Raw genomic sequence first — 57,671 nt, 5'->3', positions numbered from 1 at the left:
GCCTACGGGTTCGGGAACGCCTTCGTCTTCCCGCTGTTCTCCGGGTCCTCCGCCGTGCTCGTGGACCGGCGTCCGACGCCGGGCGCCGTCGACGAGCTGGTGGCCCGGCACCGGGTGACGCTGCTGTACTCCGTGCCGTCCGCGTACGCGGCGCTGGTCGCGGACCGGGGCAGCGGGCACGAGGCCTGCTTCGCCTCCGTGCGGGCCGCGGTGTCGGCCGGGGAGGGCATGCCGGACGGGCTCGGACGGCAGGTCACCGAGCTGCTCGGTGCGCCGGTGCTGGAGCAGATCGGCTCCACCGAGGCCGGGCACGCCTTCTGCGCCAACAGCTTCGACCACAACCACCCCGGTTCGGTCGGCCGTCCCGTGCCCGGCTTCGAGGTGGAGCTGCGTGACCGGGCGGGCCGGCCCGTGGAGGACGGGGCCGAGGGCGAGCTCTGGGTCCGCGGGCCCACGGTGACCCCCGGCTATCTCAACCGCCCCGAGGAGACCGGGCGCACCCTGATCGGCGGCTGGCTCGCCACCCACGACCGGGCGCGCCGCGAACCCGACGGCGCCTACCGGCACTTGGGCCGCACCGACGACATGGAGATGGTCGGCGGCATCACCGTCTCGCCGCTGGAGGTGGAGGCCGTGCTGCGGCTGCATCCCGCGGTGAAGGAAGTCGCGGTGGTGGCCGTCACCGACGGCAGCGGGGCGAGCCGCCTGCGCGCCTTCGTCGTACCCGCGGCACCGGTCCCGGACGGTGAGCTCCAGGACCACCTGCTCAAGCTGGCCCGCGAGCACCTCGCCGCCTTCAAAGTGCCCCGCAGCGTGAGCCTCGTCCCGTCCCTCCCCCGTACCCCCACCGGCAAGCTCCGCCGCCATCTGGTCCGTCAGGGCGCCTGGTGAACTCCCGAGAAGAGAAAGGAACGGCCCGATGAGAGAGCAGCAACCCCCGTTCAGCGACCGGGGGTTCTACCTCGGCCCCCTGTTCCGCCGCGCCGCCGACCGGCACGGAGCCGTCTTCGTCACCCTGGACCGCCCCCTGGACACCCACCCCGAACTGGGCGTCGACCTCACGTACTCGGCGCTCGCGGACGCCGTGGAGGAGCTGTCGGGCAGGCTCTGGGAGGCGGGCGTGCGGCCCTCGGAGCAGGTGGTCGTGCACAAGTCGGACAACGTCGACATCGTGCTGCTGACCTGCGCGGTCGCGCGGATCGGGGCCGTTCCGGTGCTGCTCTCCCCCGGGCTGGCCGGCGAGGTGGTCGGACAGCTGGTGGAGCGGCTGCGGCAGCCGTGGCTGATCACCGACCGGGCCAAGCTGGAAGGGCCGCTCAAGGGGGAAGGGCTGCGGGTGCGGCACGTCCTGTCGGTGGACGAGGCACCCGGCGCCGACGCGCTGGAGCAGTACGCGGGTGCCGAACGCCCCGCCTCAGTCCGCCTCCACCCGCGCGAACCCGCCCTGATCACCCACAGCTCGGGCACGACCGGCATCCCCAAGCTCGCCGTGCACTGCGCCAACACCATGTGGAACCGGCTCGTCCCGCAGAAGGCGATGGGCTGGCCCACGCGCGGCGAGACGGCGGCGCTGCACATGTCGTTCGTGCACTCGCGCTTCTACCATCTGCTCGGCGTCCTGCTGCACTTCGGCAGCCCGCTGGTGCTGATCACCGACCCGGAGCCGGCCCGGGTCGGCCCGCTGCTGGCCCGGCACCGGCCCGGCATCGTCGAGACGCACCCCAACACCTTCGTGCTGTGGGAGGAGTTGGCGGACGCGCCCGGGGCGCCGCTGTCGCGGGTGCGGTCGTACGGCTCGACGTTCGACGCGATCCATCCGCGGACGGTACGACGGCTGCTGGACGCCTCGAAGCGCCGTACACCCTGGCTCATCCAGCTCTACGGGCAGAGCGAGACCGGACCGGTCGCGTTCCAGTGGTTCACCCGGCGCAGTGCGGCGCGGGCGGACGGGCGGCGGGTCGGGATCGGGATACCGGGCTTCACGCGCGTGCGCGTCGCCGGTCCGGACGGACGGCCGGTGGCCCACGGCACGCCGGGCCGGATCGAGGCCCGCACCCGGGGCCGCATCCTGACCTACCTCGGCATGCAGGACCGCTACGACCGTCAACTCAACGACGGCTGGTGGGAGATGGGAGACATGGGCTACCTCAGCCGGCTCGGCGCCCTGCACCTGATCGACCGGGAGATCGACCAGATCGACTCGGTGCACAGCAATCTGGAGGTCGAGGACGCGCTGATGGACCGCCTGGAGGAGCTGCGTGAGGTGGTCATCGTGCCGGGCGCGGACCGGGAGCCGGTACCGGTGGTGTGCGTACGCGGGGAGCGGCCGCTGGACCCCGAGCGCTGGCGGGAGGCGACCGCCGATCTGCCGGCGCTGGCCGAGCCGCGGCAGTGGCGGTTCGAGGAGCTGCCGATGACCGCGACCTGGAAGGTGAAACGGGTCGAGATCAGCCGGATGCTCGCGGAGGGCGTGCGCGCGTGAACCCTGTCGTGGTGGTCGGCGCCGGGCCGGTCGGCCTGTCGGCGGCGCTCGCGCTGCGGGCGCACGGCCTGCCGGTCGTCCTGCTGGAGGCGGAGGCCAAGGACCGGGTACGGCCGGGCAGCCGGGCCCTGTTCGTGCACCGCGAGACCCTCGCCCTGCTCGACGGCATGCAGCCGGGGCTGGCCGAGGAGATCACGTCGTACGGGCGGACCTGGCAGACGAAGCGGACGCTGTACCGGGGCCGTGAGGTGTACGCGCGCACCTTCCCGCCGCGGTCCGGGCCGCCGCCCTTCACCAGCCTGCGCCAGGTGGACACCGAACGCTTCCTGCGGGGGGCGTGCGAGCGGGCCGGGGTGGAGTTCGTGTGGGAGGCGCGGGTGACGGCCGCGCGCACGACGGCCGACGGTGTCTCGCTGAGCTGCGCGGACGGGCGGGAGTGGAGCAGCGCGTACGTGATCGCGGCCGACGGTGCGCGGTCCGCGGTGCGGCGCGGACTCGGCATCCCCATGGAGGGCGAGCGCGGCGAGGGCTTCCACGTGGTCGTCGACGTGGCCGATGTGCCGGGCGGGGAGCTGCCGTTGGAGCGGGTCTTCCACTACGAGCATCCGGGCGTCGGCGGGCGCAGTGTGATGCGGGTGCCGTTCACCGGGGGCTTCCAGGTCGACCTGCAGTGCCGGGACGAGGACGCGCAGGAGGACTTCGGGACCCGGGAGGCGGTACGGCGGTGGCTGCCGGGGGTTGTCGGGGACGCGTACGCCCACCGGATCCTGTGGGTGTCGACGTACCGCTTCCTGCGCATGGTGGCGGCCTCGTTCACCGACCCGCACCGGCGGGTGCTGCTGGTCGGGGAGGCCGCGCATCTCTTCCCGCCGTTCGGGGCGCGCGGCATGAACAGCGGGATCGCGGACGCGGCGGCGGCAGCGGGCGCGGTCGCGGCGGGCACCCCGGAGGCGGTGGCCGACTTCGCCGAGGTACGGCGCACGGCGGGCCTGTTCAACAGCGCGGCGGCCGGTACGGCCCTCGACCATCTGCGCCCGCGGCGCCGGATCGTCCGCGCCAGACAGCGCGCGGCGGCGGTCCTCGCCCCGATGCTCCCGTGCTGCGGCGAGTGGCTGGAGCACGCCCCGTACGGGCCGCGGAACGGGGCGCCGGCGGTGGCCGGCGGGAAGTACTAGAAGTACCGGAAGAGGTACCAGGAGGAGGTACGGCTGTGACCCAACCCGTCGTTGCGGAGGGCCTGTTGGCGTGGACCCCGTCCGGTGGGCTGGCCCCTGCCGGAGAGGCCGGCGGGCGGTTGCTCGTGGCCGACTCCTGGCTGGTGCGGGACGGCAGGGTGCGGGGCTTCGCGCGGCACCGGGAGCGGTTTCTGCGGTCCTGCGGGGAGGTCGGCGGGCCGCCGCTGCGCCGGCTGCTGGAGTTCTGGCGGGACATGACGGAGGCGCTGCCGCGCACCGGCGAGTGGTTCCCTCGGGTCGAACTAGCCGCCGATTCACAGGAGTTGAGGCTGCTGCTGCGGCATGCTCCGCCGCTGGGTTCGGAGATACGGGTCTGGTGCGCGGGTCAGTCCGATCCGCGGACCTTGCCCCGCCGCAAGGGGCCGGACCTGGAGACCCTGGCCCGCGTCCGCAGGCGGGCGTCCGGCGAGGGCGCCGAGGAGGCCGTCCTGGTCGCGCCCTCCGGTGTCGTCCTGGAGGCGGCCACCGCCAGCGTGCTGTGGTGGGAGGACGACACCCTGTGCCTGCCTCCGCCCCTGCTGCCGGTCCTGCCCGGCGTCACCGTCGCCCTCATCCAGGACCGCGCCCGCCGCACCGGCGTCCGCGTCGCCCACCGCGAACGCACGATCGCCGAACTGGACGGCCGCGAGGTCTGGCTGGTCAACGCCCTGCACGGCATCCGCCCGGTCACGGAATGGACGGGTGGGGAACTGCGGGCGGCACCCGCGGTACGCGCTCCGGAATGGCGGAAATGGCTCGACGAGAGCATGGAGGCGCTACCGGACAAATAAGGCGGGGCACGAAATGAATTACGGGCATCGGAATCGCCGATGCCCGTATTCCGCATTAATTTTTCGCGGGCTGATAAGCCCCGGGAGTCATCCTCGTCGCAATGGCGATCCGGTTGTACGCGTTGATGACGGTGGCCGCCCAGATCAGCGCGGCGATCTGCGGCTCCTCGAAGACCTCGGCCGCCTCGGCGTAGACGGCGTCCGGTACATGCCCGTCGCTCACCAGGGTCACCGCCTCGGTCAACGCCAGTGCGGCGCGCTCGCGTTCGGTGAAGAAGGGCGTCTCGCACCAGGCGCTGAGGGCGTAGACGCGCTGCTCGGTCTCGCCTGCCGCGCGCGCGTCCTTGGTGTGCATGTCGAGGCAGAACGCACAGCCGTTGATCTGCGAGGCGCGGATCCTGATCAGTTCCAGGAGTTCCGGCTCGACCTTGGCCTCCTGGGCCGCGGAAACGGCGGCGGCGTGCAGGGATCCCATCGCCGAGGAAACGTCGGGGGTGATTTTCTTCAGGGCCACACGGGATATCGCGTCGCTATTACTCATGCGGCGACTCTACCCACGCGGAGGTAATTCAGGAAGTCGTATTCAAGAATGCAGTGAAGCGCACAGTGCGTCGAGTGCGCCCGACCACGCGTGGTCGGGCGGGGTGCCGTACCCGACGACCAGTGCGTCACGGCGCTCGACGGTCGCGTCCGGGTGCTGGTAGCGGTGCAGTCCGTGGAGGGCGAGCCCGTGCCAGGCCGCCGCGCGCAGCGCCGTCCGCTCGGTTCCGGGCGGCAGCCGCAGCACCAGGTGGAGGCCGGCCGCGATGCCGGTGGCCTGCACCTGCGGGGCGCGGCGGGCGAGTTCCGCGACCAGGGCGTCACGGCGGCGCCGGTAGCGCAGCCGGGCGGCGCGGACGTGGCGGTCGTAGGCGCCGGAGACGATGAACTCGGCAAGGGTCAGCTGGTCCAGGGCGCCGCAGGAGTCGGCGCCGCCCTTGGCCCGTACCGCCTCCTCCATCAGGCTCGGCGGCAGCACCAGCCAGGCCAGGCGCAGGCCGGGGGCGAGGGACTTGCTGGCGGTACCGGCGTAGACGACACGGTCGGGGTCGAGGCCCTGGAGAGCGCCGACCGGCTGGCGGTCGTAGCGGAACTCGCCGTCGTAGTCGTCCTCGATCACCACTCCCCCGGTGCGCCGCGCCCAGTCGACGACGACCGCGCGCCGGTCGCGGTGCAGGGTGCCGCCGATGGGGAACTGGTGGGCGGGCGTGAGCAGTACGGCGGCCTCGTCGCCCAACTCCCTTGGGTCCGTGCCGAGTTGATCGACTGGAAGCGGGACGGTGCGCAGACCGGCGTCGGCGAGCAGCTTCCAGTGCACGTCGAGGCCGTACGACTCCACGGCGACGGTGTGCCCGCCGCGCCCCCGCAGCACCGCCCCCAGGATGCGCAGCCCGTGCGAGAACCCCGCGCACACCAGGATGCGTTCGAGGTCCGCGCGCACGCCCCGGGCCCGGGCCAGGTAGCCGGCGAGGGCGGTGCGGAGTTCGGGGCGGCCGCGGGGGTCGCCGTAGTCGAGGGCCTGGTACGGGGCCGAAGTCAGGGCTCGGCGGGCGGCCTTGAGCCACTCGGTGCGGGGGAAGGTGGTGAGGTCGGGGGTGCCGGGGATCAGGTTGTAGGCGGGGCGGCTGCGCTCGCGTTTGCGCGGCGCCGGGCTCGTCGGCGGCACCACCGCACGCTCGGCGACCCGCGTGCCCGAGCCCTGCCGTGCCGTCAGCCAGCCCTCCGCCACCAGGTCGGCGTACGCGTCCGCGACCGTGTTGCGGGCGATGCCCAGGTCCGCCGCGAGCGTGCGGGAGGAGGGCAGCCGGGTGCCCGGGGCGAGGCGGCCGGTGCGGACCGCCTCCCGCAGGGCGTCGGTGAGGCCCCGGCGTACGCCCGCCCCCGTCGGCTCCAGATGCAGGTCGACACCGAAAGTGGCCCATGATTCCACCATGGAAATGGACCATACCCTTGGGCAGCCTCGCTCCTAGGGTCGAGACATGACCACAGAGGAGATCACCGAATACACGGCCGAACGGCCGGCCCGCATGCGCTGGGCGCAGCACGCCCCCGAGGTCTACAAGGCGATGGCCCGCCTCGACGCGGCGGCCAAGCAGGGCCTCGACCCGAGCCTGGTGGAGCTGGTGCGGCTGCGCGCCTCCGCCCTCAACCACTGCGCGTTCTGCCTCGACATGCACACCAAGGACGCGCTCGCGGCGGGCGAGAGCGTCCAGCGGATCGTGCAGCTGAACGCGTGGGAGGAGTCGAAGCACTTCTACACGGAGAAGGAGCTCGCCGCGATCGAGCTCACGGAGGCGGTGACCGTCCTGACCGACGGCTTCGTGCCGGACGAGGTGTACGAGAAGGCCGCCAAGCACTTCGAGGAGGCCGAGCTGGCCCAGCTGATCGCCACCATCGCGGTGATCAACGCCTGGAACCGGTTCGGCGTGACCACGCGCATGGTGCCGGGTCACTACCAGCCGGGCGACTTCGCGTGACCGCCCGTACGCGGCTGCTCGACCGCGCGGTGGCGCAGGCGATGTCCGCGGTCAGCGCCGCCGCCAAGCGGGGCCTCGGCGATCCCGCGCTCGCCGAACTGGTCGTCATCCGCGCGTCGCAGCTCAACCACTGCGCCTTCTGCCTCGACATGCACCTCGCGATCGCCCGCAAGCACGGGGTGCGTGAGCAGCAGCTCGACCTGCTGGCCGCCTGGGAGGAGGCCGGGGACGACCTCTTCGACGAGCGGGAGCGGGCCGCGCTCGCGCTGACCGAGGCGGTGACGGTTCTCACCGACGGATTCGTGCCGGACGACGTGTACGAGCGGGCGGCCAAGCACTTCGACGAGCCCCAACTCGCCCATCTCATCGGGTTGATCGTCGCCATCAACAACTGGAACCGTGTGATGGTCAGCCGCCGTGTCCCGCCGGGAGGTTACACACCATGAGCAAGGTCGAGACCTTCCGCGCGCTCCACAAGGGCCGCCTCCCCGGCGACCCCCTCGTCCTCCCCGGCCCCTGGGACGCGGTGAGCGCGCGGGTGCTGGCGGAGGCCGGGTGGCCTGCGCTCGCGACGCCCAGCGCGGGGATCGCTGCCTCGCTCGGGTACGAGGACGGGTCCACGCCGGCCGAGGAGATGTTCGCCGCGGTGGCGCGCATCTGCCGGGCCGTCGACGTACCCGTGTCGGCGGACGTCGAGGACGGGTACGGGCTCGCGCCGAGGGAGCTGGTGGAGCGGCTGCTGGAAGCGGGGGCGGTGGGCTGCAACCTGGAGGACTCGGTCGGGGGTGTCCTCAAGGACCCGCGCGAGCACGCCGACTGGCTCGCCGAGGTGCGGTACGCGGCGGGCGACCGGCTGTTCGTCAACGCCCGCGTCGACGTCTTCGCGTACGGCGACGGCGACCCCGAACGGGCCATCGAGCGGGCCGCGTTGTACGTCGCCGCCGGCGCCGAGTGCGTCTATCCGATCGACGCCCCGGCGGACGTACTCCCGCTGCTGCGGTCCGGGATCCAGGGGCCGGTCAATGTGCACGGCACGCTGAACGGCGGCCCCTCGCCCGCCGAGCTCGGCGAACTCGGGGCCACCCGCGTCACGTTCGGGCCGACGCTGCAGCGCTGGGCGGCGCTGGCGTTCGAGGGGATGGCCGAGGAGCTGAAGAAGCGCTGGTGATCAGGACAGCCATGCCTGCCACGTGGAGGCATGGCCGTCCACCCACTTCTTCGCCGCCTGCTCGGGCGTGAGCTTCTGGTCGGCGATCATGAGCGAGACCTCGTTCTGGTCCTCGGTCGTCCACTTGAACTTCTTCAGGAAGGCCGCGGCCTTGCCGCCCTTCTTCGCGAAGTCGGCGTTGAGGTACTTCTGCAGCGGGGTGTGCGGATAGGCGCAGGCGACCTTCGCCGCGTCCGCGTCGCAGCCCTCCTTGTACGCCGGCAGCTTCACCTCGGTCATCGGGACCTTCTTGAACAGCCACTGCGGCGCGTACCAGTACGTCAGGAAGGGCTTCTTCGCCTTGGCGAACTGCCTGATCTGCGTGATCTGCGCCGCCTCCGAACCGGCGAACACCACCTGGTAGTCCAGCTTCAGATTGCTCACCAGCGCCTTGTCATTGGTGACGTACGACGGTGAGCCGTCCATCAGCTGACCCTTGCCGCCGCTCTCCGCGGTGCGGAACAGCGAGGCGTACTTGTTGAGGTTCTTCCAGTTGGTGATGTCGGGATGCTGCTTCACGAGGTACGTCGGCACGTACCAGCCGATGTGCCCGGTCACCCCGAGCCCGCCGCCGCGCGCGATCGTCCCCTTGTCGTCGACGTACCGCTTCTCCTGGTCGGGGTGGCCCCAGTCCTCCAGGATCGCGTCGACGCGGCCCTGGCTGAGCGCGTCCCAGGCGGGCACCTCGTCGACCTGGACGGTGTCCACGCGGTAGCCGAGCTTGTGTTCCAGGAGGTACTGGGCGACGGCGACGTTGGCCTGCGCACCGACCCAGGACTGGACGGAGAGGGTCACCGTCCCGGCGCCCTGCGCATTGGCGAAGGGGGACGCCTGCTTGGTCATGTCGGCGGCGCCGCAGCCGGTGAGGAGGGCCAGGGAGGCGGCCGAAGAAACGAGCAGTGCTGTGCGTTTGCTCAGTACCATGTCACATACCACTCTTCGTTCGGCGTTCCGTCGGCTGCGTCACCCGGTCGAGCATCAGCCCCAGGCACACGATCGCCGCCCCCGCGACCAGCCCGGTCGCCAGGTCCCCCTGGGCAAGCCCGAACACGGCGTCGTAACCGAGCGCGCCACCCCCGACCAGACCGCCGATGATGACGACGGCGAGGACGAGCACCACACCCTGGTTGACGGCGAGCAGCAACGCGCGCCGGGCGAGCGGGAGTTGGACCTGCCTCAGCTGCTGGGCGGGGGTCGCGCCGAGCGAGCGTGCCGACTCCAGGGCGGCCGGGTCGACCTGGCGCAGGCCCTGTGTGGTGATGCGTACGACGGCGGGCAGCGCGTAGACCACGGCCGCGGCGACCGCCGGGGCGCGGCCGACGCCGAAGAGCGCGACGACCGGGATCAGGTACACGAACTGCGGCATCGTCTGGAAGACGTCCAGGACGGGCCGGAGCGCGCGTTCGAAGCGGTCGCTGCGGGCCGCCGCGATGCCGGTCGCGAAGCCCAGGACGAGGGTGACGGCGACGGCGGCGAGGACCTGGGAGAGCGTGTCGAGGGCGGGTGTCCACACGCCGAGCACGCCGATCGCGGCCATGGCGAGGACCGCGGTGAGCGCGGTGCGCCAGGTGCCGATCAGCCAGGCGAGGGCGGCGACCAGGAGCAGCAGCGACCACCAGGGCAGCCACACGAGGCCGGAGCGGACGGGGTTGAGGACCCAGGTGGTGAAGTGGCCGGCCCAGTCGGCCGTACCGCCGATGTACGGGACGCCCGAGTACAGGTGCGCGGTCATCCAGTCGACGGCGCGGTTGACCGGCTCGGCGATGTTCACGGTCCAGGCGTCGGGCCAGTCGAGGCGCCCGGCCAGCCGTCCGGCGACCGCCACGGCGACGGCGGCGAGGGCCGCGTACAGCCAGAGCCTGCGGGTGTTCCCGTGCTCCTCGCCGGCGTGTTCGCCCGCCGCGCCGGTGACGCGGTCCAGGACGACGGCCAGCAGGACGATCGGGATGCCGGCGGCGAGCGCGGCGCCGACGTCGACCGAGGCGAGGGCCTGGTAGACGCGGTCACCGAGGCCGGCGGCGCCGATGACCGAGGCGATGACCGCCATGGACAGAGCCATCATGATCGTCTGGTTGAGGCCGAGGAGGAGTTCCTTGCGGGCCAGCGGGATACGGGCGGTCAGCAGCCGTTGGCGGGCGGTGGCGCCGAGCGAGTCGACGGCCTCCAGGACCTCCTTGTCGGCGCCGCGCAGGCCGAGGGCGGTGAGGCGGGCCATCGGCGGGGCGGCGTAGACGACGGTGGCGAGGACGGCCGCGGGCACGCCCATGCCGAAGACGAGCACGACCGGGAGCAGGTAGGCGTAGGCGGGGAGCACCTGCATGGTGTCCAGGACCGGGCGCAGGGCGCGGTCCATGCGGTCGGAGAGTCCGGCGGCGAGGCCGAGCAGGACGCCGACGAGCACCGACGCGAGGACGGCGACCACCATGAGGGCCAGCGTCTGCATGGTCGGCACCCACATGCCGAGCAGACCGCAGGCGAGGAGCGCGGTCGCCGTGCCGAGGGCGAGCCGGACGCCGGCGACGCGCCAGGCGACGAGCGCGCCGATCGCGGTGACACCGGCCCAGCCCGCGGCGAGCAGGACGAGATAGACGGCGCGTACGGAGATGACGACGGCGTTGCTGACGTAGCCGAAGCCGTAGAGGAACAGGGGGTGGGTGTCCCGGTTGTCGATGATCCAGTCGCTGGCACTGGTCAGCGGCTTGGTGAGGTCGACGGTCAGGGCGTCGGGCCAACTGCCGCTGGCCCATCGGGCGTTGGCGAGCGGGACCAGGATCGCGGCGGCCAGGGCGAGGAGCAGCAGCTTCTGCACGGACCGGCGTTTGAGGAGACTCCCGGTGAGCGGGACCGGTGCGGTGATCGTGGCCATCAGGCCGCCTCCTTCCGCAGCTCCGTTCCGGCCACCACGGAGAGCAGCCGCTGGTGGTCGACGACGCCCAGACAGCGGCCGTCCTGGACGACGCAGGCCGCCCTGCCGGTGGTGGCGACGACCTTGATCGCGTCGGCGACGAGCGTGTCGGGCGCGAGCGCCCCGGGATGCGCCGGGTCGCCGCAGTCACCGGGCACCATGGCCGTACGTACGGACATGACCTGGTCGCGGGAGACGTCCCGGACGAACTCGCGGACGTAGTCGTCGGCCGGGCTGCCCACGATCTCCTCCGGGGTGCCCAGCTGCACCACACGGCCGTCGCGCATGAGCGCGATGCGGTCGCCGAGCTTCAGGGCCTCGCTGAGGTCATGGGTGATGAAGACCATCGTGCGGCCCTCCTCGCGGTGCAGCCGGATCACCTCCTCCTGCATGTCACGCCGGATGAGGGGGTCGAGCGCGCTGAACGGCTCGTCGAACAGCAGGACTTCGGGGTCCACGGCAAGCGCCCGGGCCAGGCCCACGCGCTGCCGCTGGCCGCCGGACAGCTGGGCCGGGCGGCGCTGCTCCATGCCCTCCAGGCCGACCTTGGCGACGACGTCCCGCGCCCTGGCGCGGCGCTCGGCCTTGCCGACGCCCTGGATCTCCAGGCCGTACGCCACGTTGTCGAGGACCGTGCGGTGCGGGAGCAGGCCGAAGTGCTGGAAGACCATCGCGGCGCGGTGGCGGCGCAGTTCGCGCAGCCGGCCCTTGTCCATGGCGCGGACGTCCTCGCCGTCGATGGCGATGGTGCCGGCGGTCGGCTCGATCAGCCGGGTCAGACAGCGCACGAGGGTGGACTTGCCGGAGCCGGACAGGCCCATCACCACGAAGACCTCGCCCTTGCGGACGTCGAAGGAGACGTCCCGGACGGCGGCGGTACAGCCGGTGCGGGCGCGGAGCTCGGCGGGGTCGAGGCGGGTCAACTCGGGGTCGCCCGGGATCTGTTCGGCCTTCGGGCCGAAGACCTTCCACAGGCCGTTGACGGCGAAGACGGACTCGGTCATCGTGCCTCACTTCCGATCAGGTCGACGGCTTTCTCACCGACCATGAGCACCCCGATCATCGGGTTCACGGCGGTCATGGTCGGGAACACGGAGGCGTCCGCGATCCGGATGCCGTCCAGGCCGCGGATCCGCAACTCCGGGTCCACGACGGCGAATTCGTCGTCGGTGGCGCCCATACGGCAGGTGCCGGCCGGGTGGTACACGGTGTGGGCGACGCTGCGCGCGTACACGCTCAGCTCCTCGTCGCCGGTGATGTGCGGGCCGGGGGCCACCTCGCGCCTGAGCCAGCCGGCCAGCGGCTCCTGCTTCGCTATCTCACGGGCGATACGGATGCCGTCGACCAGGGTCCGGCCGTCGTAGTCGTCCTCGTCGGTGAAGTAGCGGAAGTCGAGGGCGGGCTTCACGGACGGGTCCGCGCTGGTCAGGTACAGGCGGCCGCGGCTCTTCGGCTTGGGGATGTTGGGGGTCATCGAGACGCCGTACGTGGGGCGTTCGTAGCCGATGCGCTCGGGGTTGTCGGTGAAGGGGACCTGGTAGAAGTGGAACATCAGGTCGGGGCCCGGGTGTTCGGGGTCGCGCCGTACGAACAGGCCGGCGTCCGAGTCCATCGCGGAGTTCTCGGGGATCGGGCCGTTCGTCTCCCAGACGATCACCGACTCGGGGTGGTCGAGGAGGTTCTCGCCGACGCCGGGCAGGTCGTGGGCGACCGGGATGCCGAGCGCTTCGAGGTCCTCGCGCGGGCCGATGCCGGAGTGCAGGAGGAGACGGGGCGAGTCGACGGCGCCAGCGCAGAGGATGACCTCGCGGCGGGCCCGTACGAGGATCTCCTCGCCGTCCTTCGTACGCACGTGCACGCCCTCGGCACGGGTGCCGTCCAGCTCCAGCCGGTACGCCCAGGTCTCCAGCAGGATCGTCAGGTTGGGCCGCTCGTCCATCACCGGGTGCAGATACGCCACCGAGGCGCTCGACCGCTTGTTGTTCTCTGGGTGGTAGGCGAGGTCGAAGAAGCCGACGCCCTCGTCGAACGGCTTCTTGTTGAAGCCCTCGACGCGGGGGACGGCCAGCGCCTTCTGCGCCGCGTCGACGAAGTCGCGGGCGATGGCGTTCCGGTCCTTCTCGTCGACCGGGACGATGTTGTTCTTCAGCCGCGCGTAGTACGCCTCCATCGGCACCGCGCCCCAGCCCTTGGCACCGGCCGCCTCCCACTCGTCCCAGTCGGAGGGCAGGGGCTTGAAGGCGATGAGGGTGTTGTGGGAGGAGCAGCCGCCGAGGACGCGGGCGCGGCTGTGGCGGATGTGGGAGTTGCCGCGGGGCTGGCGGGTGGTGGGGTAGTCGTAGTCCAGCTCGCCGCCGAGGAGGCCCATCCAGCGGCGGAGGGTGAGGACGTCGTCGCGGCCTACGTCGCTGGGGCCGCCCTCGATGACGGCGACTGTGGTGTCGGGGTTCTCGGTGAGGCGGGAGGCTATGACCGAGCCGGCCGTGCCGCCGCCGATGACGACGTAGTCGTATGCGTGGAGGGTCTCGGGCATGGGGTGACTCCGGGTGGGGTTTGGTCGTTCGGGTGCGGGTTCGTTGTGGCTGGTCGCGCAGTTCCCCGCGCCCCTGGGTGGGTTGGGGCTTGCCGGGATTGATAGGTAGCCGGGATCAGCCGCTGAACCAGCGGACCGGCTTCGGCGCCAGGTTCTGGTAGATGTGCTTGGTTTCGCGGTACTCGGCTAGGCCGGCCGGGCCCAGCTCGCGCCCCACTCCGCTCTTGCCGAAGCCGCCCCACTCCGCCTGGGGGAGGTAGGGGTGGAAGTCGTTGATCCAGACGGTGCCGTGGCGCAGGCGGGCGGCCACCCGGCGGGCGCGGCCCGGGTCGGTGGTCCAGACGGCGCCGGCCAGGCCGTACTCGGTGTCGTTGGCGAGCGCGACCGCCTCGTCCTCGGTGCGGAAGGTCTCCACCGTCAGCACGGGCCCGAAGACCTCTTCGCGTACGACCTTCATCTCGCGCTGGCACTGGTCGAGGACCGTCGGCTCGTAGAAGTAGCCGCCGGCGGGCCGGGTCTCGGAGGGCTCCGGGCGCCTGCCGCCGGTGCGCAGTACCGCGCCCTCGGCGAGCGCCGAGTCGACGTACGCCTCGACCTTGGCGCGCTGCTGCTCGGAGACGAGCGGGCCGCACTCGACGCCGTCGGCGTTGCCGCGGCCGAGGCGGATCTTCGCGGCGCGGCGGGCGAGTTCGGCGACGAAGCGCTCGCGGACCGGCTCCTCGACGATGAGGCGGGCGCCGGCGGAGCAGACCTGGCCGCTGTGGATGAAGGCGGCGTTGAGGGCCTGGTCGACGGCGGTGTCGAAGCCCTCGTCGGTGGCGCAGGCGTCGGCGAAGACGACGTTGGGGTTCTTGCCGCCGAGTTCGAGGGCGACCTTCTTGACGGTGGGCGCGGCCGCCTGGGCGACCTTGGTGCCGCTGACCAGGCCGCCGGTGAACGAGACCAGGTCGACGTCGGGGTGCTCGGCGAGCCGCGCGCCGACCGAGTGCCCGGGGCCGGTGACGACACCGGCGACGCCGGCGGGCAGTCCGGCCTCGGCGAGCAGGTCGATCAGGGCGACGGTGGTGAGCGGGGTGATCTCGCTGGGCTTGATCACGAAGGTGTTGCCGGCCGCGAGCGCGGGGGCGATCTTCCAACTGGCCTGGAGGAGGGGGTAGTTCCAGGGTGTGATGAGCGCGCACACGCCCACGGGCTCGTGTACGACGACGCTGTGGACGTCGGCCGAGCCCGCGTCGACGACCCGTCCGGGGGCCTCCCCGGCGACCAGGTCGGCGAAGTAGCGGAAGGCGTCGGCGACGCAGTCGATGTCGACGCGGCCCTCTTCGAGGGTCTTGCCGGCATCCCGGCTCTCCAGCGCGCCGAGCCGTTCGCGGTCGCGCACCAGCAGGTCGGCGACGCGGCGCAGCAGGGCGGCGCGCTCGGCGACGGGGGTGCGGGGCCAGTCGCCGTGGTCGAAGGCGTGCCGGGCCGCGGCGACCGCCAGGTCCGTGTCCTTCTCGTCACCCTCCGCGACCAGAGCGAAGCCCAGGCCGTCCGCGGGGTCGATGATCTCGCGCGTGGCCCCGGAGACGGCATCCCGCCACTCCCCGGCCACGTGGATGGTCGCCTGCGCGTCCAGCCCCTGGGTTTCCGCTCTCTCCGACATGATCCGTACTTGCCTTCCGTTCCTGGTCAGTGCCTCTGAGTGACACTGATGTCACTCACGAGGACCGTGAGCGCCTGCCCTTCGGTCCGCGTTGCATGCGCAATCCATGGCCGGAAGTGGGCCGTGTCACTGAACATGCGGGCAAATAGGGCGAAACGTACGCTGAGTGGGGTGATGCGCACCACGGAGGTGACGCCATGGCAGGCATCGCGCCCAACCGGAGAGCGCTCGTCTGTGCGGCGGCGGGCGCGGCCCTGCTGCTGACGCCGTCGCTGGCCGCTGCGGACGACGGCGGGGATCTCTCCGCACAGCAACTGGCCCAGCAGGCGAAGAAGAACCTCCTCGACGCGAAGTCGGTCCACCTGAAGCTGACGGACCGCAGCGCGGGGACGTCCGCGAGCAGGACCCAGCCGACCTCGATGGACCTGGCCCTCGACCAGGACGGCAACTGTGCCGGCACGCTGCGGATGGCCGGGAAGGGCGGCAGCGTCGAGCTGATCAAACGCGGCGAGGAGGTGTGGATGAAACCCGACACCGCCTTCTGGAAGTCACAGGTCCCCGGCGGCCAGGGCGACGCGGTGGCGGAACTCTTCAAGAACCGCTACATCCACGGCTCCACGAAGGACGCGATGCTGAAGGGGCTGGCCGACACCTGCGACCTCGGGGCCTTCCAGAAGGAGGTCGACAGCGGGTCGTCGACCGAGGGCAAGTCGCTGAAGAAGGGCGCGGAGACCGAGGTCGAGGGCACGAAGGTGATCCCGCTGACGGGCAGCGAGGACGGCAAGAAGGCGGTCCTGTACGTCACTTCGGACGCGCCGCACCGGCTGGTCGAGGCGACGCAGCGGGGCGGTGGCACCGACACGACGCTCACGTTCGCGGATTACGACAAACCGGTGCCGTCGAAGACGCCGTCGCCGGACGAGACGGTGGACATCGGCAAGCTGCAGCAGGAGCTGCAGAACGTGTGACTGGCGTTGACCTTCGGTCTTCAGTCGGTGCCGGTGTCCGCATCGCAGGTGGTGTACGGCGGGCAGAACCACTCCAACGCCGTGGTGAGGTTGGTGAGTTCGGCGCCGCTGCCGTCCGCGTCGGGGCCGTAGGCGGCGATGGCGTAGATGTTGCCGTCGGCGGCGACGAAGCGTTCGTCGTAGACGTGCCAAGTCCCGATGTCGGGCTCGCCGTTGAGGGAGTCGGCGACGTACTCCAGCCGGGAGCCGGTGAACTCGCCGTCGTCCAGGGTCTGCAGGTCGAGCTTCTTGAAGCCCGGGGGCTTGGGGATCTGGTCGGAGAGATACAGCTTGAAGGAGGCGGCGGGAGAGGCCTCGGAGACCTGGTAGATCTGCAGCCGGTGCTCGCGGTCGGGGCTGCGGTAGTTGACGACGGCGATCCCGTGCTGAGAGGCGACGCTGTTGCGCGACCACCCTTCGGGCACGGCGATCCGGAACCCTTCGGTGTCGTCGCGCAGTTCATACCCGCTGGGCGGTACGGAGGGGGATGGAACGACAGTGTCCTGGAGGCTGGGCGAGGGCGAGCCCCCGGCCGAGGAACCGCTGACCGAAGGACTGGCAGCCGCAACAGCCCGCTTGCCGTCATCGCCACCGCCGCCCTTCCCGACGACAAAGGTCAACACAAGACTGACGGCAACCCCGACGACAGCGGCCCCGACAACGACGGACCAGACGACCCGCCGGTTGAGCCCGGTGGCTGTGGCGGGAGCGGTGGGCTGGTCGACGGGGGGCCAGGATGCACCGCTGGTCCATTCGGGGGTGGACCAGGTGTTGGGGGCGCTGGGGGTGGGGGTGGACCAGCCGGCCGGAGTGCCCGGGGGTGGGGTGGACCAGCCGTCCGGGACGCCGGGAGGCGGGGTGGACCAACCAGCCGGGGTGCCGGAAGTCGGGGACGCGGGAGCCGCGGGGTCAGGGACGGCCGCTGGGTCCGCGGAGGCCGCAGGTCCGGCGGAAGTAGCCGGGGGTGTGGAGGTGTCAGGGGCGGCCGGAGGCCAAGCCGCGACGCTCGGACCGGCCGTCTCGGTGGGAGGCCAGGGCACGGCGCCCGGACCGGACGGGTCAGCGGGAGGCCAAGTCGCGCTGCTGCCACCCGCAGGGCCCGCCGAGGGTGCGGCGCCGTCGGCCGCAGCCGCATCCGACGGCGAGGGGCCGCCCGAGCCGCCGTCCACCACCGTGCCGCCGGCGCCGGGACCGTGCCAGGAGCTCTCCGCGCCGCCGGCGGGCCAGCTGTCTGGGCTCGGCGAGGTCGCCGGAGGTGAGCCGGGGCTGGAGTCCTGGGCACCGGCGGGCGGTTGCTGGACGCCCGTGGCCGAGTCGTCGGCGGACACCCCCGGCAGCGACGGATCCTCGGCAGCCCACGCCGCCCCGGCCGCGCCACCGCCAGGCGACCCCTCGGCCGCCGACGCAGTCGACGCCCCGGAACCCGAGCCATCGGTCACTGCGTGCGCAGCCGAACCCGAGGCCGAAGGCGAGCCCGAATCCGGTCCCGAAGCCCCCGCGCCGGGAGCAGCCCCCGCAACTCCCACCGCCCCCGGCTCAAAACCCGGCCGAGCAGGTGGCGGCAGCGTCGGTTCCGGCAGCGGGACGCTCCCCGTGCCGTCGCCGTCCTCCCACCGCTGGGTGTCCTCGTTCCAGTACCGCGGTCCCCCACTCATCTACCGCCAGCCCCCGCCCATCTACCGTCCGCTCCGCTCGTCGCCGTCGATCCCCGGCTCATCTCCACCCCGCACTCCGGCCGCGACCACCTACCAAGCCGGTCGCCACCACCCACCCCACTCATCTCCCCCGCGCCCTCCGGCCAACGCCCACCACTCAAGCCACTCACAACCGCAAGCCCACCAACCCCGCCACCGTCCCCGCCGAAGCCAGAACCGTCAGCAACGCCTGGGAGTCCGTGAGGAGTTCGCGGAGGCGTTCGCGGCGGGTCGGGGTGGCCTGGCCCGTCGTCGTGAGTTCCGTCTCCGTTTCCGCCAGCGCCTCGTCCAGAGCCACCGTCTGCTCGCTGCTGCGCACCTTCTCCCGCAGGTCGGCACGGAGGTCGCGGACCGCCTTCAGCAACTCAGCCGCGCCCTCGTCGAGTTGCCCGGCCCCGCCATAGTGCACGTGGCGGCTCTCGGCACGCGCATGGCTGCCCACCGCGAACGTGTTGTTCCCCGAGATGTTCCCGAAGTTGACGCTCGGCTCACGCCCCGCCGATCCGCTGCCCGCCGATCCGCTGCCCGCCGCTTCACTGCCCGTCACTTCACTGCCCATCGCTTCCCGCTCCCTCCGACGCCCCCGGGCCGCCCGACACATTCGTGGACGCGGCGGAAGCATGGCTGCCCACCGCGAAGGTCGACCCCTCGATCCGGCCGATGTTCACGTCCCCGTTGCTGATGTTCACGACCTTCTGCACGAACTCCCCGGTCTCATAACCGGATTCGGCGAGCGCGATCCGCACACCGTTCGCCACCCGGTCCTGCACGCTCTTCAGATACCGCCGTACGTCCATCTCCTGGAACGTCGACCCGACCGCCACCGACCCCAACTCACGCACGGACAGGGCCGGCCCGTCCGGCAGCGCCCCGGCGTAACCCCCGGTCAGCAGCCGCCACAGATACACCGCACCCCGCCCGAGCTGCGCCAGCGCCCGCCCCGCCGACCCCGGCACCAGCGTCGCCGCCCCGGCCGCCTTGCCGAGCGCGTTGTTGTTCCGGAACCGGTGCGCCGTACGGTCCGCGTCCTTGAAATCCGTACGCACCGGCGTCAGCACATGCGGCGCGATCTCCAGCATCAGCATCCGCCCCTGCGTGTGGATGCGCACGAAGACCGTGACGACCAGCTCCTCCTCCCAGCCGGCGACGCGGATGCGCAGGAAGTGCCGCCGCTTCTCGGCGCCTTCCTCGACCGCCCGCGCCCGGTGCTCCTCGAAGGCCTGCTGGTTGTACGGCGCCTGCTCGCGGCTGAGCAGCCCCTCGGCCGGCAGGAACACGCACTCGTCGATCTCCAGCCAGCGGAGCCGGTCGCGGACGCCGGGCCCCGCGAACTCGGCCGGGATACGCAGCTGTTCGAGCAGCGGGCGGACCCTCTCCAGGATCGCCCGGTTGCTGAGCGGCTGCTGCTTCTTCAGCTCGTCCGGCCGCAGTTCGACCGCGAGCACCCAGGTGTCGTACGCCGCTCCGGCCCCGCAGAACGGCCGTACCTCGTGGTACATGATCAGCGGCGCGTGCTGCTCGGCCCGGATGCGCTGCTTGAGCCGCTGGAAACGGTCGTTGTCGGCCTGCTCGGCGGGGTCGCCGGCGGCGTCCGGGAAGCGCTGCGCGGAGAGTTCGCCGGCCAGCGCGCGGCTGAACTGGTTGCGCTGCGCGTGCAGGCACCAGCCGATCAGCGCGAACACGGCGAGCGTGATCCACGCCTGCCAGGGGTGGACCGCACCGGCGAAGTCGCCCGGCCCCGGCACCAGGTCGCTGAGGCTGTCCGACCCGGAGGAGTACGGGTCGTAGGGATCCCCGTACGACGAACCGCCGGACCCGGAACCGCTGTCCGAACCGCCCCCGAACGCGGCGATGACGGTGACGACGAACAGGAAGGCGAAGGAGAACCGCCCGCCCCAGCGGAACAGGAACGCCAGGACACGGCGGTACAGCGGTGGTTCCGCCGCCCGCCCCCTGATCCAGGGCGCGAGCGCGAGGTAGAGGCCCGGCACGAGGAGGAGCAGCATCAGGCCCCCGCTGAGCGCCATGCCCACCACCCACAGGCCGATGATCGCGCCGGCCCACATCAGCTCGTGGCGGCGGGCGCGCAGGGCGTGGGCGAGGACGCGGGCGGCGTCGAAGCCGAGCGAGGGTGCGACGATCCGCTGCTCGTTGAGGTGGAGTTCCTCGATGACGCGGTCGCGGTAACCGGGGTCCAGATAGGTGCCCGCGCACAGCAGCCGGGTGGCCTCGCTGGCGTGCGGCGGCGCGGGCGGCGCGGCGGGCGGGGCCCCGGAGGGCGTCGACGGCTGCGGTTGCTGTGGCACGAATGCGGTGCTCACGCGAATCCCCCGATGCGTGGAAAGTTCCTTGTCATACGTTCAGTTGACAAACCATCAGCATAGAGCGACGGGTGGGGGCGACGGAACCGGAATGCCCCGGGGTGGGTGTGTGAAACCTGTGCTTCTCATGCGGCTGCGAACACCGGTGGACGCCCCGGAATCCTTTGACTAAAGTCAAAGAACTATGGAGCCCGAATCCGTACCGGCGGAGCAGGTCGCGGCCCTGCGCCGTTTCAACCGCTACTTCACGCGCCGCATCGGGGCCCTCGACGACCACTACCTCGGCCAGAACCGCCCGCTCGGCGAGGCCCGCCTGCTCTTCGAGATCGCCGAGAACCCGGCCGGGGTGTCCCTGCGCGACCTCCGGAGCCGCCTGGGCCTGGACGCCGGCTACCTGAGCCGCATGGCCAAGGCCCTGGAGAGCCAGGGCCTGGTCCGCCTCAGCACCCACCCCGACGACAACCGCCTCCGCATGATCGAGCCCACCCCCGCCGGCCTCATCGAGGTCAAGGAACAGAACCGCCGCGCCAACGCCCTCGCCGCCGGCCTCCTGGACACCCTCACCCCCACCCAGCGCGACCAGCTCATCGAGGCGATGACGACCTCCCAGCGCCTCCTCCGCCTGGCCGCGATCACCGTAGAACCGGTCGACGCCTCCTCCCCCGACGCCCGCACCTGCCTGGACGCCTACGCCGCCGAAATCGACGCCCGCTTCCCCGAGGGCTTCGACAAGTCCGACCTGGTACCCCCGGAGGAGGTCTCGGGCAAGGCAGGCGCCTTCTACGTGGCATACGAGGAGTCCCACCCGATCGCCTGCGGCGCACTGCGCAGGCTGGAGCCCGGGGTGGGCGAGATCCGCCACGTCTGGGTGGCCAAGGAGGCCCGCCGCCTGGGCCTGGCCCGCCGAATCCTGGAAGCGCTGGAGCAAGAGGCACTCACCCGAGGCCTCACGGCCGTACGCCTGGACACCCACGCCAGCCTGACAGAGGCGCAAGCGATGTACCGAACCTGCGGCTACACAGAAATCCCGCCCTACACAGACCACATCTATGGGGCGCACTGGTTCGAGAAACAGCTCAACAACGCGCCCCTTTAGCCGGCAGACCTGCCGACGCACTCGACTGGACCCTGGCCCTGCGTGGATACCATCCACATCCGCGCGAAAAAGAGGGGCGAGGCCACCGGACCGTCGCCGGTCGACCGCGGGAAGAGGGGTAGCAAGCACCACCTGATCTGCGACGGACGCCCAGCCGCGAGCCCGCGATCGAATCCTCAGGCGGGGCGATCATCCAGCCTGACCGCCCAAAGCGATTCGTCGTAGCTGCCGGAAGCGTCCAGGCCGAACTCTGCTTCCCCCAAGGCCTCAGCACCCGAGTCGTCGTAGAGGGTCATGGACAAAGGCGGGTTGAGGAGAAGCTTCTGGCGGCGGATGTCAGCAAGGCTCCTGTCCTGGCAGAGGAGGATTCGACCGATGCCATCCCGCAGGGTGAAGTCGGCCCAGATACGGGGTGGGGAGACATCGGCGACGTACGAGATGATCGTTCCGCTCTCGCCATCCCTGTGAAGCCGACCGCAGTTGCCGCAGACGTACAGCGAGGAGAACGACGCTTCCACGGCACGCTGCCGCTCCTGGGTATCGAGATCGGCAGGAGCAGGCCAGGCGATCTGGTCGAAGAGTTCGTCAGGGACGAGCCGGAACTGCTGACCCGGGTTGCGGGAACCGCTGAAGATGTTGCCGCATCCACACTTGAAGCCACCCATGTTCCTCCACCTTCGCAGCCGTTCAAGATCGTGTTACGAGCGCTTAGGGACAGGGGGCTGTATCCCCTCCCCACACCCCCAGTTGGCCAAGACGTCCCGCACAACCCCCCGCAGCCACCTGTGCGCCGGATCCGCCGCGTGCCGAGGATGCCAGGCCAAGCCCAGATCCAACGGCGGCAACCGCAGCGGTACTTCGAAGACCACCAGCCCCAGCGCGGCAGCCAGCGGCTCCGCCCACGAGCTGATCAGGCCCACCAGATCACTGTCCCGCACGATGAACAGGGACCCGGGGAACGTCCCCACCGCACCCGCCACCCGCCGCTCCAGCCCCAGTTCGGCAAGCGCCGCATCCACCGGCCCCCGCAGCCGCCCCCGACGCGACACGATCAGATGATCCGCCTCCGTGGCGAACCGCTCCGCCGTCAACTCCCCCTCCAGCAAGGGATGTCCGGCCCGCACGACCCCCATCATCCGGTCCTCGTACAGCGTCTCCCGATGCACCTCGGGCGCCACCGTGTCCACGACCCCGACCTCCAGGTCGGCCGTCCCCTCCCGCAGATACGGCTCGTCCGCGTGGCTCTCCGTCAGGAACCGCACCCGAATGCCCGGCGCCTCCGCGGCCGCCCGGGCGAAGAGCGCGGGTGCAAGGGTCGCGGCGATGGTGTCGGGGCCGATGATCGTCAAGGTCCGCCGAAGCGTGCGCAGATCCGCGTCCCGCCCCGGCGCGAACAACGCCCGCGCCCGCTCCACCACCGCACTCACCTCGGCCCGCACGGCCAGCGCATGCGGCGTCGGCACCATCTGCCGTCCCGCCCGCACGAGCACCGGATCGCCCAGCGCCTTCCGGATCCGCCCGAGCGTACGGCTCATCGCCGGCTCGGACAGATGCAGCCGCCGCGCCGCCCCGCCCACACTCTGCTCCTCCAGCAGCACGTCAAGGGCGACCAGCAGATTCAGATCCATCCCGGCTGAACTGCCCACGCTCCCGGATTGCGTCACACGCATCGTCCCCTTGCAAAGCTTGCACTGGAGTCAAGGACCGACCCGAGCCTACGGTGACAGGGCCTCCCACACCAGGCATCCCACACCACCCACCGAGCTCCCCGGAGGAGCCATGCCCTCGCACGCCCTGAAACGGTCGACCCTGCTCGCGTTGTGCGCCTGCGTCCTCGTCGCCCAGTCCATGGTCGCCGCCATCAACCTCCTCATCCCCCAGCTGAGTTCGTCCTCCCTCCACCCCTCACACACCGCGGTCCTGTGGACCGTCGACGCCTACGTCATCGTCTTCGCGTCCCTCCTGATCCCCGCCGGCGCACTCGGCGACCGCTACGGCCGAAAGGGCGCCCTCCTCACCGGCCTCGGCCTCTTCGCAGCAGGCGCCGCCACCAGCGCCCTCGCCACCGGCCCCGCCCTCCTCATCACCGGCCGGGGCATCTCCGGCGCGGGCGCGGCCCTGATCACCCCGGCCACCATGTCGGTCCTCGTCCGCCTCGCCGGTCCCGAGCGCCGCGCCCAGGCCATGGCCTCCTGGACGCTGGCGCTCGGCCTGGGCGGCCTGTTCGGCAACCTCGGCGGCGGCCTGGTCGGCCAATACCTCACCTGGCGGGCCCTGTTCGCCGCGATGGTCCCGCTGGCCGCACTCCTCGCCCTCGCCGTGGCCCTCACCACCCCGCGCACGGAACGCGCCCCGCACAACCACCCCGACCCCCTCGGCACCCTCCTCCTCACCGCAGCCCTGGTCGCGGTCCTCTTCGCGGTCATCGAAGGCCCCACCTACGGCTGGACCTCCGCCCGCATCCTGTCCGCCCTCGCCGCGGGCGCCCTCCTCGCCATCGCCTTCACCCTCCACGCCCTCCGCGCCCGCACCCCCCTCTTCGACCCGCGCGTCTTCAGGTCCCCACGCCTGCGCGCCGCTTCCCTCGGCATGGCCACCGGCTTCTTCGGCCTGTTCGCCCTCTTCTTCGTCAACTCCCAGTACCTGCAGGACGTGAAGGGTTACGACCCCGCCGTCACCGGCGTCGCGATCGCGCCGCTGATCGTCGGCATGGCGCTCGTCCCCAAGCTGGCGGCACGCTGGGCCGCGCACCCGCGCCCGGTCATCGGCACCGGGCTCGCCCTGATCGGCCTGGGCCTGCTCGGCGCGTCCACCGCGAACGCGGGCACGCCCTACCCGGCGTACGCCTGCTGGCTGTTGGTCATCTCGGCCGGCACCGGCCTGTCCATGCCGGCGCTCACCATCGGCGTGGTCACCTCGCTCCCCGCCCACCAGGCGGGCCTCGGCTCCGGCCTCGGCACCTCGGCCCGCGAGGTCGGCGCGGCGCTCGGCGTCGCGGTCGCCGGCACGGCCCTCGCCTCCCACCCGGACCTCGCCCACGGCATGGGCCCGGCCCTGCGCACGGTCGCCCTGCTGGTCCTGGCGGCGACGGCGGCGGTCGTCGCGGGCTACCGCGACAACGCGAAATCGCGCACTATCGCGTCGGGCCAGAAACGCGTACTATCGCGTTCGGGCCGTCGGTGAATCCCTCGGCGAAGCCCAACCACCCCTGCCTGTCCCCGAGTTCACCTGGAGCGTCCCCATGCCTCCTACCCTGCTGGACCCGGTCCTGGACCTGCTGATGCTGCGCGGCACCGTCACCGAGGCCGAGCCGATCGCCGCCCGGATGCGCCGGCTGCGCATTGAGGACGACTCGCTGGCCGACCTCACCGTCCGCCCGGGACAGCAGGTGCGGGTCCTGGTCTCGGGCGGCCTGACCCGTCGTACGTACTCGATCTGGCGCTACGACCCCTCCGGCGCCGTCGAGTTGTGCGTGCTGGACCACGACGGGGCGGGCCCGGGCGCCCGTTGGGGCCGCGAGGTCGAGGTGGGTGAGCGGGTCCGGCTGGGCAGGCCGGAGGGGTCGTTCACGCTCCGCCCGGATGCCGCCCATCACGTCTTCGTCGGCGAGGAGACCGCGTCCGTGGCCTTCGGGCCGATGCTCACGGCGCTCCCGGCGGGGGCGCGGATCTCGGGCTGCGTGGAAACGGAGTCGGCCGCCGACCGCCTGCCCCTCGCACACACCGACCGCCTCAACTGGCTGACCAGGGGCGCGACTTCACTCCCCGAGGCGATACGCCTGCTGCCTCCGGCGCCGGACGGCGGGGTCGCGTACGTCGCCGGTGAGGCGCGCACCGTCCAGCAGGTGAAGCAGGTGCTCGTCCGGGAGGCGGGGTGGGACCGGCGGTCGGTGCTCACCAAGCCGTTCTGGACGCCGGGCAAGCGCGGCCTCGAATAGCGCCTAGGTGCACTGCGCTCCCGTCGGGCAGAAGTAGCGCACCGCCATCCGCAGCGGGTCCCGCACCTGCTCGGGGTCCAGGTCCGCCGAGCCGCTGGAGCGGATCGCGTACAGGGTGCCGTCGGCGGCCTCGAAGCGGTGGTCGATGACCTGGCGGGTGCCCTTGTCCGAGTCGTCGTAGAGGTAGGAGAGCTCGGCCCAGGTGTCGCCGTGGTCGCGTTCGACGACCTGGTAGCCGGGCTGCTTGGCGAAGCCGAAGCCCGGGTCGGTCTCGGCGAGGGTCAGGGACTCGTACGGCGTGGACTCGGTGACCTGGAAGATCTGCAGCTGGCGGCCGTCGTCGGGCGAGTCGTAGAAGACGACCGGCGCGAGCTTGCCCTGCTTCTCGCGGCGGGTCCAGCCGTCGGGGACGTCGATCGCGTAGCCGATGGGGTCCTGGGCGGTCTCGTAGCCGGGGGCCGCGGAGTGCGAGACGAGCGTCGAGCCCGTGGCGGTCGCGGACGGAGTGGCGGACGGGGTCGTCGGCGCCGGTGAGGTGGGCGGCGCCGAGGACTGCACGCTCGCGCTGGTCGTGGGGCCCGCCTGGCCACCGGTGCCGTGATCGCGCGTGAGATACCAGGCACCGGCTCCCGTCCCTCCGCCGATCACGGCGACGAGCACGATCACGGCCATCAGCCGCCCGGCCCCGCGACGGGGTGCCGGGGGCGGTGGGGTGGGGCTCAGGGTGTACGGCGGTTCGGCCGGCGAGATGTACGGCGGCGGGTACGCGGGGCCGGGCGGCGGCGCTTGGCCCGCAGCCGGGGAGGGCGCGGGAGCCGCGCCCGTATACGACGCGTGACGCGAGCCCGGCGGGGGCGGCACCCAGCCCGGGGGTGGCGTGCCGCCGGTCCGGTTCGGGGCCGGGGCCCAGGGCGGTGTGCCGCTCGTCTGGGTCTCGGCCGACGCCCACGGCGGCGGAGTCGTACCGCCCGTCTGGGTCTCCGCCGAGGCCCACGGCGGGGCCGCGCCCGTCTCGCCGTCGGACCAGGCGGCCCGGCCTCTCTCCTCGCTCGGCTCGCGCTCCGGACCGGAGCCCGAAGCGGCGTCGTACTTGTCCCGTGCACTCATCACGAACCCCCCGAATCACCCCACCGGGTACTGCTTCAGAAGGTAGCGGCGGAACACCGGAAATGGGGCACGGGCCCTGTTCCGGCCGAAAACCGGAACAGGGCCCGTGCACTCCCGTGACAATGCCGTCGACAACCACCTGACGGAAGCTGTCGAGAACTCCCGGGCGGGAGCGGTCAGATGAGGCCGAGGGAGCGGACCGCCTCGCGCTCCTCCTCCAGCTCCTTCACCGACGCGTCGATGCGGGCGCGGGAGAACTCGTTGATGTCCAGGCCCTGGACGATCTCGTACTGGCCGTCCTTGGTGGTGACCGGGAAGGAGGAGATCAGGCCCTCCGGGACGCCGTAGGAGCCGTCGGACGGGATGCCCATGGAGGTCCAGTCGCCCTCGGCGGTGCCGTTGACCCAGGTGTACACGTGGTCGATGGCGGCGTTGGCGGCGGAGGCGGCCGAGGACGCGCCACGGGCCTCGATGATCGCGGCGCCGCGCTTGGCGACGGTCGGGATGAAGTCCTCGGCCAGCCACTTCTCGTCGTTCACGGTCTCGGCGGCGTTCTTGCCGGCGACCGTGGCGTGGAAGATGTCGGGGTACTGGGTGGCGGAGTGGTTGCCCCAGATGGTCAGGCGCTTGATGTCGGCGACCGTGGTGCCCGTCTTCTTCGCGAGCTGGGTCAGCGCACGGTTGTGGTCGAGGCGGGTCATCGCGGTGAAGCGCTCGGCCGGTACGTCCGGGGCGGCGGCCTGGGCGATCAGCGCGTTGGTGTTGGCCGGGTTGCCGACGACGAGGACCTTGATGTCGTCCGCGGCGTTGTCGTTGATGGCCTTGCCCTGCGGCTTGAAGATGCCGCCGTTGGCGGAGAGCAGGTCGCCGCGCTCCATGCCCTTGGTGCGGGGGCGGGCGCCGACGAGGAGGGCGACGTTCGTGCCGTCGAAGGCGACGTTCGGGTCGTCGGTGATGTCGATGCCCTGGAGCAGCGGGAAGGCGCAGTCGTCGAGCTCCATCGCCGTGCCCTCGGCGGCCTTGAGCGCGGGCGTGATCTCCAGGAGACGCAGCTTGACCGGCACGTCCGCGCCGAGCAGCTGGCCGGAGGCGATGCGGAAGAGGAGGGCGTAACCGATCTGGCCGGCCGCGCCGGTGACGGTGACGTTCACGGGAGTGCGGGTCATGGCGTTCTCCGTAGACAGCTGGCGGTGGGCGTCGTTGCCCTGGGGTGCGGACGGACGTACAAATGATCGATCTCTTGGTATCAAGAGAGATCCACCGCTCAGGCTATCGCGCATCCGGAATCCCGGATGGCCGGGTCCGTGTGGCCCGCCCCACAGAGCGGGGCGGCGCATCGAAGGCCGCGGAAAAAATGTGGGGCGGCGTGAATAGCCGCCCCCATCCCGGGCACGCGAACCGTACCCCCACGGGAGTCCGGCACGATCGGTCCCCCCAGCGGCGGCCGCCTCAGTCTCTCCTCTCCCGGACGACGGGCGGCCGCCCCCCTCTTGTCAAGCCGCGGGACTCAAGGGCCCTATGGGGTGCAGCCCTTGGTCCCGGACGCCAGCGTCGCGCACGCCTTCGCCTCGCCCGCGTCCTTCACGGCGACCATCGGCGTGTACGCGATGGTGTCCCCGGCCTGCGTGATGCTGTCGGTCTCCGTGGTCTTGCCCGCGGTGACCCGGACCGCGTCGCCCTGCGCGGCCGCGGTGATCCGGCCCCACGCGGCGCCGCACGTCCTGCTGTAGCGGACCTCGACGGTGGTCGTGCCGACGACCGCGGTCTTGGCGGTGGTCACCGCCGCCGCGTCCTTGGTGCAGCCCATGGCCTCCGCGTCCTTGCCGGTGCAGGAGGCGCCGCTGCACTTCACTCCGGCCGGCAGTTCGGCCGTGCTGACGGACGGCGAGGGCGAGGCCTTGCCGCCCTCGTTCTTCTTGCCGCCGCCGTTGTCGGTCAGGAAGAACACGGCCGCCATCACGACGAGTACGCCGACGACGCCCGCGAGGAACATCGTCAGCCGCCGCCGGCCTCGGCCCCCGCCGGAGGACCCGCCGCCGGGCCGCGGCGCCTGCGGGGGTTCGCCGTACGGGCTCGGCATGCCCGGCGTCCAGCCGGGACCGCCCGGCGCGGGCGCCGCCGGCTGTGCCGGGCCCGGCGGGGTCGTACCGACCACGGGCGCGCGCCCGGCGGTCTGTGACGGTCCCTTGTAGCCGGCCAGCCGCCAGGAGTTCGCGGCGGACGAGCCCTCCGAGGATGCGGAACCCCCGGCGCCGCTCTCGGCGGGACGGGCGTCCCGCACGGAGCCCGGCGCGTCCGCGGGCTCCCGGTGGTCGGTTGACGCCGGCTGCGGCGGCACCGTGGGTGCCACGCCCGCCGGTCCCGCGACCCCCGGCGTCGCCGTCGCGCTGCCGGACCTACGGGCCGTCTTGCCGCCCTGCGCCCCGGCCGGAGGCGCCCCGAACTCCCCGAGCGCGGCGCGCGCCTGGGAGATCCGGATGGCCTCCATGGTCATGTCGTGGCGCATCTCCGACTTGCTCCAGGCACGCTCGGCGAGCTCCCACATGGTCGTCAGATGGATCGGGTTGGTACCGGTCACCTCGGCCAGCGCCACGATCGCGCCCTTCGGCGCGAGCAGCCGGCCGTTCAGATAGCGCTCCCAGGACGTCTTGCTGTATCCCGTTCGGTCGGCCACCGAAGCGATGCTCAGGCCGCTGCGGTCCACGAGCCGCCGCAGCTGGCTGGCGAACTCCCTGACCTGCGGATCGAGTTCGTCCGGCAAGGCCCTCCAACGAGGCATTGCTTCCCCCTCTTCCCCCCGGTTCGGTGCTGGTCTTCCTCGCCTCTTCCCCCTCAGGCCAGGATCTCAGCTCCTTGGGCAGGGGCGCACGGGTGCATCCCCTGTCGGACTCGTCACGCTAGTCCCCGCTTCGAACAACTCCGTATCAGATCCGCAAACTTGCCAATACATCGACACCGCAGCCACACACGGACAACCCCACCCGTCACGGGCGCATTCATCTCACCTCACCAGCAACTCACCCAAGCACGACAGCTCCGACGACGGCGATCAACAGCATGAGGAGCAGCAGGAGTACGGCGTAGATCAGCAGCCGTCCGCCCGGTCCGCGCCCGTCACCCGCCTCCTCCGGCGTGTCCCACCAGGGCAGCGTCGGGTCGTCCTCGTAGTCGCCGGACGCGCCCGCCTCGCCCGCGGGTTTCGGCGGTCGGGGCCAGGCCTGGACGGCGAGTTCCCAGCGCACCGTGAAGCGTTCGGCGTCCGTGCCGTCGAGGCCGGCGATCCGGCACAGGGCGGCGACGGCCTGCCGTGGCGGCGGCTGGGTGCCGTTGAGGTAGCGGTGCCAGGAGGACTTGCTGTACGCGGTCCGGGCGCCGAGTGCGACGAGGCTGAGCCCCGTGCGGTCCTTCAGGAGCCGCAGCTGCTCCACGAAGTTCCGCGCCTCCGGCGGCAGATCGTCCGGCAGCGGCTGCCAGCCGCTCATCACACACCTCCAGCATCGCTCGGTCTGAGCAGGTGACGACGCCGGCCCGCCGATGGTTCCCGCGTTGCGGAACGGTCACCTCCGTGCCACAGCGCGCTGACAGCCGTTGAACAGGCGGTTCGCCGTGCAGGAGGGTTGGTTCCGGCGACGGCCCGTCCTTGCTCGGGGGAGAGGACGGGCCGTCGTCGTGAAAGGTTCCGTGACCTTGTCAGCCGCTGCTGACGGTGAAGTGCAGGGTGTCCTTGAGGAACGGGATCTGCAGCCACGGGTTGGGCTGGACCATCATCGCCATCAGGACGATCGCGGCGCCGAGGATGCCGTAGGTGGCGATGTCGGTGAAGCGGGAACGCACGGCGAGCATGCCGACGTCCGGCAGGATCCACCGCATCACCCCGCCGACCAGCAGGGCGACGCCGACCAGCAGACAGCCGACGCGGAAGAAGTCGAGCGCGGTCAGCAGCAGCCCGATGGCGACCAGCCCCAGCACGGCGAGGATCGGCCACTGCCGCGCGGGCGCCGGAGCGTCCCCGGGCGCGGCCCGCCCACCGCCCTCGGGCCGGGCGGTGTCCCGCGTGAACAGCGGAAACCGCCGGGTGACCCGCCGCGGCTGCCCACTGGCATCGGGAGCACTGATGGCATCCCGCACGGTCTCCTCGGCGTCGGGATCCGGATCCGCCGCCCGGCCCGCCTCGCCCCCGGCGCCGACCGCCCCATCGGCATCCCGCGCGCGGCCCTCGGAATCGCCACCCGAGCCCGCCTTGGCGCCGCCTCCGGCAGCCTCCGGCTCTCGGCGCGGCGCGCCCTTGCCGCTGATCGCCTCGCGCATCGCCGTCTCCGCCTGCTTCTCGGGGTCCTGCGGCTCGGTCGGGCGCCGGGCCTCCCGTGGGTCAGGCGACACCGCGCTCCGCCGCCTCGACCACGTTGACGAGCAGCTGGGCGCGGGTCATCGGGCCGACGCCGCCGGGGTTCGGGGAGATCCAGCCGGCCACCTCGGCGACCCCGGGGTGGACGTCGCCCACGATCTTGCCCTCGGCGCTGCGCGAGACGCCGACGTCGAGGACGGCCGCACCCGGCTTCACGTCCTCGGGCCGGATCAGGTGGGCGGCACCGGCCGCGGCGACGATGATGTCCGCGCGCTTGAGGTGGGCCGACAGGTCCCGCGTACCCGTGTGGCACTGGGTCACCGTCGCGTTCTCGCTGCGCCGGGTCAGCAGCAGCGGCATCGGGCGACCGATGGTCACGCCTCGGCCGACGACCACCACCTCCGCGCCCTTGATCTCGACGCCGTAGCGGCGCAGGAGCGTGAGCACGCCGTTCGGGGTGCAGGGCAGCGGCGCGGGCTCGTTCAGGACCAGCCGGCCGAGGTTCATCGGGTGCAGCCCGTCCGCGTCCTTGTCCGGATCCATCAGCTCCAGGATCCGGTTCTCGTCGATGCCCTTGGGCAGCGGCAGCTGGACGATGTAACCGGTGCACGCCGGGTCCTCGTTGAGCTCCCGTACGACCGCCTCGATCTCCTCCTGCGTGGCGGTGTCCGGCAGTTCGCGCTGGATGGAGGCGATGCCGACCTCCGCGCAGTCGCGGTGCTTGCCGGCGACGTACTTCTGGCTGCCGGGGTCGTCCCCGACGAGGATCGTGCCGAGGCCGGGCGTGACGCCCTTCTCCTTCAGCGCCGCCACGCGGGCGGTCAGATCGGACTTGATCGCGGCTGCGGTGGCCTTGCCATCGAGAATCTGGGCGGTCATGGCCCCATCCTCGCGGATGACCGCCCCCCGGTTCCAATCCGGGTGCCACCCTCGCGCACGTCCATGATCAGCGAGGTTGCACTTGCACAACACATGTGAACGACGACTGGACAAGCTTTCGGCCGTGAAGAACGATTGACGGCGCAGTACCGCGGTTCGTGTTCGGGGGGCAAAACCGCTCACATCCTGTGATTCCTCCGCGCAATCCGCATCGTCCCCGCAGCGCAACGGAGGAAGACCGGCCATGAGTTACGGTCCCAACAACCCGTACGGCCAGCAGCCGCAGAACCCCCAGCAGGGTTACGGCTACCCGCAGCAGCCCGGCGGCCAGCCCGGTCAGCCCGGCTACGGCTACCCGCAGGCCCCGCAGGGCGTCCCGCCCCAGCAGGGCTACGGCTACCCCCAGCAGCCCGGCTACCCGCAGCAGGGTTACGGCTACCCGCAGGGCGGCGGCTACCCCGGCGGCCCGGTGCCCAACGTCGCGTCGATGGGCCGCCGGTTCGGCGCCCGCGTGATCGACGGCGTCATCTTCGGCGTCGTGTACTTCGTCCTCGTCTTCGCCGGTGCCGCCGGTGCCGCGAACTCCTTCCAGGACTGCGACCCGGCCGCCACCGACTACGACACCTGCATGAACAACGCCGGCTCGGACTTCATGAGCAAGTTCCTGGTCGTGATCGGCATCCTGTCGCTCTTCGGTCTGCTCTACGAGTGGCTGATGACCGGTCTGCTCGGCGCGACCCTCGGCAAGATGGCCGTCGGCATCCGCGTGGTGAAGGCCGACACCGGCCAGAAGCCCGGCCTGGGCTCGGCGTTCATCCGCTGGATCATCCCGATGGTCGGCAGCATCCTGTGCGGCATAGGCCAGCTCCTGGTCTACCTGTCCCCCTTCTGGGACAAGTCGGGCCGCCAGCAGGGCTGGCACGACAAGGCCGCGAGCACGATGGTCATCCAGAACTGACGGCCGGATCCGACTGAACAGTTCGCGCCAATAAACGCCGAGGGCCGTGTCCCACCCTTCCGAGGGGGACACGGCCCTGGTGCGTCCCCCTAGTCTGACGTGGGTAGCTGTCAGGCACGGGGAGACGCACCTTGTACAGCATCATCGTGGTACCTCCGCCGACCCCGGAGGGCGACACCGACCGCACCCGGTTCCGGCTCGCCCCCGGCGAGCGGCTCACCTTCGGACGTTCCGCGCCCGACGTCGACCTCGCGATCGCACACGACGGGGTCTCCCGCAGAGCCGGTGAGATCACCGCGCAGGGCGCGTTCTGGATACTCAGCAACCTCAGCCGGGAGCAGACGTACGTCGTCGAGAACCCGGAGGGCGCGGGCGAGCACATCAAGGTCGGGCCGGGCCGGATCGACGCCCCGATCCCCTTCGAGTTCTCGCGGATCGTGCTGCCCGCGGCCGGCGACCTGCTGGCGATCGAGGTGTGGGCACCGCGCCACGACTACCTCCACCCGGACCCCGGCGCCGACAACGCTGTCGGCGGCACCACCGCGCCCGCCTTCTCGGTCGACCGCACCAAGCGCTACTTCGCGGTCCTGGCCGCCCTGTGCGAGCCCCGGCTGCGCGGCGAACCGCACGCGCCGCTGCCCACGGTCGACCAGGTCGTCGACCGACTGCGCCCCAACTGGCCCGCCGCCTCGCGCACTTCGGTGCAGTGGAACATCGACTACCTGGCGGTGAAGCTGCGCCTGAAGCCCGGCCCGGAGGAGGCCGACCAGGGCCCGCGCCTGAACGGCAAGAAGGAGTCCCTGGTCTCGCTGGCGCTCCGCTTCGACCTGGTGCGGGAGGACGACCTGGTGGTCCTGTCCGCCGCCCGCTCCGGCCGGGTGTCCCGGTGACCGAGCCGTACGCCGTCCCGGTCCCGAGGGGCTACCGGGTCGGCGACTGGGAGGTGCGGGAGCCGATCGCGACGGGCGCGTTCGGCAGCGTCTACGAGGGACGGCGGACCGAGGGCGACCCGCGCATCGCCGCCCTGAAGTTCCTGCCCACCGGCACGGGCACCCCGCGCCAACTCGCCCACCTGCGCGAACTCATCGACCGCGAGGTCGAGTTGCACCGCCGGCTGAAGCAGCCGCGACTGATCCGGATGTACGACACCCTCGTCGTCGACGACCCGGCCCGCCCGGACCTCGACGGCGCCACCGTCCTCGTACTGGAGAAGGCCGAACGCTCCCTGTCCGCCCTGCTGTCGGGGACGCCCCGCCCGGACGCCGGACCGGCTCTCCTCGCGCAGATCTGCGAGGGCCTGGCGCAGCTGCATCGCGCGGGCTGGGTGCACGGCGACCTGAAACCGGCCAACGTGCTGCTGATGAAGGACGGTTCGGCACGGCTCGCCGACTTCAACATGGCGGCGGAGCTGGAGGGCACGCACGCGTACACACCGGCCTTCTCCACGCCCGACTACACACCGCCCGAGCTCCTGTGGTCGGAGATCGGCGAGCGGGGCCGCCGTATCCGCCCCTCGGCGGACGTATGGGCCTTCGGAGTCCTCACGCACCTGGTCCTCACCGGCTCCTTCCCCCTCCCCGGCGGCACCCCGACGGCCCGCCGCGACGCGGCCGCCGCCTACGCCCGCGGCACGGAGGAGCTGCGCCTGTCGCCCCGACTCCCGGACGCCTGGCGGGAGATCGTCCGGTCCTGCCTCTCCCGTACGCACGCCGACCGCATCGGCACGGACGCGCTGCTCAGACGCGTCGAGACGGCGGCCGGCACGGAACGCTCGCCCCGGCTGCCGCGCTCCCGCCGTTCGGCGGTGCTGTCCGCGGCGGCCGCGACGGTCGCCGTGGCGGCGCTCGGCTACGGCGTAAACGACTGGGCGGGCGACACCGGCGACGCGAAGAGTCCGGCCGCGAGCTACGGCGCCTCCGAACTCCGTACCGACAAAGGAATCCCAGTACGCTACCGCCGACTGATCGTCGACTCCGCACACGAGTGCCTCCAACGCGAGGTCTCTCCGGCGCTGCTCGCCGCCATGCTCAAGTCGGAGAGCGACTTCGACCCGGACCTCTCCGACCCCGGCAAGCAGGAATACGGCATCGCCCGCTGGACACCGGCCGTACTGCGCTGGTGGATCCGGGCGGACGGCGTCCCCGCGTCGGCGACCCCTGCCCCACCGCTGACCCCGGCCCAGTCCATCCCGGCCATGAGCCGCTACCTCTGCTTCATGGAACCGCGCCTGAAGACGTCCCTGCCCGGCGACCGCCGCGTGCTGCTCGCCGCGTCGTACCGGACGTCGTACAAGAAGGTGAACGCCGCGGGCGGAGTCCCCCCGAAGTACCGCACCTACTGCACCCGCGTCGCCCACTACCTCAAGGAGTACACCCCGCGGACAAGAAGTGACCCTGAGACATCCGAGGTACCGCTCCGCACGCGGGCGCGGGCAGGGTGGCTGCGAGGAGGATCTCCGGCTCGCTCGGGGGAGTGCCGGAGGTCCCCCCACAGCCCTGGGTTGTCCAGCGGTCGGTCCGGGCTCGCTGCTAACCTCGCGCCTGGAAACGGCAGTTGAGGAATCGCGCGGCTGGGGGAAGGCAATGGCGGACCAGCGACCAGGGCCGCCGGGGCCCCCGGTTTCCGGCGAGGCCGCGTTGCGGCAGGCCGGAGCCGTTCCGCTGCGCTCCAGGGATCCGGTGATCGTCGGACCGTACATCCCGCTCGGGCTGCTCGGCAGCGGCGGGATGGGCCGGGTGTACCTCGCGCGCCGGGCCGACGGCGGTCCCGGGCTCGCCGCGGTGAAGGTGATCCGGCCCGAGTACGCCGAGGACGCCGGCTTCCGGCTGCGGTTCGACCGGGAGGCCACGGCGCACGCCCGGATCGGGGCGCCGTACACGCCGGAGCTGTGGGGCAGCGGGTTCGAGGCCGAGGACGAGCTGCTGTGGATGGCCACGGAGTACCTGCCGGGGCTGAACCTGATGGACGCCGTGAAGGAATGCGGCGTACTGGACGCCGCCGGGGCGTGGCGGCTGGTGGACGGGCTCGGCCGGGCGCTGACCGCGCTGGCCGACACCGGGATCGTGCACCGGGACCTCAAGCCGTCGAACGTGATCCTGACCGCCGGCGGCGTCCACGTCATCGACTTCGGCATCGCGCAGGCCGTCGACGCGAGCGCCATCACCAGCACCGGGCACCGGGTCGGCACCCCGGCCTTCATGTCGCCGGAGTACCTGCGGGACGGCCGCTGCGACACCGCCTCGGACGTGTTCTCCTTCGCCGGCACCCTGGCCTACGCGGTCACGGGCCATGCCCCCTTCGGCGACGGCACCGGCATGGACGTACTGCACCGCGTCGCGTCTCAGGAGCCCAGCGCCGAGATCATGGCCGAGGTCGAGCGGTCCGACCCGGCACTGGCCGCGCTCCTGCGGACCTGCCTCACCAAGGACCCGGCCGGACGGCCGAGTCCGCAGGACCTGGTCGGCACGGCCGCCGCCCGTCTCGGCACGGCGTCCTGGCAGGAACCCCTGAACTCCGAGCTGCTGGCCCGCCGTCACGCGTACGACGCCCTGCTCCGCGCCTGCGCACAGCAGCCGGCCCCGCCCGCCCGGACGGAGCACCCGGCCACGGTCCGGGTGACGTTCCCCGCTCCCGCCCCCGGCTTCGGCCCGCCGGTGCCGGTCGCCACGGTTCCGGTGCCGTCGCCGGAGCCCGAGCCGGCCGGGCGGGGCCGGAAGTGGTACGTCGCCCTCGTCGCGGGGCTCGTCGTGGCCGCCGTGGCGCTGTCCGCGTTCCTGCTCACCCGCCCGGGCGCCGCCACATCGGCCTCGGGATCCCACTCCGCCACGAACAACGCGCACGGTCAGGGCGACGCCTCGTCGCCCGCCCCTTCCGCCCCGGCGTCCGACTCGCGCTCCCCCGGAGGCGGCAGCACGGGCCTGGCCGATACGACGTCCGGCGGCGACGGCGACGGCGACTCCACGAAAGACGCCGACACCCCCACCGCCTCGCCCGGCACTACGACCACGGCACCCGACAAGAACGGCGACTCCGGCGAGCGCACCCCGAGTGCCGCCCCCACCAAGACGACGGCCGCCCCCGCCGAGCCGCCCTGGCTCACCCAGTGCACCTACTACTCCGGCACCGAACTCACCCAGCTCGGCGACAAGAACCAACGCGTCGTCCAGGTGCAGTGCATGCTCACCAAACGCGGCTACAGCGTCGGAAGCGCGGGCGTGGACGGGCAGTTCGGCAAGGACACCGACGCGGCGGTGCGCAGCTTCCAGAGCGACAAGGGGCTGGAGGTCGACGGCCAGGTGGGCCCCAACACCTGGGCGGCGCTGCGCAGTTCGACGTAGCGCCGCCCCTTTGCCGTACCGGCGCCGATCAGTGGAAGAAGTGGCGCGTGCCCGTGAAGTACATGGTCACGCCCGCCTTGTTCGCGGCCTCGACCACCAGCTCGTCGCGGACCGAACCGCCCGGCTGGACAACCGCCTTGACGCCGGCCTCGGTGAGGATCTCCAGGCCGTCGGGGAACGGGAAGAACGCGTCCGAGGCGGCGTACGAGCCCTGCGCGCGCTCGGCGCCGGCCCGCTCGACGGCGAGCTTCGCGGAGTCGACGCGGTTGACCTGGCCCATGCCGACGCCGACCGAGGCGCCGTCCTTGGCGAGGAGGATCGCGTTGGACTTGACCGCGCGGCAGGCCCGCCAGGCGAAGGCGAGGTCGGCCAGTTCCGACGGCGAAAGCGCCTCGCCCGTGGCCAGCGTCCAGTTCGCCGGGTCGTCGCCGTCCGCCTGGAGGCGGTCGGTGACCTGGAGGAGCGCGCCGCCGTCGATGGGCTTGACCTCGGCGGGGTGCGAGGGCGCGGCCGGGGCCTTCAGCACGCGGATGTTCTTCTTCTTGGCGAGGGCTTCGAGCGCGCCGTCCTCGTAGTCGGGCGCGACGATGACCTCGGTGAAGATCTCGGCGACCTGCTCCGCCATCTCCTTCGACACCGGACGGTTGACCGCGATCACGCCGCCGAACGCCGACAGCGGGTCGCACGCGTGCGCCTTGCGGTGCGCCTCGGCGACGTCCGAACCGACCGCGATGCCACAGGGGTTGGCGTGCTTGATGATCGCGACGCACGGCTCGTCGTGGTCGTACGCGGCACGGCGCGCGGCGTCCGTGTCCGTGTAGTTGTTGTACGACATCTCCTTGCCGTGCAGCTGCTCGGCCTCCGCGAGACCGGTGCCCGTGCCGTCGACGTAGAGCGCGGCGGGCTGGTGCGGGTTCTCGCCGTAGCGCAGGGTGCTCTTGCGCTCCAGGGCGGCCGCGATGAAGTCGGGGAACTGCGAGTCGTCGGCGGGCGCGTAGGCGCTGGCGAACCAGCTCGACACGGCGATGTCGTACTCGGCGGTGTGCCGGAAGGCCTCGGCGGCCAGGCGCTTGCGGGTCACGAGGTCGAAGCCGCCGTCCTTGACCGCGGCCAGGACGTCGGCGTACCGCGCGGGGCTGGTGACGATCGCGACCGAGGGATGGTTCTTGGCGGCGGCGCGGACCATGGAGGGGCCGCCGATGTCGATCTGCTCCACGCACTCGTCGGGCGTCGCGCCGGAGGCGACGGTCTCCCGGAACGGGTAGAGGTTGCTGACCACGAGGTCGAACGGCTCGATGCCCAGCTCGGCCAGCTGCTCGCGGTGGCTCTCCAGACGCAGGTCGGCGAGGATGCCCGCGTGCACGCGCGGGTGCAGGGTCTTGACCCGGCCGTCCAGGCACTCGGGGAAGCCGGTGAGCTCCTCGACCTTGGTGACGGGGACGCCCGCGGCGGCGATCCGGCCGGCGGTGGAGCCGGTGGAGACGAGCTCGACTCCGGCCTCGTGCAGCCCGCGCGCGAGCTCCTCGAGCCCGGTCTTGTCGTAGACGCTGACGAGCGCGCGACGAATCGGCCGCTTGCTGCTCTCGATGCTCTCGGCGGTCACTGGATAACTACCTTTCGTCCCTCAATGCGATAGCCGTTGCGGGCGAGGCGCCCCACGACATCGACGAGCAGCCTTCGCTCGACTTCCTTGATGCGCTCGTGCAGAGCGCTCTCGTCGTCCTCGTCCCGGACCTCCACCACGCCCTGAGCGATGATCGGTCCGGTGTCGACGCCGTCGTCGACGAAGTGGACGGTGCAGCCGGTGACCCTGGCGCCGTACGCGAGCGCGTCACGCACACCGTGGGCCCCCGGAAAACTGGGCAGCAGCGCGGGATGGGTGTTCACGAACCGCCCGCCGAAGCGCGCGAGGAACTCCTTGCCCACGATCTTCATGAACCCCGCGGAGACGACGAGGTCGGGTTCGTGGGCCGAGACCGCCTCGGCGAGGGCGGTGTCCCACTCCTCGCGGGTTCCGTGGTCCTTGACCCGGCACACGAAGGTGGGGATGCCTGCGCGCTCGGCACGGGCGAGCCCCTCGATGCCGTCGCGGTCCGCCCCGACGGCCACGACCTCGGCGCCGTAGGCCTCGGTCCCGGTGGCGGCGATCTCGTCGAGGAGCGCCTGCAGATTGGTGCCGGATCCGGAGACCAGCACGACGAGGCGCTTGACCGGCTTGGCCACGGGCTTGGCGGCCACGGTGGGGCCCTTTCTCGGGGGATCGATTCCGTACGGCCGGCTCGCACGGCGATTCGCTTGTGCATTCGTACGAATGCATCGCGCCCCGGGATACGGGGAAGTCTACGAAGCGGCCGACCGTCAGCAACGATACCGGCACACGGGGCGGCCCCCACGGGACGGGGGCGTGGCCGGAAGGTAGCGTCTGGGAGGAGCCGGTTCGGGAACGAGCCAGTCGTGCGGTGCGTTCACGAAGTGACAGCTCTTGCAGGACCAGTCGTAACCGCCCGATTCACCGGGCCCACCGTCAAGTTCGCCAAGTTCACCAAGGGGAAGACGCTCTCTTGATGCCGGACCGCAGCCTGCGACTCCTCACGCTCCCCCCGCTCCCGGCACAGGGAGGGGAGCGGGACGCCGTGCTGCTGCGGGAGCGGCCGGCCTCACCGCCGGACGCGCCCTCGGACCGCAGGTCCGGCGACGCGCAGGGCGACGACAACAGTGACGGCACCCGCGACGGCGGGCGCGAGGACAACCCCTTCGCGCCGCCGCCGGAGGGCACGCCGGACCGGCCCTGGCAGCCGCGCCGCCCGGCGAACGGCGGTGACGAGGGCGAGGGCTCCGACCAGCGCACGCCGTGGGGCAGCCAGTGGAGCGACCGCCAGCCGGGCCGCTCCCCCGGCGGCTTCGGCGAGCGCCCCGGCGGACCGAACACCGGCCCCGAGGGCCCCGGGGGCCAGCCCCCGAACCAGGGCATGCGCTGGGACCCCACGGACCCGGCCCAGCGCCGTGCGCGCTACGCCCTCCTGTGCGGCATGTGGGCCTTCTTCTTCGCCCTTTTCAGCTGGCCGTACGTGGCACTGCTGCTGGGCGCGCTCGCCCTGTACTGGGGCGTCAGCGCGCTCCGCGCCAAGCCCCGCACCCCCGACAACAGCACCTCGACCCACGACCCGTCGGCCCGCCCCCAGACGACGGCGGCGGTGAGCGGCCTGGTCACGGCCACGCTGGCGATCGCGCTGGTGGCGGCGTCATTCACGGCGCAGATGGTGTACAGCGACTACTACACGTGCACGAACGACGCGCTGACGAACGAGGCGAAGCAGTCGTGCACGCAGTTGCTGCCGAAGGAGTTGCGGGGGTTGCTGGGGACGAACGGCTGACGGGAGCGACGGCAGCGGGTCTACGAACGTGACCGTCAGGGCAGGTTCGTGGGCTCGGGTGGTTCCGGGGGCTGCGGCAGGTCCGACGCCTCCTTGAGTGCCGCCCAGCGGGTCTCCCGCCAGGCGTCGTCGTGCCAGGGGGCGTGCGCTGGGTCCGTCGGTGGCGGTGTGGGGTCGGTGGGGAGGAAGTCGTACGGCCTGAGCGCCGGGTCCTGCTGGTCACGGACCAGGCCGTAGGCCTCGGTGCCGTATCCCCCGTCCTCGTCCTCGTCGTAGGGCAGGAGGGGCGTGCTGTTGGCTGCCTCGGGTACGACGTGATCGCCGGGGTCGGCAGCCTTGGGGTCGGCGCCCTTGGGCTCTCCGCCCTTCTGGATCCCGAGCCACGCCCCGGCTCCGGCCAACGCCGCCCGGATCCCCCGGCCACCGGAACCACTCCGCCGCTTCCGGCCTCGCCAAGACCGCAGCCCCAGCGCCGTCGGAACAGCCACCGCCCCGATCCACAGGAACGCCGCGCCCCCGGTCTCCCACCACACCGGCCCGAACCGAGCGAGCGCCCCGACCCCGAGCCGCCCCCCGGCCAGCGCCGCGAGGACCGCGACCCCGACCGCGCACAACAGGGCCGCGAGCCCTGCCGTTCCGGCGGTCCGCCCGCGCGCACAGGGGGTCTCACCGGCGGAACCCGTATCCGCCGTCCCCACGAACCACCCCACCGTCACCCCGGCCACCACCGGCACCACCCCCGCAGCCCAGTTCAGCCACCCCCCGTCCCCCGCGTCCGGTACCGCCGCCAGCAACGGGAACGGCGGCAGCAGAGGGGCCGGGGCCGAGGACAGGGGCCAGACCACGTGACCGGTGCCGAGTACGAAGCCGGGGCCCAGGGAGTACGAAGCGCCCCACACCGCCCCGTTCGGGACCAATGACGCGCACAGCAGCAGGACCGCGAAACGGCCCGACAAGCCCTCCGTCAGGTGGAGGAAGGACGCTCGGGCGAGGTCGCCGTGCCAGGCCAGGGACGCTCCCAGCAGCAGCGCCCCGCCGCCGGTCAGTACCGTCACTCCCGCGAGCGCGGCCCGCGCCGCCGTGGCCAGGCGGGCCCGTGGGACCGGCCCGAGGACCAGGCGCCGTACCTCTGCCGGGAGATGGATCAGTACCTCGTCGACCGCTTCGCGCGGATGGCCGTACGCCGTCCAGACTCCAGCCCCCGCCGCCGTCATCACCAGCAGCGGCACGCACACCCCGGTCCACGCCCAGGCGGGCCGCAGCTCACCGCCCGACGCGTACAGCGCCGCCGCCGCGCCCACGCCGAGATAGCCGAGGACGACCCCGGACCACGCGGCCCACCCCGACGCTCCCTCAGCCTCTCCGGCGTCCACCGCGTCCCGCGCCGCCCGGTGTACCAGCCACACCGGCAGGGCGAGCAGCAGCAGCGGCGTGACACCGACCGGCGCGGGTACCCCGGAGAGCGTGTCGGTGCGGACCAGTTCGGCGCCGTGGGCGAGCAGCCACAGCGCCGCCGCCACATGCAGCGCGCCCCCGGGCCCGCTGTCCGGATACGGCGAACTGATCCACAGCACCATCACGAGCACGGCGAACGACCCGAGCCCGAGGCCGGCGGCCACCGCACCACCCAGGAGGCTGGCAGCCAGTCCGGGCGATCGGTCGCGCAACCGGGTGAGCAGGGACGACAACGGCGATCGGCGAGCGGTCATCTGGATCACGACCGTCATGCTCCCAACGACACGCGCTTTCTCGTCGTAACAGGCGAACCTCCGAAGTGTCGCTCAATATACGTTTATGTACTTTTTCGTGCGAAGGGGCGCCCGGTGACGCAGAGCCCTGCAACCCCGCTCCGCGGGAGACGTGCGCGAAGCTCAACACCCTCGCCACGGAGGCACCCGTGACGGAGCCTCAGCCCACGCCCGCTCCCCTGACGCCCGCTCAGGCCTTCGACGCGCTCTACGCGTTCTGCGCGCCGGCCCTCGTGCGGCAGGCGTATCTGCTCACCGGGCGGCGCGAGCTCGCCCGTGAGTCGGTCGAGCGGGCCTTCCAACTCGCCTGGCAGCGCTGGCCGGAGGTGGCCGTCGACCGCGACCCGGCGGGCTGGGTACGGGCGGCGGCGTACGACATCGCCCTCTCCCCCTGGCACCGTTTCCGCCCCCGCTACCGCCACCCCGAACCCCCGCCGGCCGACGCCCCCGACCGCACCCTGCTGTCCGCGCTCCTGAAGCTCCCGCCGCCGTACCGCCGAACGCTCTTGTTGTACGACGGTGTCGGCCTCGACCTGCCGGAGACGGCGGCGGAGACGGAGGCGAGCACGCCGGCCGCCGCGGGCCGTCTGCTGCACGCGCGCCAGGCCGTCGCCGCCCGGCTGCCGGACCTCGCGGACCCGGCGGAACTCCACCGTCGGCTGGCCGAACTGGCCTCCACGGAGCGGCTGCGCGCGGCCAAGCCGCCGACGGTGAGAAGGGGCGGTGAGCGCAGGACCCGCTTCTGGACGCGGGCCGCCATCGCCTTCACGGTGACCCTGATCGGCACGACGACCTTCGCCCTGCGCACGGCCGCGACGCATTACGAGCCGCCGGTGTCGCCGGGCGTGCAGGTGCAGGGGGTTCCGGCGCGGGTGGCGCAGGGGGCGTTGTCGGAGTCGGAGGTGGAGCTGCGCAAGAAGCTGCACCGGGAGGCGGTGCACGGTCCGGACCGGCTCGTACCCGTGGCACGTTGACGGGCCCGTCCCCCGGCTGGGGAACGGGCCCATCAAGCACTGCTGAGAGGTTCAGCCGGCGAGGATCTCGCGCGCCAGCTTCGCCGTCTCGGTCGGGGTCTTGCCGACCTTGACGCCCGCGGCCTCGAGGGCCTCCTTCTTGGCGGCGGCCGTGCCGGAGGAGCCGGAGACGATGGCGCCGGCGTGGCCCATGGTCTTGCCCTCGGGCGCGGTGAAGCCCGCGACGTAGCCGACGACCGGCTTGGTCACGTTCTTCTGGATGAAGGCCGCGGCCCGCTCCTCGGCGTCGCCGCCGATCTCACCGATCATCACGATCAGGTCGGTGTCGGGGTCGGCCTCGAACGCGGCGAGCGCGTCGATGTGGGTGGTGCCGATGACCGGGTCGCCACCGATGCCGACGGCCGACGAGAAGCCGATGTCACGGAGCTCGTACATCATCTGGTACGTCAGCGTGCCGGACTTCGAGACCAGGCCGATGCGGCCCGGCTTGGTGATGTCGCCCGGGATGATGCCGGCGTTCGACTGGCCGGGGGTGATGAGACCCGGGCAGTTGGGGCCGATGATCCGCGTCTTGTTGCCCTTGCTGACCGCGTAGGCGTAGAAGGCGGCGGAGTCGTGGACGGCGATGCCCTCGGTGATGACGACCGCGAGGGGGATCTCGGCGTCGATCGCCTCGACCACGGCGGCCTTGGCGAAGGCCGGCGGTACGAAGAGGACCGATACGTTCGCGCCCGTCTTCTCGATCGCCTCGGCGACGGTGCCGAAGACCGGGATCTCGTTGCCGTCGATGTCGACGGACGTGCCGGCCTTGCGGGGGTTCACGCCACCGACGATGTTCGTGCCGTCGGCCAGCATGAGCTTGGTGTGCTTCATGCCCGTGGCACCGGTCATGCCCTGGACGATGACCTTGCTGTCCTTGTTGAGGAAGATAGCCATGGCTGTCTGAGTCCCTCTTCCCTTACTTCGCAGCCGCGAGCTCGGCGGCCTTGTCGGCCGCGCCGTCCATGGTGTCCACGCGCTGGACCAGCGGGTGGTTGGCGTCGGAGAGGATCTGACGACCCAGTTCGGCGTTGTTGCCGTCCAGACGCACGACCAGCGGCTTGGTGACGTCCTCGCCGCGGTCCTCCAGGAGCTTCAGCGCCTGGACGATGCCGTTGGCGACCTCGTCGCACGCGGTGATGCCGCCGAAGACGTTGACGAAGACGGACTTGACGTCCGGGTCGCCGAGGATGATCTCCAGGCCGTTCGCCATGACGGCCGCGGAGGCGCCGCCGCCGATGTCGAGGAAGTTGGCGGGCTTGACTCCACCGTGGTTCTCACCGGCGTACGCGACGACGTCCAGGGTGCTCATGACGAGACCCGCGCCGTTGCCGATGATGCCGACCTCGCCGTCGAGCTTGACGTAGTTGAGGTTCTTGGCCTTGGCGGCGGCCTCGAGCGGGTTGGCCGACTCCTTGTCCTGGAGGGCCTCGTGCTCCGGCTGACGGAACTCGGCGTTCTCGTCCAGGGAGACCTTGCCGTCCAGGGCGATGACGTCACCGGAGGCGACCTTCGCGAGGGGGTTGACCTCGACGAGGAGGGCGTCCTCCTTGATGAAGGTGTCCCACAGCTTGACGAGGACGTTCACGACCTTGTCGGCGACCTCGGCGGGGAACTTGGCGGCCGCGACGATCTCGCGGGCCTTCTCCTCGGTCACACCCTCGTTGGCGTCGATCGGGGTCTTGGCGACGGCCTCGGGGCGGGTCTCCGCGACTTCCTCGATCTCCATGCCGCCCTCGACGGACGCGATGGAGAGGAAGGTGCGGTTGGCGCGGTCGAGGAGGTAGGAGACGTAGTACTCCTCCACGATCTCGGGCGCGGTCTCGGCGATCATCACCCGGTGGACCGTGTGGCCCTTGATGTCCATGCCGAGGATGTTGGTCGCGTGCTCGACGGCCTCGTCGGGGGTGGCGGCGAGCTTGACGCCGCCGGCCTTGCCGCGGCCGCCGACCTTCACCTGGGCCTTGACGACGGACTTGCCACCGAGGCGCTCGGTGGCTGCGCGGGCCGCCTCAGGCGTGTCGATGACTTCACCGGCCAGCACCGGTACATCGTGCTTGGCGAAGAGGTCCCTCGCCTGGTACTCGAACAGGTCCACGCGCTTCCGTCCCTATCGTGATCTCGCGGTTCGTTGGATGCGTGGGCGTGCCGCGATGGGCAACGTGACGTCCGACGTCTGTCACAAGGGAGGCGCACACGGTGTCCGAGCGCGCGGCATGTCCGTCTCGCAGGTTATCGCTGCTTGCAGGAGGCCCCTAAATCGAGGGTCACACCTGAGCGGTGATACCTGTCACATGATGCCGCGCTCACTGGCACGGCGTGCCGGGTGTGAGGGGGCGGCGCCCTTGGTTTGGGGGTTTCGGCCGAGGCCGACGGCGCGGGGAGTGGTCCGGACGTCACGCTGAGGAGAGGGCGGGGAGAACCGGGGAGGGAACGGGGAGGGATCGGGGAAAGCGGCCCTGAGCAGCCGGAAACCGGCCACTGTGGGAGGGCGGGACGAGTCGGGGCCCCACCGGGCTGGGGTTGGCCCGGTGAGGCCCCTGGTGCGGCCCCGAGGTCGCTCGAAAGCGCCATGTCACGGGGCCTGGCCGGGCGCTCCCCACCCCAATGGGGAGCGCCCGGCCCGTTCCGTGAGGTGCGGGTGGACGGACCGACGGCTTTCGGCCGTCCGAGTGCTTCGCCCTCACGGAGCCGGTCGTTCGGCGCACTCATTGCGTGCGCCGGTGGTGATGGTGATCACCGGGGTGGGCGTGCGGTGTGCGTGGTGCTGCCTGTGGTGCTTGGGGTGCGTGTGGTGCTTGCACTTCGCACGCCGGGCATGGGCCGCGCGGATGGCGCGGTTGGCGGGGCGGTCAGAGGCGGTACGGGGCGCCGTGCGAGGTCTCGTACGAGATGCCGGGCTGCGCGCCGTGCAGGTAGTCCGGCGTGATCGACTCGGCCACGCCCTCGACGCCGGTGACGGCGTGGCCGGCGAGCGGGCCGGCGGTGCCGCGGACCGTGCCGGTGAGGTCGTCGGCGAAGGGGGCGACCCGGCCCGTGACGCCGTGCGCGAAGGGGTCGACGTCGCCGACGACGCCGTACGCGAAGGGCGTGACGTCGCCCGTGACGCCGTACGCCAGCGTCGTCGCGCTGCCGGCGACGCCCTGGACGACGGGCTCGACGAGGTCGACGACGGGTGCGGCGGCCTCGGTGACCCCCTGCGCGAACTGCGGCACCTGACCGGTGACGCCGTACGCCAGGCCGGTCGCCTGCCCGCCGACGCCGTACGCGAGCGGCGGCACCTCGCCGACGACCCCACCGGCGAAGGGCGCGACGTCCCCCACGACGCCGTACGCCAGCCCGCCCGCGTCGCCCACGGCCTGCCCGGCGACGGGCACCACGCCGTGTACGGCGGTACCGACGACCGGCGGCAGCACGGCCCCGACCGCATCCTGAGCGACCTGACCGACCAGCCCGGTGGCGTACGCCGGCACGTCGGCGACGACGCCACCGACGACGGGCGTCACGCCGTGAACGGCACCACCGGCGACGCCCTGGACGTCGGACACGGCGCCGGTCGCGACGGGGAGCACGCCGCCAGCCACTCCGGTCGCGACCGGCTGGACGCCCGCGACTACCCCGCCGGCGGCCGGCTTGACATCGGCCACGACGCCGTACGCCAGCGCGGTCGCGGCACCGACCGCGTGCCCCGCGGTCTCCTCGACCCCGCCCACCGCGCCGCCCGCGACGGGCAGTACGCCACCCACGGCGCCCGTGGCGACCGGCGTGACGCCGCCCACCGCGTGATGGGCGGTGGGCAGGACACCGGCGACGGCCTGGCCTGCGACCGGGACGACACCCGCCACCGCCTGACCGGCGACCGGCAGCACGCCGTTCACCGCGGAGTGGGCGAGCGGCGGGACGACGGCCGTGACGGTCTCGTCGAGGACGGGGGTGACCGTGCCGGGGACGTTGTCGACGACGGGGGTGACCGTGCCGGGGACGTTCTTGACCGTGCCGAGTGTCAGGTGCTCGGCGCCGTTGACTGTGCCGACGGCCTGCTGCTCGACGCCGGCGACCGTGGCGACGGCTTGCTGGCCGACCCCGTCGACTGTGCCCGTGACGTGGCTGGGGATCGCTGAGACGGAAGCCTGGGCGGCGGAGGTCGCGACGGCAGCCTTGCTCTGTGCGACGGCGGCGACGGCGGTCGCCCTGCCCTGGGCGTTGGCGGTCGCGGTCTGCGCGGCGCCCTGGGCGTTGGCCGTCAGGGTGTGCGAGATGCCGTCGGCGTTACTCACGACGGTGTGCGCGGCGGCCTGGATGGTTGCGGTCGCCGGCCGCACCGTGCCCTGCACACCTCCCGCGGAGCGGCCCGCGCCCGCCACGGTCTGCTGTGCCTTCGTGCGTACGACGCCGTCGACCCCCTGCGTCTGCGAACGCGCCGCCGACTGCACCCCCTGCAACTTCGTCTGCGCGGCGGCGAGCGCCTGCTCCACCTCGGGAGCGAAGACCGCGAGCGGGCCGAAGAGGTAGTCGATCTCGCCCTGCGGGGAGCCGGTCGCGTCGGAGGCGGCGGCGTGCGCCTGCTCCACCGTGGCCCGCGCCTTCCCGGCGGCGGCGTTCGCCTTGGCCTGCGCGGCCCGGGCGGCCTTGGCCCCCTGGATCGCGGCGGCACCCTTGATCTTCGCGGCCTTGGAGGTCGTGACCGTCGACGGCACCGAGACCTTGCCGTCGACGTACTTACGGGCCTGATCGCCCGCGTCGCCCGTCTTCCCGGCCCCGGTCGCAGTGCCGGCGACCCCGGACGCGGTGGACGTGGCCTGACCAGCACTGTCGTCCACGGTCCCGGTGACCCCGGAGACGGTGTCCGTCACGCCGGTGACCACACCGTCGACCGTGTCGGTGACGGTGCCGGTCAGCGTGCCGAGCGTGCTGTCGGTGTCGGCGGTGGTGTCGGTGTCGGCGGTGGTGTCGGTGGTGGTGTCCGATGCGGACAGGGAGGAGGCCGGCAATTCGTCCGCGCTGGCGACGGCGGAACCGAGCGCCCACGCGCCGGTGACACCGGCGGCTATGACTATGGAGCGGCGGATGTTCTTGTTCATGCTTGCGTCAGATCCTTCGGATCCTGGGAAGCGCCTGGAAGCACCGGTGTTCGAAGGGAGCGCCCTGTCGTTCCGGTGAGCTCCGACGCTTCGTCGGACGGCTTGGGGACAATTCCGGCGCCGATTCCGTGCGTGGTCCGAGAGTTGAGGAGTGCGGGAGTTCAAGAACTCGGAGGTTCAAGAGCCCGGCAGCTCGGAAGCTCGGGACCAGCGGATTCGGCGGCTTCCGTCCGGAGTTCGGAGGGTGTCCGGACGGGCGGGCAGACCTGTTCCGCCCCCGCGCGGCAGGCCTACTGCGGGGGAAGTGCCTGTCCTAGGCGGGGGATACCGGAATGTCCCGGTGCCGGTCCCGAAGACCGGCCACGTCCGTACGCACGGCACCGCCGGCCAGCAGCCGCAGCGGCGCCCGCCGGCTCAGGGCCACGGCGTGCGCGTCACCGTGCCTCGACGTTCCGCTGTCCACGGCGGAACGGTTGTCCAGCGCGCCCGTCGGGTCACCGCCCGGCGCCTGGTGCACCGGCGCGTACCCGGCCCCGGCGGCCCGCTGCTCGCTCCCCTGCGCCAGACCGGTGGCGGCACTGGCGTCGCCCGCAAGTCCCGGCCCATAAGCCGCACCGCTCATCACCGCACCGGCGTCGCGTCCGGCGTCACGCCCACCCTGCGTCTGCTCCCCCGCGCCGCCCGGCACAGTGACGGGCGCGGGCAGGGTCTGCCCCGGCTGTGCGGGCAGACCCGGCAGGGAGGGCAGCGAAGGCACCCCGGGCAGAGTCGGCAACGACGGGAGCGAGGGCAGGGACGGCAACACCGGTATCTGCGCGGTCACCTTCCCCAACTCGTCCGTCACGGTCTCCACCAGCCCACCGACCGGCCGCAGCACACCGTCTCCGACGGTCTGCACGAGCTGATCGGTGACGGGCCGAAGGATCGCGTCGTCCGCACCCGGGCCGGAAAGGGCTCCGGTGAGGGTCTCGGTGACCGGATCGGCGGAGGGCTTGGGGGCGCGAGGCTTGGGAGTGCGGTGCTTGGGGGTGGGGGACTTTGGAGCGTTCGGCTTGGGGGCGTTGGGCTTGGGGGCGTCGTGATGCTTAGGGGCATCAGGCGCGGGCGCGTCAAGCGCGGGGCCATCGGGCGCGGAGGCCTGGGGTGGTACGGCGGGAGCCGTCGGCTTCGACCGCGCCGGGGCATCCATACCGGCGTTACCGGCGCCGGCCTTCCCGGCCTCACCGCCCGTCGCCTTACCGGCCTCACCGCCCGTCAGCGACCCGACCACACCGTCCGCCAACGAGCGGACACCGTCGCCCACCGCCGCCGGAACCACCGGCCCGACCGGTCCCACCGGTACCGCCGGTCCCACCGGTACCGCCTTGACCGAGGACGCCACCGGCGCCCCCTCCGTCGCATGCGCCTGCTCCCCGCAGAAGAACCCGAGGGCGAACAACCCGCCCACCACCAGGACCACTTGCAGCGCACGCCGCCCGGCCGCCGTGCGCATCACGCGCAGTGCGGCACCGGGCAGGGCGGCCGACCAGGTCAAGACGGAGGATCCTCCAGTGCGGCGGAACGGTCTGGACGAACTCTGCGCGCAACTCCGCGCAACGGACTCGGAGTCGGCGCGACGTGGTACGGGCGAGCGGAGCGGCAGCGCACCGCTGATGAGGCGTCGATCCTCGCACGCCCCTCCGGAGGTTGCGCAAGCCCTCCGTTACCGATGGGTAGTCATGTCCCTTTTGCTGGGCGAAGTCGGACGACGATGGATCGACAAATCGTCAACGACCACCCGCATCCGCCTCGCCGCGCCCCGCCTCGCCGCGCATCGCTCCGTATCGCCTCGCCCCGCCTCACGCCGTGTCCGGTATCGGCAGCGGCCGCTTCTCGATCGCCGCCGCCATCACCTCCGGGAAGAGATCGGGCGTGCACGCGAACGCCGGCGCCCCGAGCGCGGCGAGCGCCGCCGCGTGCTCCCTGTCGTACGCCGGAGCCCCTTCGTCGGACAGCGCGAGCAGCGCCACGAACTGCACCCCGGCCGCCTTCATCGCCGCCACCCGCTTGAGCATCTCGTTGCGGATGCCGCCCTCGTAGAGGTCGCTGATGAGCACGACCACCGTCTCGGCGGGCCGGGTGATCTGCGACTGGCAGTAGGCGAGCGCCCGGTTGATGTCCGTACCGCCGCCGAGCTGGGTGCCGAACAGGACGTCGACCGGGTCGTCGAGCTGGTCGGTCAGGTCGACCACCGCCGTGTCGAAGACGACGAGTCGCGTGGAGATTGTCCGCATCGAGGCGAGCACCGCCCCGAACACCGATGCGTACACGACGGACGCCGCCATGGATCCCGACTGGTCGATACAGAGGATGACCTCCTTCTTGGTGGACTGCGCCGCGCGCCCGTACCCGATCAGCCGCTCGGGCACGATCGTCCGGTACTCCGGCAGGTAGTGCTTGAGGTTTGCCGCGATGGTGCGGTTCCAGTCGATGTCGTGGTGGCGCGGCCGGTTGATACGGGCGCTGCGGTCGAGGGCGCCGGTGAGGGTGGCCCGTGTGCGGGTGGCGAGCCGCTTCTCCAGGTCCTCGACGACCTTGCGGACGACCGCCCGCGCCGTCTCCTTAGTCGTCTCCGGCATGGCCTTGTTCAGGGAGAGCAGCGTGCCGACGAGGTGCACGTCGGCCTCCACCGCCTCCAGCATCTCCGGCTCCAGCAGCAGCGTGGACAGCCCGAGCCGGTCGATGGCATCGCGCTGCATGACCTGTACGACGGAGGAGGGGAAGTACGTCCGGATGTCCCCGAGCCACCGCGCCACGGACGGCGCGGACGCCCCCAGCCCCGCCGAACGGTCCCGCCCCGTCTGCCCCTGCCGCTCCGCCTTCCCGTACAGCGCGGCCAACGCCCCGTCCATCGCCGCGTCCCGCCCCGACAGCGCACACCCGGTCCCGTCGGCAGCGTCCCCACCGAGCACGAGCCGCCACCGCCGCAACCGCTCCGCCGCGGCCTCCTCCATCACCATCGGCCGATCACTCACCCGCACACCTCCACCCGATCCCGATCCCGCTCCCAGAGCGGCACCACCCGCACGCCGCCCGAACTGCCCGTCCCCCGAGGCCCGTTCCCGCCGTACCGAACCCGCCGGTACAGGGCCATACGCCCGCTTCCTTGGCCGAGCCCACACCCGGCACCGGAACCCTGCACATGCCCGGCCGGCTCCCCGCGCTCGGCTTCCTCCTCACGCCCGGATCCCTGCTCGCGCCCGGCCTCCTGCCCGCGCCTGGCCCCCTCTCCTCGCCCGGCCCCGCACTCGCGCCCGGCCCCTTCCGAGGACGTGCCGCCCGTCCCCGCCCTCTGCGTGCGCCCCTGCTCGCTCGCCCCGTCCACCGTCGCCATCACGCCACCCCCGCAAGGTCCTTGTCGTCCCTGTCGTCGCCCGTGTTCTCCACGTGCCCCGGACCGCCGCCACCCAGCCCGAGCAGCAGCCGCACCACCGGCACCACCGCGTCCGCCCGCTCCACATCGAGGTCGGGTGCGAAGCCCGGCGGGGCCGAACCCGCGGCGGTCGCGGTAGCCCGCTCGCCGGGCCCGCGCCGGACGAGTTCGCCCAGCGTCCGGCGCACCCCGGGTTCGTACGCCGAGAACGTCCGCCGCAGCAGCGGCAGTACGTCTGTGAACGCCTCCGCCGGCACCCCGGTCAGCCACGCGTCGACCAACCCGAGCAGCCGCTCGTCGTGCACGAGGAGCATCCCGCCGCCGGAACCCCCGCCGACGAAGCCCTCGATCCACGCGGCCCCTTCCGCCGGGGGCGTCCCCGGCGACAGCACGAGCCCCATCAGCCGCGCCGCCTCGTCCTGCGCCAACTCCCCTTCGTCCAGCAGCAACCGCACCGCCCGCCCACGAAGAACCCCGGCAACGGTGTCCCGTACGGACAGCACCCGCAGCACCACGTGCCAACGCCCGCGCAGGTCACGGCCAGGGCGATCCGCGTCCGGACCGTCGCCCCGGGGCGCCTCGGCGAGGAGCGCCACCGCCCCCTGTACGGCGTCCACATGGCGCCGCATCTCCTCGGCCGCGTCCGCGTCCAGGCCGACGCAGGCCGGGGGCAGGCCGACGAAGATCCGCTCGGCGAGGCCCGCGGCGACCTCCGCCAGCGCCCCGGTGGCTGTACCGCGCACATCGCCGTACCGCAACGAACGCACCAGCGCGGGCAGCGCCTGCGCGAGGTGGCCGACGTCCGCGTCCAGCGCCGCCCGGTCGGCCAGGACCCGCATCACCACCGGCAGCGCGTCCGGCAGTTCCGCCAGCAGGCAGCGCTCGGCGAGCGCGGTGACCTCGGCGAGGCCCTGCGCGCCCACGGCGTCCGCCTCCGCCTTGGCCGTCGCGGCGCCGAGCACGGTCGTACCCCACACCCCGGCCTCGGCGATCCGCACCGACAACTCCGGCTCCCAGCGCAGCCGCCACGTCTCCCGGAAGGTGCCGGTGCTCCCCCGCGAGGCCACCGGCTCTCCCCACGCGACGCCCAGCAGCCGCAGCCGGTGCAGCAGCCTGCTGCGCCCGGCGTCGGTCTCCTTGCGCAGGTCCAGCTCCAACTCCCGCTCCAGCGCCTCCGGTTTGAGCCGCAGCCGCCGCTGGACCCGGTCCAGGTCCCGCTGCAACGGCACCGCCGGCGCCGCCGGCGGCACCTCCCCCAGTACGTCCCCGACGACCAGCCGGTCGTGCACCAGGGCGAGCGGCACGTCGGAGCCCTCGCACATCACCGCGCGCACGGCGTCCGTGGTCTCGCCGAGCCCCGGCAACGGGCGGCCCCGCATCACCGCCAGCGTCTCCGCCAGCCGTACCGCCTCGATGACATGAGCCGAGGAGACGATCCGGTCCTCGTCCCGCAGCAGCCCGGCCACCTTGGTCATCCACCGCTCGACGGGCCGGTCCCGGACGCTGAACAGATGCCCGTACCACCCCGGCGAGTCGATCCCCGCGCCGTACCCGCTGACCCGCGCGAGCCGCCGATTGGTCCACGGCACCCACGTCATGTCCGCCTTGACCTTGGGCAGGCCCTTCACCAGGGCCCGGTCGGCGGCGACGGCCGTCTTCTCCCGCAGCGCGGGCACGTGCCAGGCCCCGCACACGACGGCCACCACGTCCCCGAACTCCCGCTGCGCGACCCGCACCTGAAGCCGCATGTACGCCTCCCGCACGAGATCCCGCTCATGCCCACCCGTGCCGTACACCTCCCGCAGGGCCCCCATGGCCTCTTCCAGCACGACGAACGGCGCGAACGCATCCCGCTCCCCCGCCCCCCGAAGCTCGACGACGTCCTCCCACCATCGCTCGGGATCGTCGTAACCAGCGGCACCGGCAAGCACGGCCAACGGATCGATACGGACGTCCGCTTCGGAGGCCGGAGGAGGGGTCGGGGGTGAGAGGGGACTGGGCGGGTGCCGATCGGCACCACCGGCCCCGACACGCCCGGCCCCGGCGGCACCGGGCCTGTCGGCGTCGGGCCCACCGGCACCCGCAGATGCACCGGCTCGCCCGCCCGCAGACGGGCTGCCCTCCTGCCCCGCAGTCCCGGCCCCGCCCCCGGCCGCATCACCACCCCCGGCCGCCCCAGCCCCGTCGGCCTCCCCACCCAGCGTGCCGTCGGCCCCCTCACCCACCGCCTCCTCGACCCCGTCCCTCCCCCACGCCAGCGTGTGCGTCGCGGGCAAGTCGATGAAGCGGGCCGGGACTTCGTGCTGCAGGGCCCAGCGGATCGCGACCCACTCCGGGGAGAACTCGGCGAGCGGCCAGAACGCCGAACGGCCGGGCTCGTCCACCGCGTGGGCGAGGAGGGCGACAGGTGGCCGCATGTCCTCCTCGGCGGCCAGCGGAATCAGCGAGTCGGCCTCCGGCGGCCCCTCGATCAGCACGACCTGGGGCCGAGCCGCGTCCAACGCGGCCCGCACCGCCCGCGCCGACCCGGGCCCGTGATGCCGCACCCCGAGCAGCAGCGGCCCTCCCCCGGCGCCCCGACCCCCACCGTTCCCAGTCCCTGTCACACCGTCCCCCTCACCATCGCAACCACCAACACCCCCACACGCTCACGCCCACGGCCCCTCCCGCCGCTGCCGACCCGGACACCCAGCACCCACATCCAGCCGACCCCGCACTCCCGCCCCACAGCCCCTCCCGCACAGGCCGTCCCGGACATCCGCCGCCCCCTCCAGCCCGCCCCCACACTCACGCTCCACAGCCCCTCCGGCACCGGCCGACCCGGACGTCCCCCACCCGCATCCAGCCCACCCCGCGCTCTCCCCTCACTCACCCACCCGCGCCTCCAACCCCCCACGCCCTCGCCGTCCCCATCCGCCCCACTCACCGAGCAGCCCCTGCCCCGGCCGCCGCCCGCCCCTTGCTCCCCCGTCCCCAGCACTCCTGCCGCTCCCTCCCGAGCGCCCCCACCCCAGATCGTTCACGCGCTCACCTCGCGGCAGGCCCGGTAGAAGTCCGTCCAGCCGTCGCGCTCCCGGACGACCGCCTCCAGGTACTCCTGCCAGATGACCCGGTCGGCCGCAGGATCGCGGACGACCGCGCCGAGGATGCCCGCGGCGACGTCCCCGGCCCGCAGCACGCCGTCGCCGAAGTGGGCGGCCAGTGCGAGCCCGTTGGTGACGACGGAGATCGCCTCGGCCGTCGACAGCGTGCCGCTCGGCGACTTGAGCTTCGTACGGCCGTCGGCGGTGACCCCGTCGCGCAGCTCGCGGAAGACGGTCACCACGCGACGGATCTCGTCGACGCCGTCCGGCAGGGACGGGAGGTCCAGGGAGCGCCCGATCTGGTCCACCCGGCGCGAGACGATCTCCACCTCGGCGTCGGCACTCTCCGGCAGCGGCAGCACCACCGTGTTGAAGCGCCGACGCAGGGCGCTGGAGAGGTCGTTGACCCCGCGGTCGCGGTCGTTGGCCGTGGCGATGAGGTTGAAGCCGCGGACCGCCTGCACCTCCTGCCCCAACTCCGGTATCGGCAGCGTCTTCTCGGACAGGATCGTGATGAGAGTGTCCTGCACGTCGGCCGGGATACGGGTCAGCTCCTCGACCCGCGCGGTCATCCCCTCCGCCATGGCCCGCATGACGGGGCTGGGCACGAGGGCGTCGCGGCTCGGGCCGTGCGCCAGCAGCTGCGCATAGTTCCAGCCGTACCGGATCGCCTCCTCCGGCGTGCCCGCGGTGCCCTGCACGAGCAGGGTCGAGTCACCGCTGACCGCCGCCGCCAGGTGCTCGGACACCCACGTCTTCGCAGTGCCCGGCACGCCGAGCAGCAGCAGGGCCCGGTCGGTGGCGAGGGTCGTCACGGCGACCTCGACGATGCGGCGCGGGCCCACGTACTTCGGCGTGATGACGGTCCCGTCCGGCAGCGTGCCGCCGAGCAGATACGTCGCCACCGCCCACGGCGACAGCTTCCAGCGGGCCGGGCGCGGCCGGTCGTCCTGCGCGGCCAGCGCCGCCAGCTCGCCGGCGAAGGCGTCCTCGGCGTGCGGCCGCAACGCCTCCGCCGGTTCCTCCACGAGTACTTCGGCTGCTTCGACGGTCGTCGGTTCCACGGACACAGACATGGCGGAGAGCCCCCTCCAGCTCGGCCGGTTCGGATCTGACACCAACCGTGCACCACGCCACTGACAATCCGTTCCGACCTGCGAAAACGCCTCCGCGAGACCGATCGCCGGGCCGCTCGCCGGACCGATTGTCAGTGGTGGGATCTACCGTCGAAGACATGACTCAGCAGGGGGTGCGCTGGAGCGCGGAACAGGTGCTGGCACTGGCGCCTGACGCCGCGTCACGCAAAGCGGGAAGCAAACTCGGCGCGGCGGGACCGTGGTCCGAGGCGGGGAGTTCCGACGAGGGGACGGTGTGGGGGCTGTGCAAGGGCAGCGGCAGCAAGCCGTATCAGACGGTCGTCGACATCGCGGACGCGGCGGGCCCGGCGTACAAGTGCAGTTGTCCGAGCCGCAAGTTCCCGTGCAAGCACGCGCTCGGCCTGCTGCTGCTCTGGGCCGGCGAGGACGGGGCGGTGGGGGCGGGCGCGCCGCCGGACTGGGCGGAGCAGTGGATAGAGGGGAGAAGGCAGCGCGCGGAGGAGAAGCGGTCGGCGGGGCCGTCCGGTTCCTCGTCCGCGGCCGGTGATCCGGAGGCGGCGCGGCGGCGGGCGGAGCGCCGGGCCGAGCGGGTCACCGCGGGCGCGACGGAGCTGGAGCAGCGGCTGACGGACCTGCTGCGCGGCGGCCTGGCGAGCGCGGAGCAGGCGGGGTACGGGCTGTGGGAGGAGACGGCCGCCCGCATGGTCGACGCGCAGGCGCCCGGACTCGCGGCGCGGGTGCGGGAGTTGGGAGCCGTCCCGGCGTCCGGGCCCGGCTGGCCGGTGCGGTTGCTGGAGGAGTGCGCGCTGCTCCATCTCCTGGACCAGGGCTGGCTGGGCCGGGAGCGGCTCCCGGAGGGCCTGGCGGCGACGGTTCGTTCCCGCATCGGGCTGCCGGGCTCGGCGGACGGCCCGCCGCTGCGGGACCGCTGGCTGGTCCTCGCGCAGTACGACACGGCGGACGCCCGCCTGACGACCCGCCGGATCTGGCTGCACGGCGCCGACTCGAACCGCACGGCGCTGCTCCTCTCCTACGGCGCCGCTGGCCGCTCCCCCGAGCTGGCGCTGCCCGTGGGCCTGACCCTCGACGCGGAGCTGTCCCACTACCCGGGTGCCGGGCAGCTACGGGCGGCCCTCGGCGAACAGTTCGCCCCACCGGCACCCACATCCCAACGCCCACCGGGGATGACGACCACGCAGGCCGCCGCCCGCTACGGCACGGCCCTGCGCGACGACCCTTGGCTGGACTCCGTCCCGGTGACGCTCGACCGGGTCATACCGACCCCGGACGGCACCTCCTGGCAACTGGCCGACGCCGACGAGGACACCGCACTGCCCCTCACACCCACCGCCGCCGCCCGCCCCGGCCTCTGGCGCCTGGTCGCCCTCTCGGGCGGCACCCCCGTCAAGGTCTTCGGCGAGTGCGGCCACCGAGGCTTCACCCCTCTGACGGCCTGGCCGGAGGACAGCGGCGAGCCGGTGCGGCTGTGCTGACCCGACGGCACACGACCACTCCCGGCTTCCCCCTTCCACACGGAGGCAGCCCGTCGAACCTCCCGACCAGCCCCTCAACCCACCTCCTGCGCAGCCCCTCGAAAGGAACCGCATGAACAGGACGTCCACGCCCGTGGATGCGCCCGCGCCGGGCGTCTGGGAGGAGCTCGTCACGGCGGCGTTGCTCGGGACGGAGCGGCGTACGCCGCCCGGCGGGGCCCCGGGCCGGGAAGCACCGGTGGCGCTGCTGGACGCGGCGGCCGTGGAGACCGTACGACGGCGGGCCGGGCTGCGACCGGCGCGCGCGGCCGTACCGCTTTATCTACCCTGCTTACTCCGGCATCCTCACCGCCCGCCGCGTGCGGGAACCCGTCGGGGGAGTGGAGCGCGTGCGCT

The 57,671-nt window shown here is 72.4% G+C and carries 46 protein-coding genes and 2 pseudogenes (1 of these 48 running past the window's edge); 20 read left to right on the top strand and 28 right to left on the bottom strand.

Translation table 11 applies throughout. From position 1 onward, the window contains the following. The 4 genes in view from ABZ848_RS34475 to ABZ848_RS34460 are tightly spaced (at most 35 nt apart) and all read left to right on the top strand, a layout consistent with a single transcriptional unit that may run on beyond the window. A protein-coding gene (locus ABZ848_RS34475) for a benzoate-CoA ligase family protein (protein ID WP_360838307.1) crosses the window boundary here: on the top strand, nt 1-891 show its 3' portion. The gene continues 705 nt to the left of window position 1, outside the view; 891 of the gene's 1,596 nt are visible here — the last part of the coding sequence; the start codon falls outside the window, past its left edge; it ends in the stop codon at nt 889-891. Nucleotides 892-919: 28 nt separating this feature from the next. Continuing rightward, a complete protein-coding gene (locus ABZ848_RS34470) occupies nt 920-2,482 on the top strand; it encodes an AMP-binding protein (RefSeq protein ID WP_360838306.1) in 1,563 nt (520 codons plus the stop codon). Next, a complete protein-coding gene (locus ABZ848_RS34465; RefSeq protein ID WP_360838304.1) occupies nt 2,479-3,657 on the top strand; it encodes an FAD-dependent monooxygenase in 1,179 nt (392 codons plus the stop codon). Before ABZ848_RS34470 ends, ABZ848_RS34465 begins: the two co-directional genes overlap by 4 nt. 35 nt (nt 3,658-3,692) lie before the next feature. Then, nucleotides 3,693-4,487, top strand: coding sequence for an aminotransferase class IV (locus tag ABZ848_RS34460; RefSeq protein WP_360838303.1), 795 nt, complete (start codon nt 3,693-3,695; stop codon nt 4,485-4,487). A gap of 55 nt (nt 4,488-4,542) precedes the next feature. Here ABZ848_RS34460 and ABZ848_RS34455 read toward each other — a convergent pair whose 3' ends face one another. Further along, nucleotides 4,543-5,028 carry a carboxymuconolactone decarboxylase family protein gene (locus tag ABZ848_RS34455; protein ID WP_360838301.1) on the bottom strand — a complete coding sequence of 162 codons (486 nt, stop codon included), beginning with the start codon at nt 5,026-5,028 and terminating at the stop codon, nt 4,543-4,545. Nucleotides 5,029-5,070: 42 nt separating this feature from the next. Next, the gene (locus ABZ848_RS34450) at nt 5,071-6,459 is read right to left on the bottom strand and encodes a PLP-dependent aminotransferase family protein (RefSeq protein WP_360838299.1); all 1,389 of its coding nucleotides are present in this window, start codon (nt 6,457-6,459) and stop codon (nt 5,071-5,073) included. A gap of 46 nt (nt 6,460-6,505) precedes the next feature. Here ABZ848_RS34450 and ABZ848_RS34445 point away from each other — a divergent pair, with 46 nt between their 5' ends. Genes ABZ848_RS34445 through ABZ848_RS34435 form a run of 3 tightly spaced genes read left to right on the top strand, consistent with a single transcriptional unit; the run spans nt 6,506 to nt 8,171 of the window. Beyond that, nucleotides 6,506-7,003 (top strand): carboxymuconolactone decarboxylase family protein, encoded by a 498-nt coding sequence (locus ABZ848_RS34445; RefSeq protein ID WP_360838298.1) that lies wholly within the window; start codon nt 6,506-6,508, stop codon nt 7,001-7,003. Then, the gene (locus ABZ848_RS34440; protein WP_360838296.1) at nt 7,000-7,449 is read left to right on the top strand and encodes a carboxymuconolactone decarboxylase family protein; all 450 of its coding nucleotides are present in this window, start codon (nt 7,000-7,002) and stop codon (nt 7,447-7,449) included. The genes ABZ848_RS34445 and ABZ848_RS34440 overlap by 4 nt, the downstream gene beginning before the upstream one ends. Then, a complete protein-coding gene (locus ABZ848_RS34435) occupies nt 7,446-8,171 on the top strand; it encodes an isocitrate lyase/phosphoenolpyruvate mutase family protein (RefSeq protein ID WP_360838294.1) in 726 nt (241 codons plus the stop codon). The genes ABZ848_RS34440 and ABZ848_RS34435 overlap by 4 nt, the downstream gene beginning before the upstream one ends. Here the strand turns inward: ABZ848_RS34435 and ABZ848_RS34430 are convergent, their stop codons facing one another. The 5 genes from ABZ848_RS34430 to ABZ848_RS34410 all read right to left on the bottom strand — a co-directional run bounded on the left by ABZ848_RS34430 (nt 8,172) and on the right by ABZ848_RS34410 (nt 15,293). Then, nucleotides 8,172-9,134, bottom strand: a complete 963-nt coding sequence (locus ABZ848_RS34430; RefSeq protein ID WP_360838292.1) for an ABC transporter substrate-binding protein — start codon at nt 9,132-9,134, stop codon at nt 8,172-8,174. It abuts the gene before it with no gap. A 1-nt stretch (nt 9,135) separates the two neighbouring features. Beyond that, on the bottom strand, nt 9,136-11,076 hold the full coding sequence (locus tag ABZ848_RS34425; RefSeq protein WP_360838290.1) for an ABC transporter permease subunit: 1,941 nt from the start codon (nt 11,074-11,076) through the stop codon (nt 9,136-9,138). After that, nucleotides 11,076-12,119 (bottom strand): glycine betaine/L-proline ABC transporter ATP-binding protein, encoded by a 1,044-nt coding sequence (locus ABZ848_RS34420; protein WP_360838288.1) that lies wholly within the window; start codon nt 12,117-12,119, stop codon nt 11,076-11,078. Before ABZ848_RS34420 ends, ABZ848_RS34425 begins: the two co-directional genes overlap by 1 nt. Then, nucleotides 12,116-13,648 (bottom strand): GMC oxidoreductase, encoded by a 1,533-nt coding sequence (locus ABZ848_RS34415; RefSeq protein ID WP_360838286.1) that lies wholly within the window; start codon nt 13,646-13,648, stop codon nt 12,116-12,118. Before ABZ848_RS34415 ends, ABZ848_RS34420 begins: the two co-directional genes overlap by 4 nt. 115 nt (nt 13,649-13,763) lie before the next feature. After that, entirely contained in the window at nt 13,764-15,293 is a 1,530-nt protein-coding gene (locus ABZ848_RS34410; RefSeq protein ID WP_360838284.1) for an aldehyde dehydrogenase family protein, read from the bottom strand. 197 nt (nt 15,294-15,490) lie between these two features. Between ABZ848_RS34410 and ABZ848_RS34405 the strand changes: the two genes are divergently transcribed. Further along, nucleotides 15,491-16,261 carry a hypothetical protein gene (locus tag ABZ848_RS34405; protein WP_360838282.1) on the top strand — a complete coding sequence of 257 codons (771 nt, stop codon included), beginning with the start codon at nt 15,491-15,493 and terminating at the stop codon, nt 16,259-16,261. 20 nt (nt 16,262-16,281) lie between these two features. Here the strand turns inward: ABZ848_RS34405 and ABZ848_RS34400 are convergent, their stop codons facing one another. The 3 genes from ABZ848_RS34400 to ABZ848_RS34390 all read right to left on the bottom strand — a co-directional run bounded on the left by ABZ848_RS34400 (nt 16,282) and on the right by ABZ848_RS34390 (nt 20,315). Continuing rightward, entirely contained in the window at nt 16,282-16,923 is a 642-nt protein-coding gene (locus tag ABZ848_RS34400; protein WP_360838280.1) for a hypothetical protein, read from the bottom strand. 1,198 nt (nt 16,924-18,121) lie between these two features. After that, nucleotides 18,122-18,553: a hypothetical protein gene (locus ABZ848_RS34395; RefSeq protein WP_360838278.1), complete on the bottom strand. Its 432-nt coding sequence runs from the start codon at nt 18,551-18,553 to the stop codon at nt 18,122-18,124. Continuing rightward, a complete protein-coding gene (locus tag ABZ848_RS34390) occupies nt 18,543-20,315 on the bottom strand; it encodes a hypothetical protein (protein WP_360838276.1) in 1,773 nt (590 codons plus the stop codon). The genes ABZ848_RS34395 and ABZ848_RS34390 overlap by 11 nt, the downstream gene beginning before the upstream one ends. A 184-nt stretch (nt 20,316-20,499) precedes the next feature. Here ABZ848_RS34390 and ABZ848_RS34385 point away from each other — a divergent pair, with 184 nt between their 5' ends. After that, a complete protein-coding gene (locus tag ABZ848_RS34385) occupies nt 20,500-21,411 on the top strand; it encodes a helix-turn-helix domain-containing GNAT family N-acetyltransferase (protein WP_360838274.1) in 912 nt (303 codons plus the stop codon). A gap of 42 nt (nt 21,412-21,453) precedes the next feature. Further along, nucleotides 21,454-21,558, top strand: a pseudogene (locus ABZ848_RS34380) (IS5/IS1182 family transposase); the annotation flags it as partial. Between the two features lie 29 nt (nt 21,559-21,587). On the opposite strand, the gene ABZ848_RS34375 reads toward ABZ848_RS34380, so the two are convergent. Both ABZ848_RS34375 and ABZ848_RS34370 read right to left on the bottom strand, forming a co-directional pair. Next, entirely contained in the window at nt 21,588-22,076 is a 489-nt protein-coding gene (locus ABZ848_RS34375) for a hypothetical protein (RefSeq protein WP_360838273.1), read from the bottom strand. Between the two features lie 33 nt (nt 22,077-22,109). Then, entirely contained in the window at nt 22,110-23,081 is a 972-nt protein-coding gene (locus ABZ848_RS34370) for a LysR family transcriptional regulator (protein ID WP_360838271.1), read from the bottom strand. Between the two features lie 109 nt (nt 23,082-23,190). Here ABZ848_RS34370 and ABZ848_RS34365 point away from each other — a divergent pair, with 109 nt between their 5' ends. Both ABZ848_RS34365 and ABZ848_RS34360 read left to right on the top strand, forming a co-directional pair. Beyond that, on the top strand, nt 23,191-24,594 hold the full coding sequence (locus tag ABZ848_RS34365; protein WP_360838269.1) for an MFS transporter: 1,404 nt from the start codon (nt 23,191-23,193) through the stop codon (nt 24,592-24,594). 58 nt (nt 24,595-24,652) lie between these two features. Beyond that, nucleotides 24,653-25,348, top strand: coding sequence for a siderophore-interacting protein (locus tag ABZ848_RS34360; RefSeq protein WP_360838267.1), 696 nt, complete (start codon nt 24,653-24,655; stop codon nt 25,346-25,348). Nucleotides 25,349-25,351: 3 nt separating this feature from the next. Here ABZ848_RS34360 and ABZ848_RS34355 read toward each other — a convergent pair whose 3' ends face one another. From ABZ848_RS34355 to ABZ848_RS34330, 6 genes are all read right to left on the bottom strand, one after another. Next, entirely contained in the window at nt 25,352-26,455 is a 1,104-nt protein-coding gene (locus ABZ848_RS34355) for a hypothetical protein (RefSeq protein WP_360838265.1), read from the bottom strand. A 176-nt stretch (nt 26,456-26,631) separates the two neighbouring features. Beyond that, complete coding sequence (locus ABZ848_RS34350) at nt 26,632-27,621, bottom strand: malate dehydrogenase (protein ID WP_360838263.1); 990 nt, start codon at nt 27,619-27,621, stop codon at nt 26,632-26,634. Between the two features lie 350 nt (nt 27,622-27,971). Next, nucleotides 27,972-29,234 (bottom strand): DUF2690 domain-containing protein, encoded by a 1,263-nt coding sequence (locus tag ABZ848_RS34345; protein ID WP_360838261.1) that lies wholly within the window; start codon nt 29,232-29,234, stop codon nt 27,972-27,974. A 238-nt stretch (nt 29,235-29,472) separates the two neighbouring features. After that, nucleotides 29,473-29,937, bottom strand: coding sequence for a helix-turn-helix transcriptional regulator (locus ABZ848_RS34340; RefSeq protein ID WP_360838259.1), 465 nt, complete (start codon nt 29,935-29,937; stop codon nt 29,473-29,475). Nucleotides 29,938-30,145: 208 nt separating this feature from the next. Further along, the gene (locus ABZ848_RS34335) at nt 30,146-30,835 is read right to left on the bottom strand and encodes a DUF3017 domain-containing protein (RefSeq protein ID WP_360838257.1); all 690 of its coding nucleotides are present in this window, start codon (nt 30,833-30,835) and stop codon (nt 30,146-30,148) included. After that, on the bottom strand, nt 30,825-31,679 hold the full coding sequence (locus tag ABZ848_RS34330; protein WP_360838255.1) for a bifunctional methylenetetrahydrofolate dehydrogenase/methenyltetrahydrofolate cyclohydrolase: 855 nt from the start codon (nt 31,677-31,679) through the stop codon (nt 30,825-30,827). The genes ABZ848_RS34335 and ABZ848_RS34330 overlap by 11 nt, the downstream gene beginning before the upstream one ends. Nucleotides 31,680-31,923: 244 nt before the next feature. Here ABZ848_RS34330 and ABZ848_RS34325 point away from each other — a divergent pair, with 244 nt between their 5' ends. The 4 genes from ABZ848_RS34325 (at nt 31,924) to ABZ848_RS34310 (ending at nt 36,974) form a co-directional block, all read left to right on the top strand. Continuing rightward, entirely contained in the window at nt 31,924-32,637 is a 714-nt protein-coding gene (locus tag ABZ848_RS34325) for an RDD family protein (RefSeq protein WP_360838254.1), read from the top strand. Nucleotides 32,638-32,768: 131 nt separating this feature from the next. Next, nucleotides 32,769-33,527 (top strand): FHA domain-containing protein, encoded by a 759-nt coding sequence (locus tag ABZ848_RS34320; RefSeq protein WP_360838252.1) that lies wholly within the window; start codon nt 32,769-32,771, stop codon nt 33,525-33,527. Further along, nucleotides 33,524-35,194: a protein kinase gene (locus tag ABZ848_RS34315; protein WP_360838250.1), complete on the top strand. Its 1,671-nt coding sequence runs from the start codon at nt 33,524-33,526 to the stop codon at nt 35,192-35,194. Before ABZ848_RS34320 ends, ABZ848_RS34315 begins: the two co-directional genes overlap by 4 nt. A 25-nt stretch (nt 35,195-35,219) precedes the next feature. Then, the gene (locus tag ABZ848_RS34310; RefSeq protein ID WP_360838248.1) at nt 35,220-36,974 is read left to right on the top strand and encodes a serine/threonine-protein kinase; all 1,755 of its coding nucleotides are present in this window, start codon (nt 35,220-35,222) and stop codon (nt 36,972-36,974) included. Between the two features lie 28 nt (nt 36,975-37,002). Here ABZ848_RS34310 and purH read toward each other — a convergent pair whose 3' ends face one another. After that, on the bottom strand, nt 37,003-38,577 hold the full coding sequence (purH, locus tag ABZ848_RS34305; protein ID WP_360838247.1) for a bifunctional phosphoribosylaminoimidazolecarboxamide formyltransferase/IMP cyclohydrolase: 1,575 nt from the start codon (nt 38,575-38,577) through the stop codon (nt 37,003-37,005). Further along, nucleotides 38,574-39,212 carry a phosphoribosylglycinamide formyltransferase gene (purN, locus tag ABZ848_RS34300; RefSeq protein WP_360838245.1) on the bottom strand — a complete coding sequence of 213 codons (639 nt, stop codon included), beginning with the start codon at nt 39,210-39,212 and terminating at the stop codon, nt 38,574-38,576. Before purN ends, purH begins: the two co-directional genes overlap by 4 nt. 326 nt (nt 39,213-39,538) lie before the next feature. Between purN and ABZ848_RS34295 the strand changes: the two genes are divergently transcribed. After that, a complete protein-coding gene (locus ABZ848_RS34295; protein WP_360838243.1) occupies nt 39,539-40,348 on the top strand; it encodes a hypothetical protein in 810 nt (269 codons plus the stop codon). A 35-nt stretch (nt 40,349-40,383) separates the two neighbouring features. Here ABZ848_RS34295 and ABZ848_RS34290 read toward each other — a convergent pair whose 3' ends face one another. After that, complete coding sequence (locus ABZ848_RS34290) at nt 40,384-42,075, bottom strand: DUF6350 family protein (protein ID WP_360838241.1); 1,692 nt, start codon at nt 42,073-42,075, stop codon at nt 40,384-40,386. A gap of 170 nt (nt 42,076-42,245) precedes the next feature. On the opposite strand from ABZ848_RS34290, the gene ABZ848_RS34285 reads away from it, so the two are divergent. Continuing rightward, nucleotides 42,246-43,070 (top strand): RNA polymerase subunit sigma-70, encoded by an 825-nt coding sequence (locus ABZ848_RS34285; protein ID WP_360838239.1) that lies wholly within the window; start codon nt 42,246-42,248, stop codon nt 43,068-43,070. Nucleotides 43,071-43,121: 51 nt separating this feature from the next. On the opposite strand, the gene sucD is transcribed toward ABZ848_RS34285, so the two are convergent. The 7 genes from sucD to ABZ848_RS34250 form a co-directional block, all read right to left on the bottom strand. Next, a complete protein-coding gene (sucD, locus tag ABZ848_RS34280; protein ID WP_360838237.1) occupies nt 43,122-44,006 on the bottom strand; it encodes a succinate--CoA ligase subunit alpha in 885 nt (294 codons plus the stop codon). Nucleotides 44,007-44,028: 22 nt separating this feature from the next. After that, on the bottom strand, nt 44,029-45,207 hold the full coding sequence (sucC, locus tag ABZ848_RS34275; RefSeq protein WP_360838235.1) for an ADP-forming succinate--CoA ligase subunit beta: 1,179 nt from the start codon (nt 45,205-45,207) through the stop codon (nt 44,029-44,031). A 754-nt stretch (nt 45,208-45,961) separates the two neighbouring features. After that, nucleotides 45,962-48,190 (bottom strand): hypothetical protein, encoded by a 2,229-nt coding sequence (locus ABZ848_RS34270; protein WP_360838233.1) that lies wholly within the window; start codon nt 48,188-48,190, stop codon nt 45,962-45,964. Between the two features lie 313 nt (nt 48,191-48,503). Then, nucleotides 48,504-49,724: a hypothetical protein gene (locus ABZ848_RS34265; protein ID WP_360838232.1), complete on the bottom strand. Its 1,221-nt coding sequence runs from the start codon at nt 49,722-49,724 to the stop codon at nt 48,504-48,506. Nucleotides 49,725-50,028: 304 nt separating this feature from the next. Then, nucleotides 50,029-51,189, bottom strand: a complete 1,161-nt coding sequence (locus tag ABZ848_RS34260; RefSeq protein ID WP_360838463.1) for a VWA domain-containing protein — start codon at nt 51,187-51,189, stop codon at nt 50,029-50,031. A 373-nt stretch (nt 51,190-51,562) separates the two neighbouring features. Further along, nucleotides 51,563-54,208: a DUF5682 family protein gene (locus ABZ848_RS34255; RefSeq protein ID WP_360838230.1), complete on the bottom strand. Its 2,646-nt coding sequence runs from the start codon at nt 54,206-54,208 to the stop codon at nt 51,563-51,565. 413 nt (nt 54,209-54,621) lie between these two features. After that, nucleotides 54,622-55,761 (bottom strand): AAA family ATPase, encoded by a 1,140-nt coding sequence (locus ABZ848_RS34250; protein ID WP_360838228.1) that lies wholly within the window; start codon nt 55,759-55,761, stop codon nt 54,622-54,624. A 158-nt stretch (nt 55,762-55,919) separates the two neighbouring features. Here ABZ848_RS34250 and ABZ848_RS34245 point away from each other — a divergent pair, with 158 nt between their 5' ends. Next, nucleotides 55,920-57,275 (top strand): SWIM zinc finger family protein, encoded by a 1,356-nt coding sequence (locus ABZ848_RS34245; protein ID WP_360838226.1) that lies wholly within the window; start codon nt 55,920-55,922, stop codon nt 57,273-57,275. Nucleotides 57,276-57,387: 112 nt separating this feature from the next. After that, nucleotides 57,388-57,585, top strand: a pseudogene (locus ABZ848_RS34240) (hypothetical protein); the annotation flags it as partial. Nucleotides 57,586-57,671 lie beyond the last annotated feature (86 nt).

Source organism: Streptomyces sp. NPDC047081, assembly GCF_040643775.1.
Classification (GTDB): Bacteria; Actinomycetota; Actinomycetes; order Streptomycetales; family Streptomycetaceae; genus Streptomyces.
This window is presented reverse-complemented; position numbering and strand designations above follow the sequence as displayed.

Coding starts and splice junctions, on each gene's coding strand:
- ABZ848_RS34470 (WP_360838306.1), top strand. CDS start 920: ATGAGAGAGCAGCAACCCCCGTTCAGCGACCGGGGGTTCTACCTCGGC.
- ABZ848_RS34455 (WP_360838301.1), bottom strand. CDS start 5,028: ATGAGTAATAGCGACGCGATATCCCGTGTGGCCCTGAAGAAAATCACC.
- ABZ848_RS34450 (WP_360838299.1), bottom strand. CDS start 6,459: ATGGTGGAATCATGGGCCACTTTCGGTGTCGACCTGCATCTGGAGCCG.
- ABZ848_RS34445 (WP_360838298.1), top strand. CDS start 6,506: ATGACCACAGAGGAGATCACCGAATACACGGCCGAACGGCCGGCCCGC.
- ABZ848_RS34435 (WP_360838294.1), top strand. CDS start 7,446: ATGAGCAAGGTCGAGACCTTCCGCGCGCTCCACAAGGGCCGCCTCCCC.
- ABZ848_RS34430 (WP_360838292.1), bottom strand. CDS start 9,134: ATGGTACTGAGCAAACGCACAGCACTGCTCGTTTCTTCGGCCGCCTCC.
- ABZ848_RS34425 (WP_360838290.1), bottom strand. CDS start 11,076: ATGGCCACGATCACCGCACCGGTCCCGCTCACCGGGAGTCTCCTCAAA.
- ABZ848_RS34420 (WP_360838288.1), bottom strand. CDS start 12,119: ATGACCGAGTCCGTCTTCGCCGTCAACGGCCTGTGGAAGGTCTTCGGC.
- ABZ848_RS34415 (WP_360838286.1), bottom strand. CDS start 13,648: ATGCCCGAGACCCTCCACGCATACGACTACGTCGTCATCGGCGGCGGC.
- ABZ848_RS34410 (WP_360838284.1), bottom strand. CDS start 15,293: ATGTCGGAGAGAGCGGAAACCCAGGGGCTGGACGCGCAGGCGACCATC.
- ABZ848_RS34405 (WP_360838282.1), top strand. CDS start 15,491: ATGGCAGGCATCGCGCCCAACCGGAGAGCGCTCGTCTGTGCGGCGGCG.
- ABZ848_RS34395 (WP_360838278.1), bottom strand. CDS start 18,553: ATGGGCAGTGAAGTGACGGGCAGTGAAGCGGCGGGCAGCGGATCGGCG.
- ABZ848_RS34385 (WP_360838274.1), top strand. CDS start 20,500: ATGGAGCCCGAATCCGTACCGGCGGAGCAGGTCGCGGCCCTGCGCCGT.
- ABZ848_RS34375 (WP_360838273.1), bottom strand. CDS start 22,076: ATGGGTGGCTTCAAGTGTGGATGCGGCAACATCTTCAGCGGTTCCCGC.
- ABZ848_RS34370 (WP_360838271.1), bottom strand. CDS start 23,081: ATGCGTGTGACGCAATCCGGGAGCGTGGGCAGTTCAGCCGGGATGGAT.
- ABZ848_RS34365 (WP_360838269.1), top strand. CDS start 23,191: ATGCCCTCGCACGCCCTGAAACGGTCGACCCTGCTCGCGTTGTGCGCC.
- ABZ848_RS34360 (WP_360838267.1), top strand. CDS start 24,653: ATGCCTCCTACCCTGCTGGACCCGGTCCTGGACCTGCTGATGCTGCGC.
- ABZ848_RS34355 (WP_360838265.1), bottom strand. CDS start 26,455: ATGAGTGCACGGGACAAGTACGACGCCGCTTCGGGCTCCGGTCCGGAG.
- ABZ848_RS34350 (WP_360838263.1), bottom strand. CDS start 27,621: ATGACCCGCACTCCCGTGAACGTCACCGTCACCGGCGCGGCCGGCCAG.
- ABZ848_RS34345 (WP_360838261.1), bottom strand. CDS start 29,234: ATGCCTCGTTGGAGGGCCTTGCCGGACGAACTCGATCCGCAGGTCAGG.
- ABZ848_RS34340 (WP_360838259.1), bottom strand. CDS start 29,937: ATGAGCGGCTGGCAGCCGCTGCCGGACGATCTGCCGCCGGAGGCGCGG.
- ABZ848_RS34330 (WP_360838255.1), bottom strand. CDS start 31,679: ATGACCGCCCAGATTCTCGATGGCAAGGCCACCGCAGCCGCGATCAAG.
- ABZ848_RS34325 (WP_360838254.1), top strand. CDS start 31,924: ATGAGTTACGGTCCCAACAACCCGTACGGCCAGCAGCCGCAGAACCCC.
- ABZ848_RS34310 (WP_360838248.1), top strand. CDS start 35,220: ATGGCGGACCAGCGACCAGGGCCGCCGGGGCCCCCGGTTTCCGGCGAG.
- ABZ848_RS34295 (WP_360838243.1), top strand. CDS start 39,539: ATGCCGGACCGCAGCCTGCGACTCCTCACGCTCCCCCCGCTCCCGGCA.
- ABZ848_RS34290 (WP_360838241.1), bottom strand. CDS start 42,075: ATGACGGTCGTGATCCAGATGACCGCTCGCCGATCGCCGTTGTCGTCC.
- sucD (WP_360838237.1), bottom strand. CDS start 44,006: ATGGCTATCTTCCTCAACAAGGACAGCAAGGTCATCGTCCAGGGCATG.
- ABZ848_RS34270 (WP_360838233.1), bottom strand. CDS start 48,190: ATGAACAAGAACATCCGCCGCTCCATAGTCATAGCCGCCGGTGTCACC.
- ABZ848_RS34260 (WP_360838463.1), bottom strand. CDS start 51,189: ATGGTGATGGAGGAGGCCGCGGCGGAGCGGTTGCGGCGGTGGCGGCTC.
- ABZ848_RS34250 (WP_360838228.1), bottom strand. CDS start 55,761: ATGTCTGTGTCCGTGGAACCGACGACCGTCGAAGCAGCCGAAGTACTC.
- ABZ848_RS34245 (WP_360838226.1), top strand. CDS start 55,920: ATGACTCAGCAGGGGGTGCGCTGGAGCGCGGAACAGGTGCTGGCACTG.